The following is a 57,671-nucleotide window of genomic DNA, read 5'->3' as shown; positions in this document are numbered from 1 at the left end:
GTCCATTTACTGATAAAGAGCTTCGAGTAAAAATGAAGCTGATTTTGGAGAATGCTGATTTAATTTTTGCAAGGGATAGAATATCCTATAATTATTTGGAAGAATTGGCTGATTCAGGGTCTAATTTCTTTTTAGCGCCAGACTTTTCAAATCTTCTCGGAGGTAAGTCTTTCGATCACCAAATTGATCCAGAAAAGTCAGTGGCTATCATACCAAATCAAAAAATGATGGAGACTGAAAATGAAAATGATAATGTGGCTTATCCAAAATTTTTATCTGAAATTATAAGATTGATTCAAGATATGAATTTTCAGCCTTATTTTTTGATTCATGAAAGCAATATGGATAAAAATATTGCTAATATGATTAATCTAGATTTATCAAAACAAATTAAAATTATACAAGATGAGAACCCAATTAAGGTGAAAGGCATAATTGGAGATTCATATGCTGTAATAACCTCCAGATTCCATGGTTTAGTGAGTGCATTGGCTCAGGGAGTGCCTTGTTTAGCTACTGGTTGGAGTCACAAATATGAAATGTTATTTGAAGATTATCACTATAAGGAAGGTTTATGTTCGGTTTCAGAATCATCGGAATACTATAAGGAAAAACTAAAAATGATTCTAGAGAAACCTTCACGGTCAAATATTACCCAAAATCTTAAAGAACAGGCTGTAATTCAAAAAAGGTTATCAGTCGAAATGTGGGAAAAGGTTTTTAATCTTTTGACTTCGTGAAATTAATTTCAGTGATTATACCCACTTATCAAGATTGGGATAGGCTGGCATTTTGTTTGGCTTCTTTGGAAAAACAATCGCTAGAAAAGAAAAATTTTAATATTTATATCATAAACAATGATTCTTCTTCTGAGATTCATGATATTAATATGCCATCCAATGGGTATTTGGTAAAAGAGGATAAGAAAGGGTCCTATGCAGCTAGAAATACTGGAATTAAATTGGCAGAAACACCCCTGTTGGCATTTATTGATTCTGATTGTATCGCAGATCCCGATTGGCTAAAAAACGCCATTGGAGTTTTTGATACAAATCCTCAGATAGGACTACTAGGTGGTCATATAGACTTATTCAAGGAAGAAGATGGGCATGAACTCGCTTTCCTTTTTGAAAAGCATTATGCCTTTAGGCAACAGGAGAACATTAGAAAATTCAATAAATCGGTCACAGCAAATTTGATTGTCAGGAGGGATCTTTTTTTAAAGTTTGGATTTTTTGATCAAAGCAAGCTTTCTGGGGCAGATATGGAATGGACCTCTGCTGTGGTCGGTGCAGGAGAGCACATTGCGTTTGCACAAGATGTGGTTGTTCGTCATCCCGCTCGGAAAACAATAGCTGAATTGTGTGCAAAAAGGCGACGTACAATAGGGGGATATTATCACCTAACTTATAAAAAATTGCCTTTAACTAGAAGAATAAATTCACATCTTGTAGCTTTTCTGGCTCCAATTAAGACAGTAACCAAATTTGAGAATGTTCCACTTACTGAAAGGATTGCTGTGCTTATCGTAAAATGGAGGATTGAATTTGCTGCTTTTTCTGAATTAATTCGAATTATTTTTCTTAAAAAGGAACTAGAGAGAAGTTAATACAACAATGAATAAAAAGGCTACCAAGCAAAATGCTGAAGAAATAAATCTGAGGGAAATTATATTCCTTCTTAAAAGAAAAAGAAAACCATTAATCATGATTACGATGGCCTTTGTGTTTATTGGAATCATGTTCGGTTTCCTATCTGAAACGGAGTATACCTCTTCCACTACATTTATCCCTCAAACTCGGGATCAAGGCACTTTAGGAGGAAATATGAGTGGTCTTGCATCTTTGGCTGGGATTAATTTGGGAAATGCTAGTGCGGGGGGATCTAGTATTCCTCCATCGCTGTATCCGAAAATTTCGGAAAGTCTTCCTTTTAAATTAAAACTGCTAAATTCTCAAGTTTATATTTCGGAATTAAATGACAGTATTACAATTCGAAAGTATTTTAATGAATATTATACTCCCTCAGGATTATTCTATTTAAAAAAATATACTTTGGGTCTTCCAAGTATTCTAAAAAATAATTTTATGGGGCCTGTATCCTTGTCTGAAGTTGAAAAACCCATAGAGGAGCAAAACATCCTGCAAATTAATTCAAATGATCGTTTTCCTTTAAAAAAGATACAAGAAGTAACAGAAATCTCTCCCAATTTAAAAGAAGGAATTGTTACCTTATCAGTCACTATGTCGGACCCAATTCTTGCAGCTCAAATTGCCAAATTGGTAGAAAGAGAACTTCAAGATGAATTAATAGCCTTCAAAGTTGCCGACGCCAAAGTCCAATATGAGTTTATCCAAAAACAATATGATGAGAAAAAAGAGGAATTTGAAAAATCTCAGTCACGGTTAGCAAATTTTAAAGATAGAAATCAGGGACTTGTCACAGCCTTTGCTCAAACAGAACTACAAAGATTGGAGTCTGAGTTTAATCTTGTTTTTTCTGTATATTCTGACTTAGCCAAGCAATTAGAGCAAGCTAAGATCCAAGTTTCAAAAAATACCCCTATATTCTCAGTTATTGATCCTGTAAGTGTACCGCAAAGTAAGTCAGGGCCCAACATGCTTTTCATTTTTATTGGATCTGTAGTTTTAGGAGCTTTTTTAGCAGTTTCTTATATCCTGATTTCAAATTATCTTTTTGAGGAGGATTAAGTTGATTCTAATTTTATGATTTCTGTGATTATTCCGGTCCATAATAATCGTTCCCAAATCCTGCGTTCGGTAAATTCAGTACTGAATCAAGATTTTAAAAACTTCGAATTATTGGTCATTGATGACGCCTCTATTGATAAGGGTATAGATTTAATAAAAGATATTTCTGATCCTAGAATTAAGATTTTTAAGCGTTCAACAGCTGGATCAGGTGGCTATGCAGCCAGAAACGAAGGTATCCGGCAATCTAGTTTTGATTGGATTACATTTCTTGATGCCGATGATGAATGGTTGCCAAACCATTTGAATTTAATTATGGAATTGATGCACTTAGACAATAGGGGAGTGGTTAGTACCGGATGGTATGACTCTTTTCCTGATGGTAGACATGAATTAAATGGGTTTTCTGAAAAGTTTAAAGAAAAGGGAATAGTCGTTTTGGGTTTTATCCAATTTTTAAAATTCAGTGCTGATTTTAAAATACCTATTCATACGAATACCGTTGCAATCAAGAGAAAGTTAATTCAAGATATTGGTGGTTTTCCTGAAAATCGTTGCATTCGAGGAGGAGATGTCACCACTTGGATGAATTTACTTTTTTTGACTGATCGACTTGTCTGTAAACCTATCCCTACAGCCATTTACCATAGAGAAGACTCCCATGTTACTGTCAATACAATTCCTCAAATAGCAAATAACTGTATTTATCAAGAAGTAAGAAAATTGCTGGACAAGACTCAAAAACTTAGTAGGTCTAAAGTTAGAGCCTTGAAATTATTTTCAAATTTTCATATTCGGTTTGGTTTGATAAAAAAATTAAAAATTGGAAAATTAAAGTTACGCGATATGTCTTACTTTTACGCTGAGGTAGCCTATTTGCACTATTTTGGATTTGGAAGTTTGGCCTTAATGCCAGGGTTTATTCAGAAATTGGTTTTTTCCATTTCCAAAAAAGTTTTGTCATAACGTGCTATTTTACGTAGCTTCATTTATTTATATTTTTTTACTCTTTAATAGAGAGTTTGTACCTTTTGTTGATTTAAGGTATATTAATTTTATTCTATTTTTATTTTTGATTTTAAATAAACTTATATTTTTTATCAAAAATAAGTTTATCCACGTTGTTGGTCAGAGGAAAGATATCGTGTTGTTTTTTACATTGATGTTTTTGGTTTTTCTTTCAAATTTAGGTTGGTTGTTTAATCCATTTGATGTCAGGCAAGATATTTTTATAAGTTCTGTAATTCTTTATCTCTATAACTTCATCGCCGTAATCGTTTTTGCATTGTATTGGGAAAGGATTGACCAAAAATGGATCAAGTATTTCTTTCTTGTAGGTGGATTTATTTTGTGGAGCTCCTTAGTGCTCCAATTTTTAGGATTTGAGCAGCTCCCTTTTCAAGGAGAGGTCAAATCAGGAATGGAGGAGGAGGAAAGTGTTTTGGGGATCCGGTTTGGGGGATATGCTCAAGATCAAAATTATGCCACTTTTGGTATGGTAATATGGGGTGTGATGAGTTTGATTTTCTTTAAAAATATGATAAGATATGTTGTCCTTTTTTTAGCTACAACTGGTGTCATCATTTCATTTTCCAAAACAGTTATTTTAGTAGTAATATTTTTAATTTTTTACTATCTATTTAGTAGATTTAAACTTCAATTTGTTTATGTAGCAGCTATTATTCTTACGGTGTCTATCTTACTGGTATCTATATTTGATGTTTTGATGTCGTTTTCCACAGTTTACAATAGGTTTTTAATGTGGAGGGCCGCTTATGAAGGATTCATTGAAAATCCTATTTTGGGGTCTGGTATTACCAGTGTGAGGTCAAATTATCTCTTTAGAGGAGGCTGGTATGTTCAGCCTCACAATTCGTATATTGCTTTACTTTTCGATAACGGAATAATTTCATTTATTTTATATCTAGTGATTTTAGTGCGTTCGTTTAGAATTGAAAGTAGCCTTTTTCACTATTTAATTATGATTTTTATTGCCTTTTCTTTTAGTCAAGAATTGTTTGTTTTTCAATATCCCTATAGTATCTTAGGAGTTATCCCTATTATACTCAACTGTTGTTATTATGAAATAAATTTAAGTCGACTTGAAATCAGAGAAAAGCAAGAAGATTATATTCTTGATTAATTCTCTTGAAGGGGGAGGAGCCGAACGAATAGTTCTTACACTTTGTGAAGGATTCGTCGGTAGGGGAAATGAGGTTCATTTGATTCTCCTTTACAATCGGATTTCTTTTCCGATAGCGAGAGAGATCAATTTACTTATTCTAAATAAGAATAGAAACCATAACCTAATAACAAAGGCGTTTGATTTTTTAGCTTTATCTTTCAAATTAAAAAGCTATTTAAGAACAATTAATTTTGATCCACAACAGGATATTTTCACCTCACATTTGCCTTTTTCAAACTTTGTTAGCTGGACTGCAGGTATTAAGAATCATTGTGCCGTGATTCATGGTGCATTATCTTTTAAGTATAAATCGTCCCTGACCAGGTTTTTTCTCAAATTAATTTTTAAGAATAAAAGAATGATTGGTGTTTCTCAGGGAGTTAAGAATGATTTAATAAATTACTTTTCACTTGCTGTATTTAATGTAGGGTATATTTACAATCCTTTCCAAATTGAGAAGATTCAAAAATTATCTGAGGAATCAATCGATCCTCCTTTAGGCAATTATGTGATTCATGTTTCTAGATTTATCAAATTAAAAAGACATGATTTACTTTTAAAAGCATTCAAAAAATCAGAGCTTTACAAAAGTCATAAATTGCTTCTACTGGGGGAAGGACCAGAAAAGGAATATGTTCAAAGTTTTGCTGTCGAATTAGGAATAGATAATTATGTGATATTCAAGAATTGGCTGGAAAATCCGTATCCGTGGATCAAAAATGCAAAACTGCTGGTCCTTTGTTCTGATCATGAGGGTTTGCCTACGGTATTAGTCGAATCCTTGATTTGTCATACTCCCGTTGTTTCTACAGATTGCCGATATGGACCGGATGAAATTTTGGTTGGGGATTTGGAAAAATTTCTGGTTCCTGTTAATTCTCCTGATCAATTGGCAAATGCAATGATTAAGGCTGTCGCGGATTATCCGATTATTTCGTCAAAGTACTATGATAAATTTCATGTAAACCATGTTCTTGATCAATATTTAATGTTGAATAAATAGTCTAATTCATGAAGAATAATAGAATCCTCTACGTATTAAATTCAAATGGAGTAGGTGGAGCTGAAGTTTCAATAAAAAGGATGACCACACAGCATTTTAAAGTGGCTTCTGTGGTAACTCTTTGGGATCACCCGAATGCTCAGGTTAATTTTTGGAATGATCTGGGACCTAGGTATACCCACTTATTGAATAAAAAGCTGAATCTATTCACGCTACTATTAGCTGTTTTTCATCTGCGAAAATTTATAAAAAGGAATGATTTTTCAGTTATTCAAACCCAATTAAAAGGCGCTGACGTAATTCTAGGGTTTTTGAAGATGTTTCATTTGATCAACTCCAATATCATTTTAGTTGCTTCTCTCAGGAATAGTTATGGTTACTATTATAAGGGTAGTTTGGCAAACAAGATTTTTGGTTTAATTCATCAATTTTTATTGAAAAATTATTTTGATAAGGTGGTAGTGATTTCTCTTCAAGATTTGGATGAATTTAAAAGCGCGTTTGGATTGAAACTTCGAGTTATTGAAAATTCAATCCAAAAAAATTCCCTTGCAAAGGACACTAATTTCCCTTACAATCTTAAGAAATTAAGTATCATTATGGTTGGAAATATTAAATTTAGGAAGGGATATGATAAGCTTTTAAAGTTTTGTGATTTACTTGAGGTTAAGGGAATTAAATATGAAATTAATATAGCTGGTGGAGTTGAGGATGAAGATTTATTGGTAGAGGTTCTTAGTAAGAATAATGATTTGGTAAACGGTAAAATTAACTACCTTGGCAAGGTTGATGATGTCTTTCAAGAATTAAAAAGCGCAGATCTATTTTTATCTCTTTCAAGAGATGAAGGATTGCCAATATCTGTTTTAGAGGGCATGTCCGTTAGGCTTCCCATGGTCTTGTCTGGTATTCAGGCACATAGACTTATTATCCCTGATATTTCTCAACATAGAGTTCTCTTTTCAACTATAGAAAATGCTGTGGAACTGGTTTTTAGAAAATTTCAGGATCAAGAAGCACTGAATGTTGAACTGGATGCACAGCAAAATCTTTTAAATTCAAGGTTTGATTTTGAAACGATGTGCGATAAATATGATGATGTTTATCAATCTGAAATGACTTCATAAAAAGATGCTACAACCACAGAAAATTTCTGTAATTGGCGGGTCTGGATTCATTGGGACTCGACTTTGCAAAAGATTTACTCAATCCTCTACTGATTTTGAAATCATTGATAAAGTTGTTAGTAAAACTTTTACTGATAAGACGGCACTAGCTGATGTCAGAAATTACTCCGAGCTTTTTCAAGCAGTAACCGGTGATGTATTGATAAATCTTGCTGCCGAGCACAGAGATAACGTTACTCCTATCTCACTTTACGATGAAGTTAATGTGATGGGGGCCAAAAGGGTTTGTGAAATTGCTGAAGCAAAGAATATTCAGAGAATTATTTTTACAAGCTCGGTTGCAGTATATGGATTTGCTCCAATAAATACGGATGAGTCGGGTGAAATTAATTATTTCAATGATTATGGAAGGACTAAATATGAAGCTGAGCAGGTTTTTAGGTCTTGGCAATCTAAAGATCCTTCCAACAGGGCGCTTACCATTTTAAGACCTACTGTTGTTTTTGGTGAACAAAATAGGGGAAACGTTTACAATCTTTTGAATCAAATTGCTTCTGGAAGATTTATGATGGTAGGTAACGGGGAAAATGTAAAATCAATGGCCTATGTGGAAAATATAGCTGCTCTTTTACAGTACAGTATTAATTTTGAAGCTGGTGTTCATTTATATAACTACATTGATAAGCCAGATCTGGACATGAACACCTTGGTTAATTTAGTCTATAAGATTCTAGATAAATCGAGTAAATTAAATATTAAAATTCCGTATTCAATGGGATTGTTGCTAGGTAAATCTCTAGACTTTGTGTCCGTTCTTTCAGGAAAGAAATTTCCAATAAGTGCAATTCGAGTTAAAAAATTCTGTTCCAATACCGCCTTTTCAAGCAATATTGAAAAATCTGGATTTATTCCTCCTGTGGATTTAAAAACTGGAATTGTCAACACCGTAAAATATGAATTTGTTGATCAACATCAAGGAGAACTTTTTTACACCGAATAAATTTGGATTTAATGAGATTCCTTTCTGAAGGAAATGCCTTTAGTTTAAAGGTGTTTTTTCTTCTATTTCTTTATCTTTTAAGCAATAATTTTGTTATTGCTCAATACATCACTGCGGGAGATCTCGTTTATGAAGAAGCCTTCAGAAGGAATCAATTAATCAACTATCAACCTGAAAATGATTATTCTCTTTTGATTAGACCGGTTTATCTTTCCAAACCGTATTTTCAAAAAGATTCCATTGAAAAATTAATAAAGGAAAATTTAAATTTCACAATTCTTCCATTCCGGTTAGTTTCCCAATTTAATTCCAATCGACCCTACGGATGGGGGGATTTATCCATGATTCCAAATGTTGGTTTTCAGGAATTGTTTTCTGGAGGCATTGCGGGTAACTTTAAATTTATTCATTTCCAAATTCAGCCTGAAATTGTTTGGGCTCAGAATAAATCCTTTCAGGGATTTTCTGATCAATTTAGTAGAGGCACATTATTGGCAAGATTTCATTATTGGAATTTTGGGGATGCACCAGAAAGATTCGGAGATCGAAGCTATTTCAACGGTTGGTGGGGACAATCTGGATTGTCTCTTCGATTTCATTCGGTTGAAATTGGTGTTTCCACGCGTAATATCTGGTGGGGACCTGGTCAATTCAATTCTTTGACCCTATCCAATAATGCCCAAGGATTTCCTCACATTAGTTTAAACACCATAAGACCGCTTAAAACTTTTCTTGGAAAGTTTGAGGGTCAACTAATTTCTGGAAAATTAAAAGATTCTGGTTTTGATGGTTCCCAAAACTCCGAGCTGAATGAGTTGTATTTCGAGGAATTTAATGGAGACTATAAATACCTAAATGGACTTTCCATATCCTACCAGCCTAAGTGGATCGAAGGCCTTTACCTTGGGTTCTCGCGTACCTTTCAACGCTATTCCCAATTTATGGGCAATTCATTCAATGATTATTTCCCTGTTTTTGAAGCTTTTCAAAAAAATAAATTTTTTGAAAATGGGAATACCCTTCAATATGATAATAATGGATATGATCAACAGGTTTCTGTAAGTTTCAGATTATTAATTCCTAATAAAGGTTTTGAAATTTATGGGGAATTTGGCAGAAGAGATCATGCCTTCAATTGGCGAGAAGCTATTTTAAATCCGGAACACGCCAGGGCCTATTTATTGGGGTTTAATAAAATCATTGAAACTGGACAAAAGTATAGATTTTTTCAAATCCGCAGTGAGATTACTCATACTCAATCTTCAAATAATAGGTACGTCCGTTATCCAGGACTCCTAGGTGGCTATGCTTGGCATACCCATAATGAAGCCAGGGGATTTAGTCACAAAGGTCAGCCGTTGGGAGTGGGTTCTGGAATAGGCTCAAATGTCCAAACCATAGAAGTCAGTGTGGTAGAGGGGCTCAATAAAAAGGGTATACTTCTAGAGCGTCTAGCAAATCATCAGGATTTCTTTTATAGAGCGTTTGGCCAAAATCCCGAAAAAAAGCCTTGGGTGGATTTTAGCCTAGGTCTTCTTTGGGATCATCAATGGGAAAGGCTTTTACTTAGCTCCAAATTACAACTTATCAGAAGTTCAAATTACCAATGGCAATCCAATAAGCTGTCCACCAATGATTTTTCCTCAGGAGCCCACAAAACAGCCTTATTTGCTCAGTTAAACCTGATTTACCCGATCAGTAAAAACTAGCTTTTTTAAAGATTTTATTTCACCAAAAATCTATTAGCTTTGCCTATTAATCTTATTGATGAATATTAGTACTAATTTCATAGTGTTTTAATTATTTGAGTTTAATACACTGAAAATCAATATCAAAAAAAAAAGTAAAGCTAAGTCTCTGTGCCTGAAGGGGCGAAGCTGTTTATAAAATTTTATTTAAACTTAATAATGCTGAAAGAATTAGAAAATATTAAAATAGCCGTTGTCGGATTGGGATATGTTGGACTTCCATTGGCCGTGGAGTTTGCAAAGAAATTCCCCGTAGTTGGTTATGATATCGATCAAAGACGAATTGATGAATTACAAAAAGGGAAGGATCAAACACTTGAAGTAGAAGATCAGGAATTGAATGAGGTATTATCAGAAAGTTGCTTAGTGCCCAAAGGCTTTTTTCCTACTTCCGAATCATCTTTTTTGGATGATTGTGATGTTTATATTGTAACAGTCCCAACTCCCACTGATCGACATAATCGACCCGTTTTAACCCCCATGCTAAAAGCTTCTGAAAATGTGGCTAAATTTTTAAAGGCTGGGAATGTTGTCATTTATGAATCCACTGTTTATCCTGGAGTCACTGAAGAAGAATGTGTGCCAGTTTTGGAAAAAGAGTCAGGCCTTAAGTTTAATGAAGATTTTTTTGTAGGCTATTCACCAGAAAGAATTAATCCAGGTGATAGGGAGCATACTGTTGCAAAAATTCTAAAAGTCACCTCAGGTAGTAATGAAGAGGTAGCCGAATATGTAGATCAACTTTACAAGACAATCATTACCGCGGGTACACACAAAGCTCCTTCTATCAAAGTTGCTGAAGCAGCCAAGGTGATTGAAAATTCTCAAAGAGATATCAATATTGCTTTTGTTAATGAATTATCCAAAATATTTACTTTGCTTGGCATAGACACACAGGAGGTTCTTGAGGCCGCTGGAACCAAGTGGAATTTCCTTAATTTTAGGCCTGGATTGGTTGGAGGGCATTGTATCGGAGTAGATCCTTTCTATCTTGCACAAAAAGCACAAGAAGTGGGCTACCACCCTGAGATTATTTTGGCAGGTCGCCGGCTTAACGATAGTATGGGCAAACACGTAGCTACCGAGGTAATCAAATTGATGATGAGAAAAGACTTGAAAGTAATAGATTCTAAAGTTTTGATTTTGGGGTTTACATTTAAAGAAGATTGTCCAGATGTTAGAAATACCAAAGTGATTGATATATTCAACGAATTAAGATCTTTTGATATTGATGTCGATATATTTGATCCTTGGGCAAATCCTAGTGAAGTAAAGCATGAATATGATATAGAAATTCTGGCCGATGAGCAAGTTTTAGATTTGAAATGTTACTCTGCCATAATATTAGCTGTTTCCCACAAGATTTTTGCAAACTATGAAATTGAAAAATCCAATAAATTAGTTGTTTATGATGTCAAGGGTTTTTTGAACAAATCAAAAGTTGATGCAAGACTTTAATGTTAGGTTTTGTTAAAAACCTTTCTCACTAAAAATTCTTAATCAGATTCAGTCCATATAGACTAATAAAATTCAAGTAATATTCTATAATAAAAATATGCGGTCGAAAATAAATTTTCTAGTCTTGATAATAATAGTATCACTTGTAACAAACTCTTGTATTTCAAATAAGAGAATTATTTATATGCAGGATTTGGGAAATACAGATCCTTTGATTTCTTCAGACCAAAGGATTCCTTACAAGTTTGATGATTACCTTCTTCAGCCATTTGATATTGTGGAGATTAATATTAAAACGACTAGTCCAGAATTGAATGAATTATTTTCAGTTATTACGGGAGATATTTCTAGTAATATGGGAATGATGGGGGGACAAGGAGGAGGTGATGTCTTTTTCATGAATGGTTATACTTTAGAAGAAAATGGAGTTGTTGAATTGCCTTTAATTGGAGAAATAAAGCTAGTTGGCCTAACAACAAAAGAGGCCAAGGAGATGATTGAAAATGAAGTAAGTAGGTATGTCAATGAAAATGAGTACTTTGTACGGGTAAGATTAGGTGGAATTCGTTTTAGCACATTGGGGGAATTTAATTCACCGGGAAAACATACTGTTTTGCAGAATAGGGTTACAATTTTTGAAGCGATAGCAACTGCAGGTGATATGAATGTAATAGCTAAAAGAAATGAAGTAACTCTCGTGAGACAATATCCCAATGGATCTCAAATCCATAAAATAAATTTAAATGATAAAAATCTCCTTTCTTCGGAATTTTATTTTATTCGTCCAAATGATCTCATTTATGCGGAACCTTTAAAAGTCAGGGAAGTAGGCTCCGGAATGACCTTCATCCAGTCTTTAACATTGGTTACTTCAACCTTGACAGCTTTCGCTTTGATTTTCACATTTCTTAATTAAACTTACTAAAAATTAGTTTATGTCCTTTGATCTAGAAGAAGAGAATATTTCCTCAGAAGAAAGTTCTCTTGATATTAAATCCATCTTAAAAAAAGTTGTTAAAATATGGCCATGGATAATTTTGTCCATTTTGATTTTTTTTGCAATCGGCTTTTATTGGACTAAGACTACTACGCCCCTCTATAGGGTTGAAAGTAAATTTTTCATCAAAGAGAAGGAAAATACTCTAGCGCTTTTTGATAAACCTACCATCATGGATGTAGGTAATGTAGGCCTACAGAACGAAGTTATTATTTTGAAATCTAAGCCCATTGCAGAAGCTGCTCTTAAAAAACTTGATTTTGATGTCGAATATTATAAAAAGGGTAGGTTTGTAGATCAGAGACTTTATAAAACTGCTCCTTTCTTGGTGCAAGTGGATTGGCTATCTCCTCAGATTATAAATGGGTTAATTGCAATTCGCTTTGTTGATGAAGAAAATTATTCTCTTGAATTCGAGGAAGGTTCTTATTCCAAGTATTTGCCAGACGGATCGACAGTTGCTTTACTTAATATTCCAGAAAAAAGTTCTCATCTATTTGATGAATGGATTGAGACGGAGCACTTCCGGTTGAAAATCTCAAAATTGGCATCTCAACTGGATGGTGAATATGTTTTCAGAGTTAAAGATCTTAAATCTCTTGCAAATTTGTATTCTTCAATGTTAGAGGTACAAGAAGTGGAAAGGGGTGCTACAATTATGGAGTTAAGTCTTGTGACTTCCAATGTAGCATTGGGAAGGTCCTACTTGAATACGCTTATGGAAACTTATCTTGGTTTAGAATTGGATGAGAAAAATGAAGTCTATTCAAATACAATTAGATTTATTGACAGCCAAGTTTCTGGTGTGGCTGATTCTTTGAGATTTTTCGAAAGAGAACTCGAAGCATTCAGATCAACAAACAAATTTTTTGATTTAGGCACAGAAAGTGCCGCTATTTTTGAGCAAATGTCAGATATTGAATCTGAGTTGAGACAAGAACGCTTTAAAAGGACTTATTATAATAACCTGAAAGAATACCTGATAAGGGAGAATTACAGAGAATTGGTGGTTCCTTCAGGTCTAGGCATTGATGACCCTATTTTGAATGCATTAATTGAGAACCTGATGTCTTTGCAGGTGGATAAATCAAGAATTTTAGCAACCCAAAAGGAGAATACTCCCGCGGTTAAAGACATCGATAGAAGGATTGCTGATTTAAACTCTTCCATCAGAGAAGTTCTTAATAATGTAGACCAAAATTCTGTACTTCTGATTCAGGAGTTAGAGTCACGAATCGAAGAATTTGAGGATGGATTTAGAAATCTACCTCAGACAGAACAAAGTTTGATAAGAATTGAAAGACAGTTTAAGCTGAACGAAAACCTTTATACATACCTAATGGAAAAAAGGGCGGAAGCTGCAATTACTAAAGCATCAAATACCGCCAACAATAAAATTATTGAACCTGCAGAAGGAGGTTTGCTTTTGAGCCCTAAACCAACCAGAAACTACCTTTTAGCTATCCTTGGTGGCTTGCTGTTCCCAATCATTTTGGTAATAGGCCGGGAAGCATTCAGGACGAGGATTGAGGATGTGAAATTTTTAGAGAAAAAGCTTAGAATACCTATTCTGGCAAATATTCTTTACAATAAGCTTGACAATAATCTGGTTGTTTTAAATAAAAGCAGGTCTGGAATATCTGAAGGCTTCAGAAGTCTTAGAGCTAACCTGAAATTTATTATGCCCAGTGAAAAAATTACCATAATGGTGACTTCCACTATATCTGGTGAAGGTAAAACTTTTTGTGCTATGAATTTGGCTTCTGTGTATTGCCTAACAGGTAAAAAGACAATACTAGTTGGATGTGATATGAGAAAGCCTAAAATATTTGATGACTTTAAAATTGAAAATAAAAAGGGGCTTTCTACCTACTTGAGTGGGCTTGAGAACGATTATAGTAAGGTGGTTTCTGAGACAGAATATGAAAATCTGCACATTATGGTTTCTGGACCTACACCACCAAATCCTGCGGAATTATTATTTAATGAAAAATTTGGTCAACTCATATCTGAGTTAAAAAATGAATATGACGTAATTATTCTTGATACCCCTCCAATTGGTCTAGTAAGCGAAACATTAGATATTCTAAACCATGCAGATGCAACGCTTTTTGTTTTCCGTCAAAATTATAGCAAACGAAATTTTGTAGAGGCATTAAATGGCCTCATTTCTTCCAAAGAAATCAAGAACGTTTATGGCATTTTCAATAGTGTTGATTCCAAAAATGTAACATATGGTTATGGTTATACATATGGTTATGGATATGGCTATTATGACGATGATAAGAAATTTAATAAAAAATAAGTTTTTTGGTAAACTTTCATGTTCTTAAAAATTCATCACTTCATCACAATTCATGGTTAAAAATCTCCTAGTAAATTCTAAATACTTCCTGTTTTTTTATTCCTATTTAGGTTACAGGATCTTTTTGGTGATTTTTCTTAGTTTTCTTGTAGGTCTTTTGGATGGCTTTGGTATAGCATTATTCATTCCCTTGTTTGAAGTTGCCGCTAATGGGGATATTATGCAGGCTAAAAATTCATTGGGTGAATTGGATTTTTTAGTGGAGTTTATGGTTAAATTTGATTTGGATTTGACAATTAACTTTGTTCTTGTTTTTATGACCAGTGTCTTTATTTTTAAAGGTATTTTTAAATTTATTGAGAACTATTATAAAGTTTCACTTCAGGTGTTATTTGTGAAAAAGCTGCGGTATCAGATGATTGAAGGTATAAATGACCTTGAATTTGAAAAATTCCTTAAGCTTGATGCTGGTAAAATTCAAAATACTTTATCAGGAGAAGTTTATAAAATTACCTCTGCCTTCATTGCCTATTTCAATACAATCCAGTTTCTCGTTATGCTGATTGTATATATTGTTTTGGCATTTCTTACGAATTTTAATTTTGCCTTGCTTGTGAGTATAGGGGGCTTTCTTTCTAATTTTATTTATAAATTCCTATTCAAATTAACCGAAAAGGTAAGTGTTGATATAACTGGACTATCACATAAATTTCAAAGTTTTTTAATTCAGGCTGTTCTTTATTTCAAGTATCTAAAAGCCACTGGAACCATTTCAAGTTACAAAAAAAAACTTGCAAATGTGGTAGATAACATTGAAGCTAGTCAAAAGAAAATGGGCATGTACAATGCCATTTTGAACAGTACCAGAGAACCTATTATTATTATCATAGTAGTCTTGGTTATTATTATCCAGCTCTATCTTTTTGATGATCCTTTGGCGACCATTATTTTGAGTTTGATATTTTTTTACAGGGCAATGAATTACATCATGAATGTACAAAGCGCATGGCAGCAGTTTATTTCAAATTATGGTGGAATCCAGGCTGGAAATGAAATTCTGGAAGACTTTAGCAATGGAAAAGAGATCTATGCAAACAAGACTTTGGCTCTTGATAGTTTTGATCTTAAGTTTGAAAATGTTTCATTTTTTTACGATTCACCAAGTGAAAAGGTTCTAAAGGATATTTCCTTAACTATTAAAAATCATTCTACAAATGCATTTGTGGGCCCAAGTGGAGGAGGGAAAACTACAATAGTTAATCTTTTGGTTGGTTTGCTTAATCCTAAGGGTGGGAAAGTTTCTATTAATGGGATTGATAGATCACAGATAGATTTGCGGAAATTTCGGAGCCAAGTAGGTTACATAACCCAAGAACACGTTATTTTTAACGACAGTATTTTCAATAACATAACCTTTTGGGCAGAAGTCAATGAGGAGAACATGTCCCGTGTCATGGAAATTATTGAAATGGTAAATTTAAAAAGTTTTGTGGCGGATTTGCCAGATGGAATCCACACTTTCTTAGGAGATAGTGGTAAAAACTTGAGCGGTGGACAGAAGCAAAGAATTTCTATTGCCCGAGAATTATTTAAAAATGTGAAATTATTAGTGTTCGATGAAGCAACTTCTGCTTTGGACAGCTCTTCTGAGAAGATTATTCAGGAGAATATTGATAGTCTCCGAGGGAAATATACCATTATAATAATCGCGCATAGACTCAGCACTGTAAAAGACGTTGAAAACATATTTTATATTGAAAACGGAGAAATAAAAGGCAGTGGAACCTTTGATGAGATGGTTGCTTCCAATGATGATTTTAAAGCCATGATTAACCTGCAAAAGTTTTGATGAAGGAGATCTGTCTAGTAGCACCTTTAAATCAAAAATACATAGGAGGAAGAGTTGAGGAAGTCAACCTGTGGGCTCAGATTCTTTTGAAAAATGGCTATAAGGTCAGTATATTTTCTTCATTATATGCATCAAATTATTTTGCAGGATGCAAAGAAACCGAAGCAATAGATCTGATTTTTGGAAGCTGGATCAATTTATTCTCCAATTTTAGGTCTTTGTTAAGAAGAGTTTGGTTGTCCCGTTTTTTTGAGAAGAAGAGAAAAGCACTGTTTCAAAGCAATGAATGGGAGAAATTTGCCTTAAATCATGATGCTTTAGTCTTATTTATTCAGGACACTTCAAGGGAAAGAGAAATTTTTAATTCTGCAATTGATCTACCTATTTTTTTGAGGTTTACAGGCTTGGTTCAAAATAACTTGAACATTGAAAAGGACACCTTGCTTTCTCAAATGCAAAGAAATTACATTTTTCATTCAGAGTGTCTTACTGCAAAATTGAACTTGAGACTTCCGAGTTTCTTTCTAGATCAGGCGACGTTATTGGAGAAAAGACTTTTGGAAATTCCGATTACCCGTGGATTACAAAAATTTGGGCTTTTAGGGATGTTTCTGGAAGTCAAAAGGTTTGAAGAAATCATTGGCGTTTTTAAGTATTTTCCTGAAAAGGAATTACACCTATATGGCGAAGGGCATTTGCAGGGAAGTTATGAAGGTATCATTAAGGATTTAGATCTAAAAAATGTCAAAATTCACCCTTACGTTTCAAATGCAAAAATACCTGAGGTGTACAGGGATATTGATTGTTTGATTATAAACTCCAGTGAAGAATCCGGTCCCTTAAATGCAATTGAAGCAATGGCGGCGGGGAAACTATTGCTAACACAAAGGGTAGGTTCCATGCCGGACAGGATACCGGGCTCGCCCTTGTTTTTTAAGGATCACAAGCCCGAAAGTATTCTTGACAAAATGAGGTGGTTGGTTTCCTTGGAAGATGAAAGAATCGTCGAACTAAAAAAAGGGCTGCGAGAAGTATATTTAGATCGTTTTTCTTTACAGGTTTTGGAAAGAAAAATATTACAAATTTTAACCCATTAAATTTATGGTAGTATTAATTACAGGAGGAGCAGGTAACATAGGTAGCTCATTGGCAGATTCTTTGTCCAAGGATGAGAATAACTTTGTTGTCATTGTCGATAATTTGTCTACGGGTTCAATAGAGAAAGTTCCAAAAAGGGAAAACGTTATTTTTATCAAAGCTGATGCAAATGATTTCAGTGATATAAGTGTGATTTTTGGTAGGTTTCAATTTGATTATGTTTTTCATTATGCCGCAGTAGTAGGGGTTCAAAGAACTTTGGATAATCCACTCAAAGTACTCAATGATTGCAAAGGAATAGAAAATGTGCTTAAACTTTGTAAAAACTCCGGAGTAAAAAGAGTTTTCTACAGCAGTTCTTCAGAAGTGTATGGAGAGCCTTTTGAAATTCCTCAAAATGAAAAGACTACCCCCTTGAATTCTAAGTTACCCTATGCAATTGTAAAGAACATAGGGGAAGCCTACTGCAGGTCTTACTATCAGGAATTTGGTTTGGAGTTTACCATTTTTAGATTTTTCAACACCTATGGCCCTAACCAAAGCGAAGACTTTGTAGTGCCCAGATTTCTAAAGAAGGCCCTGAACAATGAACCTATTGAAATTTATGGAGATGGTAGTCAGACCAGGTCTTTCTGTTTTGTAAATGACAATATTCAGACCTGTATCAATTCAATTTCCTCCCATGAAGCCTTGAATGAGGTTATCAACGTGGGAAGTGATTTGGAAATGACAATTCTTGAATTGGCAGATATGATTATCCATGTTTCTGGTTCAAAATCGAAAATTGTTCATCTTCCGCCTTTACCAGCAGGAGATATGACCAGGCGTTGTCCGGACAATTCCAAGATGAAACGGATTTTAAACCGAAACCTGATTCCTTTGGAAGAGGGTTTGAAAATAATGATCAAAGAGTATGAGAATAGGAAACAATCCTGAGAAAGAGAAATCTAAAATTTCTAAAACTTGTCTCCATAGAATTATAGTTCCTGTATATATACCAAACCTAGATATAGGTTATTTTAAAGATGGATTAGAAATACTTAAGATTTGTCTAAAATCTCTCTTTTCTACAACTAATAACTCTGTAAGAATTTCTGTCTTTAATAATGGCTCATGTGAACAAGTAGAAGAGTTCCTTCTTAACCTATACAATCAGGAAGATCGATTTGACCAGATTCTAAATTCTAAAGTAAATATTGGTAAGGTTAATGCAATAAATGCTGTTGTAAAAAGTACTGAAAGTTTGTTGTATACTATAAGTGACGCAGATGTTATGTTTTTGCAGGGTTGGCAACAAAATGTTGAAGAAGTATTCAATAATTTCCCAGAAGCTGGTATGGTTTCTCCAGTTCCTAGCAGTAAAGCCTTTTCTTATTATACAGCATCAACACTTTTCTATGGTTTGTTCAAGGGTAAACTGAGTTTTGAAAAGGTTAGAAACCCAAATGCACTTTGTATGTTTGAGCAAAGTATCGGTTCTTCATTATACAAACCCTGTCATCTTCGTAATTATTTGGTTGTAAATAATAATAGTGGGAAAAAAGCTGTCATGGGATGTGGGCATTTTGTTGCGACTTTAAGGAAAGAGGTCTTTTACTCTAGCCCAAACAAACCTTCCGATACTAAAATATCAGGAGGAAGCGAAGCAACCTATATTGATATTCCAAATGATGTTGGAGGGTTTTTAAGACTAGCCACACTTGAAAACTATGCTTATCATCTTGGTAATGTTTTGGAACCTTGGATGAATGATTTCAATGATGAAGAAGTTAAAAAATCAAATGAATTTTTATCTAATATTTATGTTAAATCAAGGAGGCTAAATAACTTTGAAAGAAGATTAAGTAAATTTTTTTCTAGATTCTTCTTTGGAAAATTTTCATTTCTATTTAAAAAAATTTATAATATACCTAAAGAATACTAATCATGGCTCTAAAAAGAATTTTAATCTCAAATATCGGTTTACCCTGTAAACAAATTGGAAGTTGGACCAACCATTACAATAAGTTTTTAAATGAGCATAATGATTTTTTTGATTTTGTTTTGTCTCCAACTGAATCTGAAAATTCTCAATTTTTATTCTGTAAAAAGAGAAATTGGCCTAAGGGAAGCCGATTTTTTGAAAATATGGCACGCCAGAAGTGGGTTTTTAAAGATTATTTAGAAACATTAAAGAAAATAATCAATAAAACTGATATGTTCAAGTTAGTGGTAATAGATGATATTGTTTTATTAAAAGCAATAGTTGAATCAGGATTATCTAAAAAGGAAAATGTTGAATTAATTTTTGATTTTTGGGGTTTTCGTTTTAAAGCTGAAAAAAGTGTTTTCGATCAAGTTTCTAAAGTTTTTTTTATGGGATACGCCAACTATTTAGCTACTATTGAAGAAAACCATGCTTTTTCTCCAGAAGTAATAATTTTACCTGTTGGAGTTGATAATGATCATTTTTTTACTGTACCTAAAACCATCAAATCGGAACTTAGGAGTAAATATATGATTAGCGAAGGTGACTTGGTTATATCATGGCTTGCTAATGATAGACCCGAAAAAGGCATCGATATCTTTGTTAAAGCAGCTGAAAAAATTCTAGAAGTACAAAATGATATTTCAGTACTTATAATTGGAAGTAAGAAAAAAATTAATACTACGAACCCGAAAATTATTAATGTTGGTCGAGTAGCTCATAGCGATGTTCCAAAATACTTGCAATTGTCTGATGTTCTTTTTCTTACTACCTTAATGAAGGAAGGTGGTCCGCTTGCTTTAGCAGAAGCCTATAAATGTGGAAACTATGTACTAGTTCCTAAAAGAGGAAACATGAAACAATTATATAAGGATCTCGAAGGTGTAGCTTTTGTTGAGTACCCTAATATTGTTTCTGATTGGGTAAATACTTTTTTTAAATTCCAAAATGAAATAAAAAAATATAAACCAGAAGGATCTAAGCTTAAGGATACATTTCCTTATGAGGGATGGAGAGATGGTCTTTTAAATGCTTTGTAAAAAGTCATGAAAGTCTGTTTTTTGATTCCCGATGGTGTTGGGGTAAGGAATTATCTCTATTCCAATGTTCTTTCAAAGCTGGCAGAAGGAGGTCATGAAATCCTTATCTGGCATAACCTAGACCCTGAAATCCTGGGAATCTCCCAGAAAATCCACCAGAAAGAATTCAAGGAAATCTTTTTTCCAACTTTCGAAGAAAACCTTTTTATCAGAGTGATCAGGGAAATGTCCACTTTAATCAAACTAAAATTAGATGCGAAGTCTTTTTCCAATCCTACGATTTTAGACAACTGGGATTCCGGAAAAGATAAAATTGCTAAATCAGTCAGTATACTTGAAAAATTCATTCCTGATTTATTTTTGAATGATCGCTTGAGACAAGCTTTGGATAGGTTTGTCCTTAAGAACACGCATCACACATCGGCTTTTAAGCAATATAGAGAAATACTGGAAAGGGAAAAACCTGATGTTGTTTTTTGCACCCATCAAAGGATTTTGTATGCAGGGATTGCCCTTGAAGCTGCCAAATCCTTGGGAATAAAAACCGTTACATCCATATTTTCCTGGGACAACGTTCCAAAAGCCAGGTTGCCTATGCGTACCGACTATTACTTTGTCTGGTCACATTACATGAAGAAGGAACTCATGGAGTTTTATCCGGAGATTAAAGCCTCCAGCGTGCATGTTACAGGTACACCCCAATTTGGTTTTTACTTCAGAAGGGAATTTCTGAAGTCAAGAGAGAATTTTGCTTCCAAATATGGCCTAGACCCGGATAAACAGTGGATTTGTTTTTCGGGAGATGATAAAAGAACCTCTCCTTATGATGAAGAATACTTGGGAGATGTGGCATCTGCCTTGAAAGATGATACGGGTGTTCAGATTCTTTTTAGACAGGTTCCAGTTGAAGGAACTGAGAGATATGACGCTATTCTAAGTAAGCATTCAAATATCCATCATATTGCACCTCTTTGGAAAAGAGGGAAATCCTGGAATCAATATTATCCAACTTATGAAGATGTACAGCTCCTTGTAAATCTGGTTTTCCATTGTAAAACTGTAGTGAATTTGGGCTCCACTATGGCACTTGATTTTGCCGTAATGGATAAACCTGCACTTTATTTGAATTATGCGGTCGGCCCAAACAAAGAATGGAGTCCAAAGAGAACCTATGAGTTTCATCATTTTCGGTCCATGGAAGGCTTCAATGCTGTGGTTTGGATTCACAACAAAGATGAAATTGAAGAAAAAATCAATTTATGCCTTCGGAATGGGAAGGAAGTTGCAGGGCAGCGACAGGATTGGCTTGACAGGGTAGTTTCACATTATAAAGATGGAGATGCTTCAGAACAGATTTTTGAGAGAATCCAAAGTTTGGGATAAATGCACGTTTGTTTTATTTGTCACGAATTTCCCGGTAGCCCATCTGTTCAGGTAGGAGGAATAGGTTTCTTTTTGAAGACCTTCACGCAATTGCTGGTTCAAAAGGGAATCAAAGTTTCAATCGTTGGAGTTTATCCTGCTGGATCCACCCAGACTGAATTTGTTGATGGCCTGAGAATTGTAAGGGTCGGAAGATCCTCATTCAGGTTTGTGGGATGGTGGGAAAATATGAAGAAATTAAATGAAGCGATTGATGCCATTCACAGGGAGGACCCGATAGATATTCTGGAAGCCCCCGAACTGGATTTGGCTTTTGTCCGAAAGAACAAAGACATCAGCTATGTTATTAGGCTTCATGGAGGACACCACTTTTTTGCAGAAGCAGAGAAAAGAAAAATTAATTTTTGGAAGGGCTATCAGGAAAAAGTTTCCTTTGGCAAAGCAGATGCCTTTATCGCTGTTTCTGACTATGTAAGGCAACACACTTTTAAGTTTTTCGAACTTGGTGACAGGCCTATCAGAAAAATATTTGGCATGATAGACCTCGATAAATTTTCTTTAAAAGAAAAGCAAATAAAGAAAAATAAACTCGAGGTTATTTTTGCAGGGACTGTGTGTGAAAAAAAAGGAGTCAAGCCTTTGATTCACGCAGTCAATGAACTCAAAAATGAATTCCCTGGACTGAAGTTGAAAATTTATGGCAGGGAGTGGTTTTTCTCTGATGGGAAATCATATCAGCAGCACCTTATGGAATATTTTCCAGAATCCTATTTTGAAAATGTATTCTTTATGGGCCCAGTGGCTCATCAGGAGCTTCCACTCATTTTTTCTAAGTCCCATGTATGTGTTTTTCCCTCTTTCATGGAAACTCAGGGTTTGGTTGTTTCTGAAGCCATGGCGACAAAATCTATGGTAGTGTATACCTCTTTGGGGCCTGGTAAAGAGCTTGTAAGCCATGGAGAAAATGGTTTTGTGGCTGATCCAAACAAGGTGGATGAGCTAAAAACAGTATTAGCTCAGGTATTGAATATGGGATTTGATGACAAATTTTGGAAAATCTGTGAAAATGCCCAAACATTTGTGAACCAAGCATTTGATCCCCATACACTACTTAATAGCAATTTGGATTTTTATAGACAAGTAAAAGGGGTAAGGAATGGGTAGATTTTTGGTGCTCACTGACGTGGAGCATGTTTTTCATGATGGGGCCTTTTACGCTTATGGTCCCTATATTAAGGAGATGAATCTATGGTCAAAGTATTATGATTCTGTTTTTGTACTAGCCCCATTAAGTGCAGCAGGTGTTTCCCCAAAACCTATTGATATTAAATTAGAGGGGAATCACATCAAATTTGTTACTATTCCAGCATTGAATTTTAGCAACCCTATAGCTACAGTAAGATCTTTTTTTTCAGCCTTCTATATTTTTTTTATTATAGTGCTTAATTTTTTTAAAGCCGAAGTCATCCATTTTAGGTGCCCTTCCCATACGGCATTTCTAGGGTTATTAGCTTTGATTTTTTTCAGAAATAAAAAAGCAATTGCAAAATATGCCGGAAACTGGGATCCAGCCTCCAATCAGCCATTATCCTATGAAATCCACAGAAAGCTTTTAAATTCTGTATTTTTGTATCCAAGTTTAAAAGTACTCGTATATGGTGAGTTTTCCCATTCTTCAAAAAACATCATTCCTTTTTTTACTGCCAGTTATACCGAATCACAGACTAAATCTGTTGAAAAATCTTCTTTATCAAACTGTATAAAGTTGATATATGTAGGAGCACTTTTTAAGGAAAAAAGGCCGGAAACGATCATAAAGGTAACAAAAAAGCTTCTAAACGAGGGATATCAAGTTCAAGCTGTCTTATGTGGTGATGGGCCAATGAAATCAAAACTGGAAGAGTTGATTGTTAATTTTGAATTGCAAGCAAATATTCAGCTTTTAGGGAATGTTACTTCAGAAGAGGTAATCAGGCAATTTATAAACTCGCATTTTCTGATTTTTATTTCCCAGTCTGAAGGATGGCCAAAAGTTGTTGCTGAAAGCATGTTTTGGGGCTGTGTCCCATTTACTTCGAAGGTAAGCTGTGTGGAGCAGATGGTGGGGGATGCAGGGCAAAGAGGTTTTTTGATTGAAGGTGATGACAGTCAAATTACTGAGCAGATCAAGTTTTTCACTGAACACCAGGAAGAATTTGATAAAATAAGTAAACAAGGGATTATTTGGTCAAGGTATTATACATTGGAACGCTTTGATGCAGCATTAAAAAAACTCAATGAAAGTATTGCAAATAATTGATAGCCTCGATTTCGGAGGAATGGAAAAGCTTGCTGTCAATTTCGCCAATGCATTGTCTAGCAAAGACATCAGCAATATTTTGGTGTCAACCAGAAAATCAGGACCACTTTTAGCCCTTCTCAACAACAAAACAGATTATTATGAATTGGATAAAAAATCCACTTTAGATATTTTAAGTTTTTGGAAATTGTTGAAAATTGTAAAGAACAGTAAACCTGCTGTTATCCATGCACATGCAACTTCCGTATTTTGGGCTATTATGATAAAAAAAATCATCCCTGATATCAAGCTTGTTTACCATGAACATTATGGTGGAATTATTGCGGATTCATCTGCTAGCTCACGCCTGAAGATTTTGCAGCGCTTCAAGTCTAGCTTGTTTGGATGTGTTGTTGTAAATGAGGAGTTGAAACAATATTTTGAGGGTGTTTTTGAAAAGAGAGTAAAAGTTGTTTACCTAGAAAACTTTGTAGCCGAAACTAATTATGAGAAAAATATATGCCCGGTTAACAGGTTTCTTTGTGTGGCCAATTTCAAGAAGCCCAAAAACCATTTTGACCTGATCAAGGGCCTTGCCATTGTCAGGCAGAAAGGAGTGGATGCCAACTTGACAATGATAGGAAGAGTTGATGATCAGGCCTATTTTGAGCAGCTCAAAGCATTGATTTTAGAGTTGGATTTAATGGATTTTATTGTAATAGAAGCTCCCCGGATTGACCTTTTGCCTTATTATATAAATACGGATGTAGGCATTTTGATTTCTGATGCCGAAGGTCTGCCCATGTCTGTTTTGGAATTTGGAATTCATAAAATCCCTGTCATCGTTAGCAGTGTAGGTCAATGTGTCCAATTACTGGAGGGTGGAGAAAATGGCTCTTTGGTCAAAGTGAATGATCCTAAGGATATATCCGAAAAAATGTTGGATGTCTGTATGAATCCGGACGCGAGAGAAAAGCGTGTGAAAAATTTCTATAAGAAAGTTATTAGCAAGCATAGCGAGAAATCATTTTTAAGCGCTTATTTTAAATTTTTGAATTAAAAAATCCCGTGAATTTATTAAACCCTAATTCTATGCTCTTGCCAAGATACTCAAGCCACTGGCTTGTGATTCATGTGGTATTGGGCCTCTTGTGCGTGTTGTCTTCCATCCCAGTTATTCTCTGGCTGTACATCTATTTTATGTTACAGTTTTTTCAGTTTTTCAAGATAAACCAACGATTCAGAGGTTTCTTGATTGCTGAGGTAATGATATATACTACTTCCTTGGAACTGATTTCCAGAATGGCACATGCCGACCCATTTATTCCTTATGAGTTGGGAAAGTATATCATGTTTTTACTGTGTGTAGTTGGAATAGTCTTGAATTTCAATCAAATATCTAGAGGTAAGATTGGCTTATTGCTGTTGATACTTTTACTTCCCTCCTTTTTTATAGACCAAAGTGGAATGGTGAGCTTCGGCGACTTGAGATTTAATATATTGGGAATGATTAACCTTGCACTTGGTATTATATTCCTTTCCACAATAAGGGTTTCTCTAATTAGGTTTGTTAGATGGTTTAAATTACTAGTTTATCCTTGTATTTCTGTATTAGCATTTACAATAATTAAAAACCCAGATCTCAGAGAAACAGAATTTGATTTGGGAGCAAATTTCTTGACAGCGGGAGGCTTTGGATCAAATCAAGTTGCAACAGTGTTAGGTATTGGAGCCTTTATCTTTTCAGTTTCCTTGATTTTGGATTTTAGAATAACCAAAAATCGGGCTCTTGATATTCTTTTTTTAGCATTATTTGTAATTCAGGGCTTGTTGACTTTCAGTAGGGGAGGAATGATAGGTGCTTTTTTGGCAGTTTTTGTGTTTCTGTTTTATATACAAAAGCTAAAAGCAAAAGACAGAGTGAACTTAAAGATTCCGAATATTAAAAGATTTGTGCTGCCTGTCATATTATTCTTGACAGTTTTCTTTTTTGTGGCAAATTATATTACAAGTGGCATGTTACTTTTAAGGTACAAAGGAGAAACTAAAGGCACTTTAAGCGGCCAAGAAAAAACATTAAATAAGCTTACAACCAATAGGTCTGACATGTTTTTAGAGGATCTGGATGTTTGGATGGAATATCCAATTTTAGGAGCAGGAGCCTCAGCCTCTGTTTACCTGAGGGATCAGTTTAAAGGGATTGCGCCGCACGTTGAACTCTCAAGGCTACTAGCTGACCATGGAATGATAGGACTGCTGATTTTTCTGATCATTCTTATTTTTGCCATTGTCCGGGTAAACAGGGCAAGGGAAAAAATCAGCAAATCCATCATTGCCTCCTTTTTGGTGTTGTCCTTATTTACCTCTTTCCATTCCGCCACTAGGACATTTACAACACCGCTTTTTTTTGCTTTAGGTTCTGTATCAATAGTTTCTAGTCAGAAAAAACCGAAATCCCGGGTTGTAAACCGGCCTCTGAGAAAAAATGAACTTCAAAAAGTTAGTCTATAAGCTTGGGCAGGCTTGGAGAAATCCTAGCTTGGCAGGTCACCTCCGAAGTTTGAAAGCCTCGCAAGAATGGAGCAGGAAAGACCTGCTTAAGTTGCAGGAAGAAAAGCTCCGGTCCCTTTTAAGCTTTGCATTTAAGCATTCTCCTTATTATAGGGAGTTGCTTCAAAATGCAGGTTATGATAATTTGCATGAATTTAAAGTTAAGGATCTTCAATATATTCCGATTACTTTTAAACATCATCTGATCGATCAGAATAGCAAGGTCCAGGTTGAACGAAGTTTATTTAAAAAAACATTTTTATGCGAGACTTCCGGCTCATCAGGTCAGATTCTCACCTTCTATCGAGATGAAAATTGGGACTCCTTTAACCGGGCAGTTCAGTTGAGAAGCTATTCATGGCATGATGTGCAGCCCTGGGAGCCGAATTTATATTTTTGGGGGTATAACAAAAGCGCCTTAAAAAAGCGAAAGATCAGGTTCTTAGATACCCTTGTTAATAGGAAAAGGATTTTTGATTATGATGAGTTAGTCCGTGAAAAAATTTATGGAAAGCTTGATAAATTTAGTTTTATTGAAGGATACAGCTCCATGCTTTATGAATTTGCTCTCTTGCTTGAAAAGCAAGGGGAGACTTACACCCATCTTAAAATGGTCAAAGGTACATCTGAAATGATCTACCCCCACTATCAAGAGGTTGCCAACAAAGTATTTGGCAAAAAAATTATCAGCGAATACGGCGCAGCTGAAAGTGGACTGATCGCATTTGAATGCCCGCATGGTAACATGCATATAAACATGGAAGGTGTCATTTTGGAGAGTGATCCAAATGAAGGCATATTGGTCACCAATCTTAGCTCTTATTCATTTCCAGTGATCCGTTATAGTTTAGGAGATTTTGTAAAGTTGAAAAGTGAGGATTTTGAGTGTCCTTGTGGAATGAAGCATCCTATTGTCGAAGAAATATCAGGGAGGATAGGACATAATTTATTAAGTGAGAAAAAGCGGTATCCCAGTTTTATTCTGTACTATGTGTTTAAGAATTTATTTTTCAATGAAGGTTTGAAAATTGACTACCAAGCTCACCAATATAAAATCGGAGAAATGGAGATCTGGTTCAAAAAGCCTTTGGAACCCAAAGTTGAAGAGCTGATAACAAATGAGTTTGCCAAATACTGTCCAGATATTAAATTGAGGTTAGTTATAAATGATAATTTTAGATCGGTGAGAGGGAAACTTAAGGATTTTATAAACCATCTCAATGAGGAGCAGCATGAACAAGAAGTCAGTTAAGGTGCTGTTTCTTGGAGAGACCTTCAGGGCAGATGCCCAAACCTGGCTGAAGGGTATCAGCGCATACCTAGACTGCCAGATTGAAACCCTTGAGATTCCTGCAGCCAAAAGTAAATTTGGACGCCTTTTCAATTCAATAAGATTTTCTTATGAATTACTAGAGAAAAGGAGGACAGTTTTTGATTTGGTGTTGGCAGAAAGATCAACAAGCTATGGATTTTTCTCTTTGTTTACCAAAAGAAAAGTATTGGTGGTGGCCCAGCAGGGAATAACAGATGTGTACCCTGAAACATTTTTATCCAAGCTTATAAAAGGTGCTTTAAAAAGAAAGGTGTATCAAAAGGCGGATTTAATCCATGCTTGGGGCCATGTCATGGTGCCTGCTATGTTGAAGCATAAAGCAATCCCTTCGAAGATCATGATCTTACCCAAAGGAATAGATTTGGAAAATTTCACGTTTTCAACATCTGGAAAAACCCAAAATGAAGAACATATTGCCATAGTAACCAGGTCGTTTAAGAGCTACTATAATCATAAGGTCATTATTAAGTCCATCGCTCTTCTAAAAGAACGAGGGATAAAGATCAAGTTTATTTTTGTTGGTGGAGGTGAGTTGCTTGAGTCAAGCAAGGAGTTGGCTCATAAATTGGGCGTATCCTCGTATATTGATTTTTTAGGTGTTGTCAAAAACGAGGAATTGCCGCTTTGGCTTTCAAAAGCTAATATTTACGTTTCTATCCCACAGACAGAAGGGGTGTCTGCTTCGCTGTTTGAAGCGATGGCTTCAGGTTGTTTTCCCATTGTTTCGGATTTGCCTGGAACACGGGCTTTTATAAGTAATGGGAGAAATGGTCTGTTGGTCCCCCCGGATTCAGCTGAAAGCCTGGCTAATGCCTTGATTTATTACATGGAAAATACTGTTGATTTTGATAAGGCTTTGGTAGATAACAGGACTTTTATAGAAAAAAATGTCAGTCAGCACAAAAATTTTAAAATAATTTCTCAGAAGTACATCTCATTGGTAAATAGTAAGTAGCATGTGTGGAATAGTAGGTTACATCAATAAAGACAAGAAAGCTGCAGAAAGTCAAAATATCAGGAGAATGACTGATGTGATGATTCACAGAGGTCCCGACAGTGGGGATATTTATCTCAATGAGAATTTAGCCTTGGGACACCGGAGGCTTTCCATCCTGGACCTTTCTGCTGGAGGCAACCAGCCTTTTATTTCGGAATGCAACCAATATGTACTGGTATTCAACGGTGAAATCTTTAATTTCAAAGAGTTTTACCCCCAGCTGGAGGGAGGAGGGATCCGTTTTAAAACCAGTTCTGATACTGAGGTGCTGATGCACTTGCTGATCAGAGAAGGTGAAAGTGTACTCTCAAAGTTGAATGGTTTTTTTGCCTTTGCATTTTTTAATAAAAAGAAAGGTGAGATTTTGATTGGCCGTGACAGGTTTGGGGTAAAGCCTCTCTTTATTTACAATGATGAAGAAAAGTTTGTCTTTGCCAGTGAGCCAAAAGCGATCTTTGAATATCCTGTCAAAAAAGGCATCAATGATGAGGTCCTCAGTGAGCTTTTTTTCTATCGATATGTTGTAGGCGAAAACACGGTCTTTTCAGGAATAAAAAGACTTTTGCCAGGCCATACCCTTGTTTTAGACCTTGACGGGGAAGTAAAATCCAGAAGAAGGTGGTTTCATTTGGGAGAAGAGGCTCAAAAGCACCCTACAATAAATCATCCTAATGAGTGGTACGAGAGTACTTTTCACCAAAGTATTCAATATAGAATGATTTCTGATGTTGCAGTCGGGACTTTGCTTTCAGGGGGGCTTGATTCTTCCAGTGTGCTTTTCAGCCAATACCATCAGGGATTTAAAGGAATCTCATCCTGGAATATCGGTTTCAGCAACTATGAATTCGATGAAAAGAACCAAGCCAGAGCACTTTCAAAAGAATATGGATTTGATTTCAATACTTTTGAATTCGTCTCTTCGGAATTAATGGACCTGACAAAGTCAGCAATTTATTTCAGTGACGAGCCATTAACTCATTTACAGGATGGCCATTTGTTGGGGTTGGCCCAAAAAGCCAAGGAAAAGGTTACTGTACTTTTAAGCGGAGAAGGAGCTGATGAGGTTTTTGGAGGTTATGTCCGGTATAAAGTTCATGACAACCGACTACGGTACAACTTGTTGAAGTACATCAAATACATGCCAAGTGGATTGAGCAAAAATCCCAGGATTGAAAAGCTTAAAAAGTATTTGGGCGTTGAAAATGAAGATTTCCAATTAATGACCAATGCAAATGAAATATTTCTCAAAGACCTGGAATCACTGGGTATTGTATTTTCCAATATTCTCCCTGAATACAGGGTGAAGACATTGGAGGAGGCAAAAAAATATTTTCCAAACAATAGATTGAGGCAGTTGCTTTACCTAGAGCAGCATACCCATTTGCAGACCCTAAATGACAGAAATGACAGAACTTCCATGGGTGCTTCTATAGAATGCAGGGATCCTTTCCTGGACCCAAACCTTGTGGTCGGGGCCTGTTCTCTTCCCGATTCTGCTTTTTCAACCAAGGGAAAGGGTAAAAAGCTGATCTTTGATACCATTGGCCAAAAGCTTCCAGAGTATATCACCAATCATCCAAAAATTGGGCTTTCAGTACCCTGGTACAAGTATTTTATTGAGAATGAAGAATTCAGAACTTCACTTGAAGAGCTTCCCGATTCTCCTTTATTCAAAATTGGTTTGTTCGAAGCATTGGATATCCATAAACTCGTTTCAGATTTTAAAAAGAATCCACAAGAAAACTATGGCCTTGTGAGACAGCTTTTCTTCTACTCTTTGTGGTATGATGTGCAGTTTAAAAATTCATTGGTAACAGCCTAAAATGAAAATACTTTTTTTCTACCAGTATTTTACCACACCCGAAGGAAGTTGGAGCACTAGGGTATATGAACTGACCAGAAGATGGGTTGACCAAGGAGTCGAAGTGACTGTGGTCACCTCTCCTTATGAAAAGTCTGATATCCGGGCATCAGGTTTTATCAGCAAGCAAAAAATTGATGGGATCAATCTCATTGTTATTGATTTGGCAGATTCCAATAGGGATTCTTTTTTCAAAAGGGTATTGAATGCTGTCACCTTCTCCCTTGTTGCTGTTTATTACAGCCTAAGACTCAATTATGACATCGTTGTCTGTAGTTCGGGGCCAATAACCATAGGTATTCCAGGACTCGTGGCAAAATGGTTTAGAAGAAAGCCTTTTTTAATGGAAATCAGAGATTTGTGGCCAGCAGGAGCCATTGAGATGGGACTTCTCAAATCAGAGGTTCTCAAGCGCATAGCTCTTAAATTTGAGAGTGCTCTTTACAGAAATGCTGATTTCATTGTTTCTGCCTCCCCAGGTCAAAGGGATTTTTTGATTGCAAAAGATGATTCCCTCAAAAGTAAAACAGGTGTGATACCGAATGCTTCTGATAACTATCTATTTTCTGGAGATGTAGAATTGAAAAAGGAAGAACGGTTAAAAATCGAACAGAAATACCTGTTTACGCATATAGGTTCTCTTGGTTTTATTCATTATCCACATTTTTTATTAGATGTGGCATCCGAGCTACTTAAAACTGAAGAAGGAAGTCAGATTGCGATTGTATTTATAGGAGAGGGAGCTTTGCGTAGCGAGCTTGAAAACAGAAAGGAGAAAGAAGAATTGTCAAACGTATATTTTTTAGGGATTAAGCCAAAGCTTGATTTACCTGCTTGGGTACAGGCCTCAATAAGTACCTTGTTTACAACTTTAGATAATCCCGTGCAGGATACCTGCAGTCCGAATAAAATTTTTGATTCATTTGCCGCTGGAGTACCGATTATCCAAACAACAAGAGGTTGGATAAAAGACTTGATAGACACAAATGGCTGTGGAATCAATGTGGAACCAGGTAATGCCCAAGAATTTGCAAAGAAAATGATTTATTTGGCCAATCAGCCAGTAGATAGGGAGATGATCTCAAGAAATGCCTTTAAGGTTTCCCAGGAGTATTTTGATAGGGATAAACTGGCAGTGCAATATTTAGGGTATCTTTCAAATATTCTGGGAAAATGAAAGTCTTACTTTCAGGAGGTACAGGATTCTTCGGAGGATTTATTCATAGGGCATTTCAGGATGCAGGCCACCAGATCCAAACCATTGGAAGGTCGAAGATCAATGATATTTCTTGTGATCTCAGCCTAGAAAGCCCAGAACTTCCTGCATATGATTTAATCATCCATGCAGCAGGAAAAGCTCATATGATTCCCAAGATGGCAGATGAAGAACAGGAGTTTTCAGATGTTAATTTCCAGGGTACTGTGAATTTGGTCAAGGGATTGGTGCATAGACCAAAAACTTTTATTTTCATCAGCACAGTAGCTGTTTATGGGCTTGATACCGGATTGGAAATAGATGAATCAAGCCCATTGAATGGGGATAGTCCCTATGCTAAAAGTAAAATAGCGGCTGAGAAATTTCTTCAGTGTTGGGCAAAGGAAAATAATATTGATCTTTACATTTTTCGGCTGCCTTTGATTTTCGGTGAAGATGCTCCAGGGAATCTGGGTAAAATGGAAAATGCGATAAAGAAAGGATATTATATACGGATAGGTAATTCAGATGCTGAAAAGTCTGTTGTTTCGGCGCAAGATGCAGCAGTTTTTTTCACCAATTTAAAAGGTATACCGGGAGTATATAATTTAGTTTCTAAGCCCAACCCCAAATTATCAGAAATAGAAGAATACTATGCGAAAAAATACTCAAAGAAAATTTTTTCTATTCCACTTGGCTTTTTTTCTATTTTAGCAAAATTAGGTGATCTGTTTCCAATGTTTCCCCTCAATACATATAGCCTGGATAAGCTTACAAAAAGCCTTACTTTCAGCAGTAAAAAGGCGAACTCTGACCTGAATTGGAATACGGATGGATCAAATTTTCTTAATAACGTAAATTGAATATCGAATAATAACCTACATTATGAATTTTAAAACATTTCAAAATTTATCTTCTGATTTTCATAAAAAGTACTATCGTTGGCATACCAGTGGGCAATACGAAGGGGCAGAGGAGAGTAATCTGAAGTTTGAAGAGTTGATTTCCAACCCTCCATTCAGAGAGTCAAATGAATACTATTCCGAAGAGCTGGATATGATTGATCAGTTTTTTGTAAACCTTAAAGATGCCTCTGTTCTGGAACTTGGCTGTGGGGATGGCAACCTGACCTGGAAATTGGCAAATAAATGTAAGTACTTGGAGTCTTGGGACATTGATAATGGTGGTGTTGAATTGACCAAGCAAAGGCTTGATGAGTTGGGTATTAAAAACGTCAATATTCTAAATAAGAATGTTTTTGAAATTGATCCTGAGAAGGTTTCAAAGCAATTTGATGTAGTATTGTTTATTCAAGTGCTGGAACATATTCCTTCATGGGATCAGGAAGAATGTTTTAAAAAGGTCTTTTCACTTGTAAATAGTGACGGTGGTTGCCTTTTCATTAGTACTCCAAACAGGTGGACCTTAAAGGATTCCCATGATACCGGCAAATACCTGATTCACTGGTTGCCGAGATTTATTAAAGTACCGATTGCTAAAGTCTTTGGTTTTGGACTGAAAATTCATGACCCTTCATGGCCTTATCCTCCTGTTCTCCATGACTATGTTTCTTTCAGTTGGCTTAAAAGAAAAGCCAAAAAATTTCATAAAGGTAAAATTAGAACATCAAGGATGGAATATTTTCCGGATATGGATGTATGGTATAATATTAAAACCAATAAAAAGGGGAACAGGAGTAAGCTTACCTACAACCTTTTAAAGAAAGTTGGAAAGCTTGTGAACCTAAATTATTACTTTGGATCTAAAGTCATTATCCAAAAGCAACAAAAAGCCGGATAAGGACAGCAATACACGTATCAGGGTGATAAATAAATAAAAGTTATCTTAGATTTTACTTTAGGGTAAAAAGTGCACCTGTTTTCGCGCAGATTAGGGCTTTGTTTTGCGAACATCAGTAGAGAAGAATAGAGAGAATCAGTTCAATGATGAAGTTTATATGAATCAGATAAAGTTATTAGGGGTTTCCCAAGATTCTGTTGCCTTGATTTTTGATGCCTTAGAGCATTTGTATCAGATAGAATATTTTAATCTTTATACGAATATTGCTGTAGATTTTAAACCGTTTTTACCTGTCAAGAAGGTAGATTATGCTATTCTAGATCATGCTGAATTAAATAATGTTCAAACGGATAAATATTTTTTTGGAACAGCAGGAGGGAGGACGAAGAGATTGGTTTTCGAGTTCTTCCAAGAGAATTATGGGGTGAGTAGGGAACAATTTGTTCAGTTGGTCATGCCTAATTCATACGTTTCCGCTGCTTCGTTACTTGAAAATGCAACTTTTGTGGAGCCCGGCGTAACTGTTGGACCCCAATCAAAAATCCGTTTTGGAACATATCTGAAAAGGGGGGTGACTGTAGGTCATCACAATGATATTGGAGAATTTTGCGATATCAATCCAGGAGTGGTGTTGTCGGGTAAGATAAAAATTGGAGATGATTGTATCATAGGTTCTGGCACTGTGGTTCGGGACAATATTGAAATTGGAGAAAACTCCATTATAGGAGTTGGAAGCGTTGTGACAAAGGATATACCAACAAATTCTGTTGCATTTGGTAATCCATGCAAGGTTGTGAAAGAAAACAAACTTTAAATTTGAGTATTTTTAAAGACATTTTTGCTTTTATAATCGAAGCCCACCTGATAATTGATATTATTGAATAAATAACCTAAAATACAAATGAAGAATACTACTTATCCGGATAAAACAGTGATCAATTTTTGTCCTACAGGAATGGTTCCAACGAAAGATATGACACCTTTTGTAGCCATTACACCAAGTGAGATCATTGAACAAACGCATGAAGCCTATGAAGTAGGAATTACAATTGCGCATCTGCATGTAAGAGAAGAAGATGGAACACCTACCTATCACAAATCCATGTATAGAGAGATTTTTGAGGGAATCAGAAAACATTGTCCTGATTTAGTGATCTGTGGAAGCAGTTCAGGAAGAAATTTTCCGGAATTTGAGAAAAGGTCCGAAGTGATCGAATTGATGCCTGACATGTGTTCCTTGACTTTGTCCTCTTTGAATTTTGTCAGACAGGCCTCTATGAATGCTCCAGATATGATCATGTCTTTAGCTCAAAAAATGAATGATTTTGGTGTAGTCCCCGAGCTTGAATGTTTCGATTTGGGTATGGTCAATTACGGTAAATATTTAATTTCGAAAAAAATTATTGAGGGACCATTTTATTGGAACCTTTTATTTGGAAACATTGCCGGATTCCAGCCGGATTTCAGTCATATCGGTTTGGCTTTAAAGGAAATTCCAGATGACCATTTTGTTTCCCTTGCTGGTCTTGGAGACTACCAATTGCCTATATCTATGGCTGCTGTTGCGATGGGCTTAGGAGTCCGCATTGGTATTGAAGACAGTATCTGGTGGGATCACAAAAGGGAAAGGCTTTCCAAAAATGTAGATCTGGTAAAGCGAACCCATGATCTGATTCTCATGGCGGGAAAAGAACTGTTTTCTGCCAAAGAGTTTGGTGAATTGGGCTTTTATAACAGGAGAAAAGTCACTGATTAAAATTTTGAAATGAAGCCCTGAAATGTAATCCTAAGTTTAAGTGTCAAGTAAGGACGCACTAGAGTATTGAAGCTTAATGTCTGGCAAGAGTGATGATGCCAAGATGTTAAGCTTCAAATTTTTTTAGCATATCCAGGTTTTCATTGGTGATTAAAAATTCCTTTTGGTTGGAAAAGTCAAAGTCAAGGTATTCATGGATGGATTGAATTAGTTTAATCTTTTTTCCAAAAACTTCGGAAGGCTGCATTTGATCTATTTGATCAAAAACTTCCTCTAAAGATTCAAAAGAATCGTATTTCAAAGAATTAGTATCGTCCAATTTATTTGAGAAATAGCTGTTATAATTGACAACAGGGATGTTTCCTAAAAGGGATGCTTCAATAATTGAATGTGTAAGGGGCATGATGACGCCGGGAAGACTTAAAAAGAAGTCAGAGTCCGTTAATTCATTCAGGTACCTTTGAGGATCTATCTTAAAAACATTGTAGTTGATTTTTAGGACAAGGTTATCTCTAAGTTGAATCTTTCTTATACCTTGATGGTAAAAGACTTCCTGGTCATCGTACTTTTCAAAAAGATATTTAACTGTAGACTGTCTACCTACTACATTAAATTTATCCATTAAAAAACTATCAAACTTTCCATATTCAGGGCTTCGGTGATTTCCGAAGAAGGTAATTACATAGGGCTTATTGGGAGCCCTTTTTCTTTTTAAATCGTATTGACCGAATGCTATCAATGAATCAGGGTAGGGAAAATAAGGAATTGCGTTTGGTAAACTGTATTGTTTTGCCGAAGTGATCGGCTTTATAAGTTTAATGTTTTTAAAGAGCTCACTAAGCTTAGATGAATCTGTGAATATTTGAATTTTTCCAACAGGAAAAAATGGGAAGAACTTGATGTATCTTTGACTCTCACCCAATTCAAGGTAATTGATATAATGTTTTGGGGAAATGCTAAATAAATATGTAACTAATCCTTTTTCGTAAAGATGGTAACTGAGATTTAAAATCGTTCTAAAATTGATTTTTGGATTAAAGATCATTATTAAGACCTTTTCCTTTTCTTTTTCAAAGCTCTTGTTTTTGAAAAAAAATCTTCCTTTCAGCTTTCGTATTTTATTAAATATTTTAATCAGCATTCAGGCTATTTTTTTAGATTTTTAAGGATAATATAGCCCATTCTCAGGTAGTTCTTAGCTAGATGTACTCTATATTGGGTATATCCAATGAGTTTTTCTTCATAGAGATACCTAAACACATGTGAAAAATTACTTTTTGCAATAATATTTTTATTGCCGCTGTTGTGCCCTCCTGAATGGATTCTGTATGCCACTAAATTTTCTTTGGTTATCCAAAATTCTCCTTTGTTTAATAGGTAATGTAATAGAGGCATATCAAACACTCTTGTTTTTAAAATTGCCTTGGAATTTAACAGTGTTGTGATGTCATTCCTGAACAGACGAGACGAACTAGGGCCATAGTGTAATACGCCGCTGTATTTATTTATTTTTTTTATAATCGAAGTATCGTATGTTGAGGTGAATGGCAAAGGTGGGTCTCCATCATAGGTATATATTGTATCACTTCCAGTGATAATACACTCCGGGTTGGCTTCCATAATATCATACTGGATCTGCAGTTTTTTTAAATTGAGAAAATAATCATCTCCGTCGACCACTGCGATATACTTTCCTCTTGCATCCTTGAAATTTTGAAGGTAATTGGCTCTTCCCGACTTTTTATCCTCAATTGTTATTTTTGAACTGGGTTCTCTAAGAAAAAGTCTGATCAGATCCGGATATTTTTCAGCATACTCCACGCAAATTTCTCTTGTACCGTCAGTACTGCAATCCTCGCCAATTAGAATTTCAAAGGGGAAGCTTGTTTCTTGCTTGACTATGGATTCCAGGCAAATACCGATAAATTTAGCATGCTGAAAAGTCTGTATGCATACAGAGACTTCTGGTTTGATTTTATTGACAGGCTTTTGATTTCCTAAATACTCCATTACACATAATATTTGGAAGCATTGTAATTGGCAGAATTCTCCATGATAAAATCTCTGAGTTGCTCCAATCCTGATTCAAGGCTGGTAGTTGGAGTCCAACCTAGCAGTGTCTCTGCTTTGGAATAGTCACAGATTAGCTTCAAGACTTCACTGTTTTCCGGGCGTATTCGGGTGTTTTGCTCTATAACTGGTTTTTGAATTCCTGTAACTTTCTTAGCCAATTCAACTATATCTCCTATGGTGTAGCCTATTCCTGTTCCCACACTGATGACCTCTCCGTTGCTTTTTTCAGACAGACCTGCTAACATGAAACCACGTGCAGTATCTTTCACAAATAGCATGTCCCTGACAGGGGAGAGGGAACCAAGCTTGATTTCATCACAGTTGGCATCCAAAAGTTGGGATAGAATGGTTGGAATTACCGCCCTCATGGACTGTCGGGGTCCGTAGGTATTGAAGGGCCTGAAAATGCAAACGGGCAAACCAAATGACAGGAAGTAACTTTCAGCAATTTTATCAGCACCTATTTTTGTAGCGCTATAAGGAGATTGGCCTTGAAGAGGGTGTTTTTCATCGATCGGGGCATAAAGTGCCGTGCCATAAGTTTCTGAAGTTGAAGTGACCAACAATTTTTCACATTGGTTTTTCCGACAGGCCTCCAGCATATTCAATGTCCCATTGATATTGGTGGAGACATAGGTGGCAGGAGCTATGTAAGAATACGGAATCCCGATCAATGCTGCCAAATGGAAAACTACATGGCAATCTTTGGTGAATTTTTCCATCAAAAATGCATCTGTAACATCTCCGAATACGATTTCAATTTGTCCCAGGATGTCCTTGGATAAATATTGAAGGTTTCCGATGGAGGAAAATGAATTATAATGAGCCAAAGCCCTTACCTGGGCACCGCTTTTCACCAATTCTTCTACCAAATGGCTGCCTATAAATCCAGCAGCTCCTGTCACAAATACTTTTTTGTCTTTATAGTCAATCATTGTTAACATTTTTAAATAATCTTTCAAAATCAAAATTTGCTTTCTCAAAATCCTTAGGCTGTCCAATATCTAACCAATAATCCTCGATGGGATAAGCCGCAACGTTTCCTGATTGGTTAATGATTTTCTCTATTAAATCAGTGATGTCATAATAAGACTTATCTGGTATCAGCCTTAGGGTGTCTGGATTCAAAGCATAGATCCCTCCATTGATGAGAAATCTATAGTGCGGTTTTTCTTCAAGTCCTACTATCTTTCTACCCTCAGTCCTCAATACTCCATAGGGAACCTGATATTTAAAGTTAGCGCAACCTACAGTGAGTTCGGCTAGGTGTTCTAAATGAAACTCAAGTAAATCCCTATAATTAAGCAGGGTGAGTAAGTCTCCATTCATGACTAGAAATGGTTTTTTCAAACTATCTTCCAAAAACTTAACAGCTCCTATAGTCCCCTGTTTCATGAGCTCTTTGTAATAACTTATATTTAATCCAAACCTTGTTCCATCACCACAAAAATCTTCAATATGATCAGATAAGTAATTGGTGCAAAGGATGATATTTTGGAATCCAAACAATTTTAATCGCTCTAAAATAGTCTGTAAAATGGGTTTGTTACCTACCTTGAGCAAAGGTTTGGGTGTGTTTTGAGTCAAAGGGGAAAGACGTTGCCCCCTGCCACCAACCATTAAGACCACATAGTTGTCAATTGGCGGATAGGCTACGCCTTTCTCGATACTTAAAATACTAACAATTTCTTTTTTTGGATTACAGACTGGAATAAGCTTAAAGTTATTCTCCTCAAAAACCGAAATGTTGAAATTCTCGATTTGTAAATCTTCAATATAATAAGGCTTCTGGTTCGAAAATGTAATGGCATTATCTTCCAATTTGGCCCCCTTCAAAAAAGCTCTTCTGATATCTCCATCAGAAAGTGATGCCAATAGCTTATTGTTTTCTCCCATCAAGAAGATAGAGCCTTTTTTATTTTTGTCAATGGCTTGCAAACAATCACTTATCTTGGAGTGACTTGAAAGAGTATAGGGAACAAAGTCCTTGTTATTGATGAGCATCAGCTTTTAATTTTTTAATGTAATCTTCCAAAAGAAACTTTTCTTTGAAACCAGTTAGTGTTCTGAATTTTTGATCCGAAATATCCAAACTGTTCTCCCAGGCTTTCTGATTAGAAAAACGCACTTGAAAATTCAGGTTGAAAATATTTTCAAATTTCCCTATCAGCTCCCTGATACTTAATTCATCCCTGCCTACAAAATTATAGATTTCCTTGTTTTCAAAATTGGTTTTCTGAGCAAGGTTTATAATTCCCATGGCAGCATCTTCCACATGAAGGTAATTTCTGACCATATACCCATCATTATTGAAGTGTAATGACAATTCTCTATTTAAAGCGGATCTAAAAAGGTATGCAAATATCCCTTTTGGCTGCTTTCCCCCATATAAGTTTGAAAGTCGAATAATTGAAAAGCCGGTTTTATCTCCTTTCTCCATCAAAAATTTTTCAGATACTAACTTTAAGGTAGAATAAGGTGTTTCTGGCTGAGGTACAGTAGTTTCATCAAAGCCTTCGCCTGTACCGTATAAATTGACAGTGGAAAGGTGAATCAACTTGGACTTACCAGTGCAAATTTGGATTAAGTTTTCCATCCCTAAGGAATTCAGTTTTAAACAACTGTCTATAGGATTACTGACCTGTCCCGTTAGATTGATAATGAAGTCAAAATCCATATCCCTTATAGCAGAGACATGGCTTTTATTTAAAAGATCCAGCTGAATTATTCCCTTTCCTTTCTCTTTGCTTGAAGAAATAAAAACCTGCTTGAATCCTTCCTGAGATAAACTCAGCTTCAGTTGACTTCCAAGGTATCCGGTGCCCCCAACTAGTAGGATTTTATTCTCCTTCGTAAAAGATTTTTTGGATACTGACATCTTCTAAATTTATACTCTTGAGGGTCTCAATAATTTTTGCAGCAGAGTCCCCTTCACCATAAGGATTTTTGATTACACTGACATTATTCCTGAAATTCTCGTCATAGAGGGCCTTTTTAATAGCTTTTTCTATCTCTTTGTGGTCATTCCTTGTGTCAATTACATTGAAAGCTCTTTCTCTTCCCATCTGTCTGTTACCTATGTTGACAGCTGGAATTTTCATTGTTGGTGTTTCATGGATTCCAGATGAAGAATTTCCGACCAATACCCATGCATTTCTATAAAGGTTGATAAATTTCAGAGTCGGTAGAGAAGGGATCCATTTGAAACCGGATTGTTTGATTTCTTCTATAATTTTAGAATGACCTGCATCATTGTTTGGCAGCAAAAAGACGGTTTGCTCATTCACTTCCTTAAGTGCTTTCAGGGTTTCTCTGATCTGATCAATGGAGGACATGGCCTCAGTGGTTACCGGATGCTGAATTACCAGAATAAAAGGCTTGGAAAAGTCCAGGTCAAATTCCCTTTCAAGTTCTTCTTTTGGTAAATACGGCGTGTTTACCAATACATCAATAGATGGACACCCCACCACAAAGATATCCTTTGGGTTTTCCCCCAATCTTACCAACCTTTCTTTTGCATCTTCAGTAGCGGGAAAATGAATATGAGAGAATTTTGACATAGCGTGACGGATAGCTTCGTCTATACTTCCTGTTACTTCTCCACCCTGTATATGGGCTACAGGAATGTTCATATGTGCTGCGGCAACAGTTACTGCAAAATTCCCACCGATATCAAAGCCGGAAAGAACCAAGTCCGGCTTTGCTTTTTCCAGCTCAAAGGTGACAGCTGTCAGCACCCTTGACATAGCTCTCACCATTTCTGCGCCTGAGTCGTCACCATTCTGCTCAAACATTGGGATCTTGGCATTGATGGTGAAGCCATCTTCTTCAATGTAATTCACATCGCTTCCGTGTAAATCCAGCAGGGTAATCCCTGTGACTACCAAATGAATTTCAAAGAAAGGATCTTCCTTCATTCTTTGAAGTATAGGTCTGTATCTGCTGTAGTCCGCTCTTCGTTCAATAAGTACAAAAACTTTCATATATATGCTCAATTAAAATCTTTCCAATCTAAATGTATATCTGTTTGCAGATCTCTTGTGGCGATTTTACCCAAAAGACTTTCATATTTTTCTGCTAAAATTGCGCCTTTCCCTGGTCTTTTTACCCAAATATTTTCTTTGGTCAATGCTTCTCCTTTTGAAATCGGTTTAATTGTGCATACTGTTGCGAATGCAAAATCAATGGTCGCTTGTTCCTCTTTAGCTGGTTCTTTTTTCCCTCCCAACATTTGATGGATCATCTTAGATCCCTCTATGAGCTCGCGGGTCGCATTTTCATCCATAGAACAGACAATGTCCGGACCCACTCGGTTCATGTGGTCGGTAAAGTGCCTCTCGAGTAAATTGGCTCCTAGGGCCACTGCAGCAAAACATGCATGATTACTGATGGTGTGATCGCTCAAACCCACCGGAATTTCAGGGAAGTGCTGCATCAATTCCTGCATTGCCCCTAATCTGACCAAGTTAGCAGGGGTAGGGTAGAGGTTGGTGGTATGCATCAAAGCTAGCGGAACCTGATGTTTCTGCAACAATGCAACGGATTTTCTCACACTTTCAAGTGTGTTCATTCCTGTGCTCATTATTATAGGTTTCCCAAAGGATGCTATATGATCCAACAAGGGAAGGTTGTTACATTCTCCACTGCCAATTTTAAAGGCTTGTACTCCCATTCTTTGTAAGCGGTCTGCTGCTGCCCGGGAAAAAGGGGTTGAAATAAAAATCATTCCTTTGGCTTCTACATATTCTTTCAGCTTGATTTCATCCTCTTCACTTAAGGCACATCTTTCCATGATTTCATAGATAGACTCTTTGGTATGACCGGGAATGACTTTTTTAGCTTCAGCACTCATCTCATCCGCTACAATGTGAGTTTGGTGCTTTAACACTTCTACCCCTGCACGTTGTGCAGCATCTACCATTTCAAATGCTGTTTTAAGACTTCCTTCATGATTTATTCCGAGTTCTGCAATTACCAAAGGTGGATGTAGGGGACCAATTTTTCTTCCAGAAATTTCTATCTCGAATTTATTCTCCATATTTCTTAATTAAGTTTTCTGCAAAATACAAATCTAAAACATCATCAATGTCTACCTGTGCGAATGGGTGATCAATTACCATAGGAAAGACATCTTCGGTAAGCACTTTTCCTTGAAGGATTTCATTCGCTTTGGTAACATATATGAGTCCGTTTTCATAAAACAAAGGAGTCATGTCTTGGGATCTTTGACCAAAGGTATAATTTTGCGGCTCAAATCTGTTGTTTATTATCTTCCCAAGTTTTTTGTTGGAAGGGCTGAAGCCTGCAAGGCTGTTGCAATTATGATTTTCAAAAAGAGTTGTAGCTTTTTCGATTAGACCATTAGGTCTTAGTGGAGTGGTAGCCTGTAGTAGAATAACAGCATCTACTTTCATTGCACGTTTTAGCATGAAATTAACCTGATTCTTCAGAACATCACCTGTCGAAATGTGGTCTTCACCTAATTCAGGACTTCGATCAAATACCTGTACACCATATTTTTCAGCTTCTTTAGAAATTTTAGCGTCATCTGTATTCACCCAAATTTGCTCTTTGGAAAGTGAGATGTTATTTGATAGCGCATATTCAATAGAAATACCTAATAATGACTTATTATTCAATATTGCGAGGTTTTTTCCAGGAAATCTTTTAGACCCCCCCCTGGCTGGTATAATGATATGGTAATTCATGGGATTTGGAAATCTTACAAAAAAACTATTTTATCAATATAAAAACTCCTGTCTTAATAATTTTTTCGCCACCTCTAGTTTCGAATTCAGCTTTAAAGACATAGTTTCCATTTGGTGTTGGTGCGCCATTTAGTGTTCCATCCCAGCCCTTGTCTTCTAAACTTTCTGTTTTATAGATTAGGTTTCCCCAAGTATTGAAAATGTATAATTCCATTTTTGAAATACCTCGGAATACTGGTTTGAAATAATTATTTTTCCCGTCTTCTTTCAAAGGAGTAAATGCATTTGGAATTATGATTTTATAGTCATCAAAAACTTCAACAATCCTGATAAATTCTGATTGACAGCCATTCGAGTCAATAGTAGTGAGGCGAATCTCATATCTTCCCTTACTTTCAAATTGATGGACAGGGTTCTCTAAATTACTTGTTGTACCATCACCAAAGTCCCAATTCCATATAATGATGTCGCCTTGAGAATCATCAATGAATGAAATCTCTTCTCCAATATTTATGTCCTGATTGACCAATTCATTTCCAGGTGAAATCTCAATAGAATAATCAAAATACGCAGATACTTCTGTTTCAGAAATTAGTACCAAAATCCTTTCTTCTACCGTTAAGCAATTACTGTCCCTGAATTTCATTTGAACGAGATAAGTCCCCGAGGTAGAAACCTGTTTTAATTCTTCAGTTCTCAAATTATTTCCACTCGGACTTTTTACTATGTATTCATAAATTTGAGGGTTAAATCCTTCAATAAATTGGGTTAAGTCCACCGTTTGTGTTGGATCGCATACTATAGAAGGATTAGACGTTCTTAATTGTGGTAAAGGATCAACTTTAACCAAGACCTCTTTCAACTCTCCACTACAGATTCCATCTCCTGACACATCTACAAAATATGAAAAAGGTGTATTGTTGGATGCTAATCCTACAATTTCCAATAGCCCATTATTGGCCAAATTATAACTAACTCCATCTATTTCGGTATTGCCAACCGTTATTTCTTGCTGACCTTCTGCATCAAAGTACCAATTGAAAGTAGGTGATAGGCTAGTATTTGGAATTGAAGGTGACAAAATGGCATTTTCACCTTCACATATCTGTACATCTTCTACATTAATTGGCGTGGGGCTGTCTATAATCTCCTGTTGGTCAGTTAGAATAAATATACAGCCTGAATCATCCTGTATTTCAATAGTATAACTGCCTACTGTCAATCCGCTTACTGTATACCTATTGCCTTCCCACTGGGGATTTGCATTGATATTGTTCCCATTTTCATCTTTTAGGGTCAAGGTGTAGGGTGCATATCCACCTTCCACTGTACCTCTGAGCTGTCCATTTGCTTCACCGCAAGATGAGTCAACAGTAGAGGTGTTGGATACATCAAGGGCCTGTTGCGGACCTACAATAACCAAATCTTCACCTAATGTGAATGTACAGCCAGAACCATGTTGCGCAGTAAGGGTATAGGTTCCAGGCGCCAAACCTTCAATCCTGTTGTCTGGATAAGCTTCAAATGCTCCTCCATTGATACTGTATGTGATATTTCCTGCAGCAATCAAAGGATTTATGACAATTGAACCACCCTCACCAAAACATGATTCATTTTCAACCACTGCCGTAAATTGAGGGTCTGGATAAACTTGAACGATGACTTCTTGGACATCTCCTTCACAGATATCCGGACCTTCTACCGTAGCAAAGAAGGTATGGTCACCTAAAGGCAATCCACTAACCTGCAGTTCACCGGATTCGGATATTTGATAAGCAATATCACCATCCACCTGTCCATTGCTAATTTCATTTGCCGGATCATAGGTGTTGGCAAACCATCTGAAGCTCTTAGGATCAGCCGGTGGATTAATGTCAACAGGAATGTTGACCGTTTCTCCATCACAAATTTCAAAAACCGGGTCTACAATAATTTCTGTAGGACCATCCTCAATTTCAACAGTGTCTGTCAATACTTTAAAACAACCCTCAGCATCGTTGACTTCTATCTGATAAGTTCCTGAAACCAGGTTTGAGAAAGTATATTGATTTTCGGAAATTGACACTGAAGTTGATTCATTGTTATTCAAGTTCAAAATGGTTAAGGTATAATCCTTCCATCCTCCAGCAATGTCAACTTGTATAAAGCCGTCAGGGACTCCACAAGCAGCATCTTTTTGACCTGAGAGTGATATCATCAATTCCTCAGCTCCTTCCACTGTTAATGAACTTTCTTCTGATTGGCAATCGTACTCTGATCTTGTTGCTAAAGTATAAGTTCCTGGTGTAAAGGTTCTTGCCTCCAATTCCTCACGGCTTTCCCAGTCTCCACCATTTATTGAAAATTCCAACCCTGGAACCCATCCATCTGTAACTAATATTCTTCCATCATTTTCACCGAAACATGTTTCTCTGTTTACTTCAAAAGAAGGAGCAGGTGTTGGATGCACTATAACTTCTACCGGTATTTCTACCCCAGTACATACCACATAAAAATAGTAAGTGTAAGTTCCCGGGACTAAACCCGTAATTGTCAATTGAGGGTTAATCCAATTCGAGTCATCAATACTGTAAGTAATATCTGGATTTTGGGGATCATCCCCGTTTTCAATCAACCCGGATTGACCTGGTGATGTATACCATGCCACATCTGTTCTTGCAGCAGGTGGCAAGCTGGGGTCGGGAGCAAGGTGGACTGGAGCTATTTCTACAGGTAATCCTTCGCAAACATTCATTGCGGGCACAATAGAATATTCTGGATCAGATGCCTTTCCAACCTCAAACTCAAACACTTCACCACACCCTTCTATGTCATTTACTATCAAGAAATAAGTGCCAGGAGAAAGATCATTTATCCCTGTCAATTGTCCATTAAACAATTCACCAGTAACAGGATCGTCTTTTCTCCATTCGAAGGTATAGTTTCCATATCCCCCCGAAACTTCTAAATTTTGTACACTGCCGTTAGAAAGTCCACAAGAAGTTCTGATAATATCTGGAGTATTGATCTGAATTTCTTCATCCGGACCTTCTATCAAAATATCACTTTGGCTTTCTTCACAGCTATCACTTTGGCTATTGTCTCTCACATAGACAGTATAGTTTCCTACTGGAAGCCCATCAAAAACAAGATCGTCTTGCCAATCTATACCATTTAAACTTAGCTCATAAATTCCTGTTCCTCCTTGGATATTACTTACTGTAATACTTCCATCTTCATCACCAAAGCAGGTAATGGCTTGTGGTTCGATATCAAAGGTGATTTCCTGTAGTACATTTACAGAAGCCAAAGTGACCTGTCCACAAATCTGTGGGCCTGAAATGCGTAGATAATATTCATAATCTCCAACATCTAAACCCGTGATAGTCAAGATGCCTTCATCGGTAATTTCGTATGAAACTTCACCATCGGAAGTTCCGGTAAGTATTTGTTGGCTTAACGAAGAATCTTTGTACCAACGTAATTCTGGTGAAGCACCAGGCGGTATGGTTAAATCCGGCGATAGCACCGCGCTTTCTCCTTCGCATAGCTGAACGCTTAAGGGTTCGGAATCTATAGGGAATCCATCATCGTTATTCAAATTAAAAATTACTGTATTTGGTATGGCGCAACCATTTCCATCTTCAATAGCCACACTGTAAGCACCTGGCGCAAGGTTTTGAATTGAATAGGTATTCCCATTTATTTGAAAATCATAATCTTCAATAGGAGAATTATTAACCAAGACAGCAAAGTCAAGGGTCCCACCATTGATCTGGAAAATGATTTCCCCATTATTTTCTCCACAAGTAGGATTCTCAGAGTCAACTGGATCTAAAGTCAAAGGATTCGGTTGATCAATAGTTACTACCACTTCAACAGGACAAGGTGCGCCATCCTCTTGTATTTGTATAGTATATGTCCCTGCTACTAGATTGCTAAAGTTGCCATCATTCTTTACCTCTCCCGTTTCTATTATGGTAAAGGTAAAATTTCCATCCAATTCATTTTCAAGAATAATTGTACCATCACTCCCAGCATTACATGAAACATCAGTTATTGCAAATTCAGCTTCAGGAATATCAAATACTTTTACTGTGGCAAACATTTCAGGGCCTGGGCATACGCCTTGTCCAATCACTTCAGCGCTGTAGGTATAAGGGGCAACAGAATGGTTCAGCCCTGTAATTTCAAGCCTATTTCCATTGATGGCATGATTAGCTCCGTTTATGGTGGTGTTATTTTCAATTAAAATAAAATTTCCTGGTGCAGATTGGTCTTCTACTTTCCATACATATTCCGGGATAGCTCCTGCCAAGACCACAGTCTCCACTTCAAGAACAGCCATTTCTCCTTCGCAAATTGCAATATCTACTAAAGAGAACTCGGGTACTTCTTGAGCTGTTAGGGTGAAATTTACTGTTTTAAAACAGTCGTTTTCGTCAAAAACTTCTAACTCATAGTTGCCAGGGGCCAAATGTATCAACCTGTAATCATTGGTGCCAAGGGTTTCGAAATTATCATCCTGTTCTGTAATTTCAGTTCCATTTAAAACAAATCGGTAGCCATTATTTACCAGTGTTCCCCCATCTACAAGAAAACTAAATGACCCATTGTCTTCGTTACAAGATGGCTCTACCAACATGTCTTCCTGAACGATCAATTCCTCTACTACTTCAGGGACTGTAACTTCAATTTCACTGCTACATAACGTAGTTATATTTCTGACCTCGATGGTATAGGTGCCTGAACTTATTCCCTCATCAAAAATAAATTTACCAACTTCCCAGTCAGTGAGCCCTTGTATTCTGAATTCAAAGTCATTGTTGTCTCCATTGGTAACATTGATCTCTACCAGGCCTCCCACTTCACCAAAGCATTTGGCACCTTCCTCCCTGATGACCTCTAATTCAGGCTGTGGATTCACGCTGAATTGCACATCGAAATCCTGGTCACAGGAATCTTCACCTCTTAATTCAAGGATGAAGTTAAAATCTCCTTCATTCAAACCCGATACTGTAAGGTGCGGTGGGGTAAGGTTATTGTTGTCGTGGTCAATTAGCGTATAGTCAACACCTGCAATGGTAGCACTTGAAGTCAGCCTTTCTCCTGAAGGAATGATCCAAGCGTATTCAGGACTGGTCATCAGTCCGGTATTGGTAAGCTCAGGGATAATAGAAATTAGGGGTACATTTTCGCAAAACTCCGGATCAACGGAAATTGAAATCTCAGGCTTGGGAATAGTTGAAATTACCGCAGGTTCACTTTGGAAAGTTTCACAGGCCCTACTGTCAGTGACCAATAGAACGTATTCCCCTTCTTCTAGGCCAGTAAAGGAAAATACGTCTCCATTTTGGGTAAAACCTATGGTATTGATGTCTACAGATGTCCCGTCTTTACTTAGGGAAATAATATTATATGGAGCAGTCCCACCTGTTACCAACCAATCTACGCTCGCATCATCCGGGCTACAGGTAACATTTTTCTGAGCTGAAATATTAAGGATAATGGGCTCAGGTCCAGAAATGGTCTCTTGCCCAAACTCCTCACATCGAGGGCCACTGGCTACCCTGATTTCATAGGTGCCTACCGGAACTTGGGTGAATTCGTAATTGGTATCTTGGATATTTGTAGGACTGGTAAACATAACCGATCCATCTTGAATCAATTCATAGGTGTAATTTCCGCTACCATCCTGCACCTGGATTTGTATACTTCCTCCCTCTTCGAAACATAATTCATCTACACTACTTGTACTCAAGATCTGAAGTGGAAATTCTATAGGTAGAATTGTGAAAGGAATGTCATGTCTGAATAGCGGAGTTCCATCACTTCCAGGCTGCCCTTCTCTGAATTCATCACCAATCTGAAATCTGTAGTCTCCAGCGAGTAAATTACCTTGAATTATTTCGGGAGCACCAGCTGGAATCGGAGTCCAATCAGTAGCAGGATATACCTGATCCCCGTTGCTGTCAACAATTCTCCACTTCTCGTCACCCAAAACATTACTTGGATCTAAAATTACTCTAACGATACCTTCTTCAATACAATCTTCCCGGATGGAAATCAGATCGGGTTCTATATTCCTGACCAATCTGATTTCAATTGCCTCCTGAGATGTATTGATACATCCTTTATCGGTTTCGATTTCTACAGTGTAGCTACCTGGTGCAGTAGCACCCTCGGCCACATAAAAATCCTGAGTAGCGCCGGGGATTTCATTTCCATCTTTGAACCATTGATACTGAAACCCCGTCTCTTTTGGCTCAACATCAAATCGTACCAGAATATCATTTTCTTCAAAGTCTTCCCAGATTAGGGGGTCTATTGTTTCTATGGTCGGGATTGGAAGCGGGTTAATTGTGATAGTGATTGGCTTAGGAAGTGAAACCTGGCCGAAATTGTCAACAATGGTATAGTAAACAGTAACTTCCCCTGAAAAGCCAGGATTTCCTGTGAATTTTACTTTAGGAGTTTCAATCCCATTTTCCGAAACAAGAAAAACTTCAAAAGTACCTTCTTCTACATTCTTTGATAAGTTTTCGGGTCTACACAAAAAGTCCTGACAAGTTCCAAAAGGACAGTAATTATTTGGATCGCCACTGTCATCACTAGGGAATATACTCGTTGCCGACGCATTCGTTGCAGCATCCAATGCTTCTTGTTCGGTTTCATAAAGCTGAACACAACGGATAAAGGCATTATCTGCGTCATTGAGTAGTTCAACATCAAGAATGAATTCATTTTCCTCCCCTTCACAAACTTCTGCTTCAAGTGGCTCCGTCTCAGGCTTTCTTAATGCTTCTTCATCAGAAACTTCAACCCTAACATTTCTTATATCATGGAAATTAACATTGTTTCCCGTGGCCCCGGCAAATCCCACCTTTAAGAGATTAGGTGCTTTGAAATTATATTCTACAGGAGTGTCGAAAATTTGAATGATCCTTGGCCCAAACCCATCCCCTAAGTTAACCAACATAAAAATCTGAATATCAAATTTTGTTGGCCTTCCTGTTGCATCCAGGCTACTTTCATCCGGATTCAAGTCAATAAAAACTTTTCGATAGCCTTCATCGAGACAGGACTCCGGGCTTGTTGAACTGAATGCATCGATCGTAAATCTCGGATATTTATCATTTAAAAAGAATCTTTCATCAAGATTTTGATACACATCCAGATCTTGTGCAAAAAACCATGGAGGACCAGCGTATAAAAATCCCAACCCGTTATCGGTAGGGTAATTGTTTAAGATTTTTCCATCAACAAATCCATAACTTTTATAACGATTTACCCCAACTAAAGCATTGTTTCGATCTCTAGTATAAAAAGGTTCATCAGTCCCATCCACCGGCCCCCTAATTACTACGCTATGGGGATAAAATTTTCCATTGGCTCCTGAAGTTGTATATTCATCCGGATCCAAAAAACTACCATATTTCCCAAATGCTGAGTTGCCAAAGTTTCCTAATTCATCAAATCCAATCCCTAAATATCCACCTTTAATTCCTGGAAAATTAACACCTCCTCCTTTGAGAGGAGTGTATCCGAGGGCTCCTCCATATCCTCCAATTTCAAAATTTGGTGCAACCTGCCCCAAGGCTCCATCAAACATAAAAAAACTCAATCCATCTGCCCTGACTGGGTTTGAAGAGCCATAACTGAAATACTCGAAGGAAACCTTTAAGCCAAATCTAGAAGGAAATGGAATATCTACATAAACGTAGCCATTTTGATTATTTGTGTTTCTAGTTAACCTTAGTACACCGTCGCCGTTTGGATCTTCATTGTTATCCACTGTTAAATAGGCATCCCCTTCAATTACAGTGTTAGCTCTTGTAGAAGATTCCGTAAATGACTCACAATAAGGAAAGCCATCTCTTATGTCTATAACTATCGGGTCATTGTCAGATTGTACAAAGGGAATTGGAACAGTTTCACTTTGATTTATCTGTAAAGTTCTAATTCTGTTCTCTGGTACATCCTCGGCCTTTGAAAAATATGGGAACCACTGCTGTCCTTCTCCTTTTAAGCTTAAAACAGCATAGCTGCTTAGGCTGATAAAAAGAAATGCGCAGAGATAAAGTATTTTTTGTTTCACTTAGTTCCGTCTTTAAAGTAGGCTTAGGGCATTAAATCACAATCATCCTGCCAAACAAATGTAAGAGAAAGCTGAATACAGAAAAATATTTTCATTTGATTTGTTATCAAAAGTGAACCCGAAAAGCCTTTTTTCAAAAGTTTAAAGAATGAATCAACATTTTGAAAATGTTTGGAGTCTTTTAGGCTGAATCTTTTAATTTCAAATGCTTTGAAAGAATTGCCTTAAGGTGCATCTTTGAAGCTTAATTGAAAACGTAAAAGGCTTTAATTGCATTATTGCTCGCGTAATTACCGGGCTAGCATTCTTCGAAGTTACGATAGTATTTTATTTAGGATGAGACATTAAATGGATTCAAAGGAAGATTCAAAAGCTAGAAAAATTTTAGGTATTTCTGCTTTTTACCATGATTCTGCAGCGGCCGTGATAGAAGGGGGTAACATCATTGCAGCTGCACAGGAAGAACGGTTTACAAGGACAAAACATACCCCTGATTTCCCAATAGAGGCAATTAAGTATTGCTTGGAGGAGTCTGGCTTTTCAATTTCAGAGTTGGACGCAATTGTTTTTTACGATAAGCCTTTGTTGAAATTCGAAAGGTTATTGGAAACTTATTATGGTTTCGCTCCAAAAGGATTTCTATCTTTTTCGAAGTCCATGCCTGTTTGGTTAGACGAAAAGCTCTTTTTAAAGAAAAAAATTTATGAGGGATTGGCCGAAATTGAAGATTTCAATAAAAAAGACTTGAACCTTTTATTTTGTCCTCATCACCTTTCCCACGCAGCAAGTGCTTATTTTACTTCAAATTTTTCTGAATCAGCTATTTTGACTATTGACGGGGTAGGAGAGTGGTCAACCGCGTCGATCAGTCATGGAAAAAACAATGAAATCATAGAGAAAAAATCATTGAACTTTCCTCATTCTGTAGGTTTATTGTATAGCGCTTTTACATATTTTCTTGGATTTAGGGTTAACTCAGGAGAATATAAGTTGATGGGGCTTGCACCTTATGGAATTTCAGATTCGAAACAGACAAAAGAATTTGAACTGATCATTCGAGAGAGTATAATTAAAATTTTCGATGATGGTTCGATATGGCTAGATCAAGATTATTTTGATTATGCAACTGGACTAAAAATGATCGTTGAATCCAAATGGGAAAAACTTTTTGGATTAAAAACAAGAAAACCAACTGATGAAATTCAGCAAATGCATTGTGATTTAGCGCTTGCAATTCAAAGGGTTACAGAGGATATTGTTTTAAAGATGGCATTAGAAGCTAAACGCCTGACGGGTTCCAAGAATCTTTGTATGGCCGGGGGAGTGGCATTGAATTGTGTAGCCAATGGCAAAATCGTAAAAGAGAAAATATTTGAAAATGTCTACATACAGCCTGCGGCAGGAGATGCAGGTGGAGCACTTGGGGCTGCATTGGCTATTCACCACATTTTTTATGGGAATAGTAAGCTTTTAAGCGAAAAATATGATCAGATGAAAGGTTCCTATTTGGGGCCTGAATACTCTTCCAAAGAAATTATTCAAGTTTGTAAGAAAAATAAGGCGGTATATTCCAAGTTTGATGATTTTCAGAAATTGTGTGAGAAAATCGCAGGTCAGATTGCAGACGGAAAGGTAGTTGGGTGGTTTCAAGGTAGGATGGAGTTTGGCCCAAGAGCATTGGGAAACAGAAGTATTCTAGGAGATGCCAGAAATCCAGAAATGCAGAAAAAGCTTAATTTGAAAATCAAATATAGAGAAGGCTTTCGACCATTTGCACCTTCTGTACTCGAAGAGGACAGAACTATTTTTTTTGATTTAGAGGATGTCTCTCCTTACATGCTTCTCGTGGCACCTGTCAAGGAAAGTAGAAGAAAAGATCTGCCTCCAAATTACCACAATATGGATTTATGGGAGAGATTATACCATCCTAGGAGTGATGTTCAATCCATTACACATTTGGATTACTCCGCTAGGATTCAGACAGTAACACCAGACACTAATTCAAACTATTATAATTTAATAAGTGAATTTAAAAAATTGACTGGTTATGGTTTATTAGTCAATACAAGTTTCAATGTACGGGGGGAACCTATAGTTTGTACGCCGGAGGATGCTTACAGGTGCTTTATGAGTACAGATATGGATTACCTAGTGATTAATGACTTTGTATTTAGAAAAGAAGATCAACCAGACTGGGAAAATAAATCCAAGTGGATGTTGGAATTTAAGGAAGATTAGACCTGAAAATGAAAGAAACAATTAAAAATTTCTGGAATATTACTGTCCCAGTAGTCTTCGTATTGTTTGTACTGGTGGAGATTATTCTTTCTGCCTTTTTTTGGGTAGAAGATCCTTATAAATCGATAAAAAACCCTGTAGAAACGTCTCCATACATTAGATCACAATTTAAACCCAACCTTAAATTAGAATTTGAGGTAGACAGGTTTTTGTCAGATATGGATGAAAAAGTCCACTTTTCCACCAATAACTACGGTTTTAGAGGTGACTCAATTTCACCAATTAAAAGTGAAGATGAGTTTAGGATCTTCCTTTTTGGAGGAAGTACTATGGAAAACATGTTTATTGATGACTCAAGGTCTATAGAGAAGGTTTTGCAACTAAGGCTAAACGATAAATACGGAAAAACAGTAAAAGTCTTTAACGCAGCCAAATCTGGGGATGCAAGCCCTGACCATCTTGCCATGCTGGTTCACAGAGTAATACATTTAGAACCAGACTTGATTGTTTTTTATGCAGGTTTTAATGATTTAACCCGTGTAATTTCTGGGTATGATTTTCTTCACCTTCAAAAAAATGAAAAAAGTTCATCGGCATCATGGACTCTTGGGTTGAAGCTTTTTCTCAGCAACTTTCAGGTATACAGAAGGATTCATAATGTTGTGCAGAATATTCAAAATCCAAATATCTTAGAGGATATCCATTTGATTAACAACTACAAGGAAAAAATTGAGTTCGTCCAAAAGCATAGAATTGAAGTGAAGCTTGATAAAGGTTTTTCCTATGAGAGTTATCAAAACAATTTAAAATCATTTATTGGAACTTGTCAATCTAATGGAGTGGAGGTAGTAATCCTAACTCAGGCTTCTTCTTGGGGAGCACCAGAAAAATTTAAGGAAATTAGAGAATTTCATTGGATGAATTTTATCGATGGGAAAAGGATAAAGGATGAAGAATTGGCCATTGAATTAGATAAAATCAATGAAATTAATAAAAAAGTAGCACTTGAAAACGATATAGGATTGTTGGATATCGAAAAGAAAATACCCAAAAGTTTAGATTATTTCTATGATGATTGCCACTTCAATAAGAAGGGTGTTGAAGTGTTTTCAAATTATTTGTATAATTTCGTTCTTGAAAAAAATTTGATACCATAATGGATTTGATTAAAGATTTATTTCAATTTCTAAAGCAAAGGAAAAAATTTTGGTTGTTTCCTGTGATTTTCATCCTTTTATTACTAGGGTTTCTCATTGTTTTTGGAGGGAGCAGTGCCCTAGCTCCATTCATTTATACCTTGTTTTAAGTTGATATGAAAAAGGATAAAGAACTGGAAGCCATATTGGTCATAACTCTTGGGTTTATGATCGTTTACAAGGTTTTTGAAACTGAATGGCTTTTTTTCACTGCTTTGGCTATTGGTATTTTAGGTACTTTCATTAGTTTTTTTAGAAAATACTTGGTTTTATCATGGATGAGGTTGGCTTCAATTTTAAATATGATTGTCCCAAAACTTCTTTTGGGATTAATCTTTTATTTGGTTTTATTTCCAATGAGCATATTTTCAAAACTGTTTAGAAGCGATAATCCTATTGTCTTGAAAAAGCCTGAATTAACTAATTTTACCGATTCCAATAAAAAATTTAATAATAATGATTTTTTAAATACTTGGTGATATTTTAAGAAAAGTGTCACCTTTTAATCTAAAGACCCTTTTAATTTGCTATTAAGCTTTTGTAGTTTTCGGTAAATTGCAAAATAAGATTATTAAGGAATCAAATGGAGGTAAGATATTTAGTTGTTTTTTGTATTTTAACAATAGTTTCTATCATTTACTATGGTTTTGCGAAAAGCTTAGGCATAGTTGACAAACCCAATCACCGATCCTCCCATACCCGAGTAACGGTAAGGGGAGGAGGAATCATCTTTCCTATTGCTGCTCTCCTTTGGTTTCTGATTTTTGACTTTCAGCATGCTTTGATGATACTGGGACTGGTACTTATAGCAAGTATTAGCTTCCTAGATGATATCTATTCTCTAAATCGGAAAATCAGGTTTTTCACCCAATTTTTGGCGCTTTCTCTGGCTTTCTATGACTTGAGACTATTCCAACATCTCGATTGGTACCTTCTTCCCATCTTTTACTTTGTAGCCTTGGGTATTATCAATGCCATCAATTTTATGGATGGAATCAATGGGATTACAGGGCTGTATTCCTTAGTGTTTTTTGGTACCCTTCTGGTTTTGCATCAAAACATGCCGATCTTTGAAGAAGAATTGATCAATTATCAGATTTTGGCTATTCTGGCTTTTTTGATTTTTAATCTGCGAAAAAAAGCACTCATGTTTGCCGGGGATATTGGGAGCATTTCCGTTGCCTATCTGATGATCTATTTTATGACCCAATGGTTCCTCAATGGGGGAGGTTGGACCGTCATTCTTATTTTACTAATTTTCGGAGCAGACGTATTCGTAACTATGGCTACCCGCTTGCTCAACAGGGAGCGGTTGACTGAGCCCCATCGTAAACACCTTTACCAACTCCTGGCCAACGAAGGCAAAATTCCCCATATTCCCGTGGCTATTCTTTTTGCGGTATTGCAGGGAATTTTCAATTATTTTGTTTTTATCCGAACGGAAACAACTCCCAGTACGCTCCAAGGCTTGGGAATAATCCTCACCACCGGCCTTTTTTATATCCTGATCAAACAAACTCTTAAGAAGAGATTTTCCAAGGCTGAGCAAGGAAGCTGATCTCAGCAATTTTTTATTCCTGGACTAGACTAAAAATCCCCATTTCAACATCCACAAAAAAAGCTTCCGGAAACCGGAAGCTCTTTGGTTGGCGTATTGCCGAATTTAAAACTTAACGTCTTTAAATTTCGGGCTTTATTATGTCCCAAAAAATACCCAGTTCTGGGTATTTTTTGCCCCTTTTATTTTCTTAGGTCTAGATTATTATTAGTTTGAGCGGCAGATTTTGAATCTTGAATCCAAAACCAATCCCGTATCTATTTCTTTTTAAAACTTATTCCAATCATAATTTTTATAATTTCCTTTATTAAGCGGACCACTGCCCATCAATTCCCCAAATCCCCAATTCCCATTGACAGAACTTAACCCTTAACAATCCGAAAACGAGACTTTAATCTTCAACCTATTCAGTTAAACAGTTCCTCAGTTCCCCAATTCGACAATTCCCCGATTGATTGTAAATCGTAAAAAGTAAATAGTAATCAGTGTGGAACCACAGCTTAACCGATTAACTCTTAACCCTTAACCAAAATAGTATGCAGTCGCAGTTTTCATTTCAGCACGAATTAATCATTAACCCTTAACAGTCTGAAAACGAGTATTTAATCTTCAACCTATTCAGTTAAACAATACATCAGTTCCCCAATTTGACAATTCCCCGATTGATTGTAAATCGTAAGAAGTAAATAGTAAACAGTGGAGAAACCCTGCTTGCCCGCCGTGGCGGGAACCCATAACCCTTAACCAAAATAGTAGGCAGTCGCAGTTTTCATTTCAGCACGAATTAATCATTAACCCTTAACACTCTGAAAACGAGACTTTAATCTTCAACCTATTCAGTTAAACAGTTCCTCAGTGGATTTACTACAAAAAACTGGACAATATTTTTAAGCCTGTTTTTGAATTGATTTAATGCCGCCTGCCGCGGGGCTACTCAACTAATCAGTGGGATTTAGAAAAAAAATCCCCCTGATTAGTTCGAGTTCAGTTTTCTTCATGCGGCCTTTGTTTTTGTTGTTTCTCCGAACTGCTCAGGAGTGAGGTAATTCAGGTAGGAATGTTTTCTTTCTTTGTTGTACCAGATTTCGATGAACTCAAAGAGTTCAACCTGTATCTGTCTAACGTTCAATACCGGAAGCTGGTAGATCAGCTCAGATTTGATGATTTTAAAGAAGTTTTCT

The 57,671-nt window shown here is 36.4% G+C and carries 45 protein-coding genes (1 of these 45 running past the window's edge); 35 read left to right on the top strand and 10 right to left on the bottom strand.

The annotated features are described in order from the left end of the window. From BM043_RS17430 to BM043_RS17285, 30 genes are all read left to right on the top strand, one after another. On the top strand, window positions 1-740 hold the 3' portion of the coding sequence (locus tag BM043_RS17430) for a polysaccharide pyruvyl transferase family protein (RefSeq protein WP_092794007.1). 403 nt of this gene lie to the left of the window's left edge; 740 of the gene's 1,143 nt are visible here — the last part of the coding sequence; its start codon lies off the left edge, out of view; its stop codon occupies window positions 738-740. After that, window positions 737-1,609 carry a glycosyltransferase family 2 protein gene (locus BM043_RS17425; protein WP_092794005.1) on the top strand — a complete coding sequence of 291 codons (873 nt, stop codon included), beginning with the start codon at window positions 737-739 and terminating at the stop codon, window positions 1,607-1,609. Before BM043_RS17430 ends, BM043_RS17425 begins: the two co-directional genes overlap by 4 nt. 7 nt (window positions 1,610-1,616) lie before the next feature. Continuing rightward, the gene (locus BM043_RS17420; RefSeq protein ID WP_092794003.1) at window positions 1,617-2,711 is read left to right on the top strand and encodes a Wzz/FepE/Etk N-terminal domain-containing protein; all 1,095 of its coding nucleotides are present in this window, start codon (window positions 1,617-1,619) and stop codon (window positions 2,709-2,711) included. 15 nt (window positions 2,712-2,726) lie between these two features. Continuing rightward, window positions 2,727-3,677, top strand: coding sequence for a glycosyltransferase family 2 protein (locus BM043_RS17415; protein WP_092794001.1), 951 nt, complete (start codon window positions 2,727-2,729; stop codon window positions 3,675-3,677). Window position 3,678: 1 nt separating this feature from the next. Continuing rightward, on the top strand, window positions 3,679-4,854 hold the full coding sequence (locus tag BM043_RS17410) for an O-antigen ligase family protein (RefSeq protein WP_092794000.1): 1,176 nt from the start codon (window positions 3,679-3,681) through the stop codon (window positions 4,852-4,854). Further along, window positions 4,814-5,899: a glycosyltransferase gene (locus tag BM043_RS17405; protein WP_092793999.1), complete on the top strand. Its 1,086-nt coding sequence runs from the start codon at window positions 4,814-4,816 to the stop codon at window positions 5,897-5,899. Before BM043_RS17410 ends, BM043_RS17405 begins: the two co-directional genes overlap by 41 nt. Window positions 5,900-5,907: 8 nt before the next feature. Next, on the top strand, window positions 5,908-7,026 hold the full coding sequence (locus BM043_RS17400) for a glycosyltransferase family 4 protein (protein WP_092793997.1): 1,119 nt from the start codon (window positions 5,908-5,910) through the stop codon (window positions 7,024-7,026). A gap of 4 nt (window positions 7,027-7,030) precedes the next feature. Then, complete coding sequence (locus BM043_RS17395; protein ID WP_092793996.1) at window positions 7,031-8,026, top strand: NAD-dependent epimerase/dehydratase family protein; 996 nt, start codon at window positions 7,031-7,033, stop codon at window positions 8,024-8,026. A gap of 11 nt (window positions 8,027-8,037) precedes the next feature. Continuing rightward, on the top strand, window positions 8,038-9,735 hold the full coding sequence (locus tag BM043_RS17390) for a capsule assembly Wzi family protein (protein WP_092793995.1): 1,698 nt from the start codon (window positions 8,038-8,040) through the stop codon (window positions 9,733-9,735). Between the two features lie 198 nt (window positions 9,736-9,933). Next, the gene (locus BM043_RS17385) at window positions 9,934-11,232 is read left to right on the top strand and encodes a nucleotide sugar dehydrogenase (protein ID WP_092793993.1); all 1,299 of its coding nucleotides are present in this window, start codon (window positions 9,934-9,936) and stop codon (window positions 11,230-11,232) included. Window positions 11,233-11,416: 184 nt separating this feature from the next. Then, window positions 11,417-12,148, top strand: coding sequence for a polysaccharide biosynthesis/export family protein (locus tag BM043_RS17380; RefSeq protein WP_092793992.1), 732 nt, complete (start codon window positions 11,417-11,419; stop codon window positions 12,146-12,148). A 19-nt stretch (window positions 12,149-12,167) separates the two neighbouring features. Continuing rightward, on the top strand, window positions 12,168-14,534 hold the full coding sequence (locus tag BM043_RS17375; protein ID WP_092793990.1) for a GumC family protein: 2,367 nt from the start codon (window positions 12,168-12,170) through the stop codon (window positions 14,532-14,534). A 52-nt stretch (window positions 14,535-14,586) separates the two neighbouring features. Then, the gene (locus tag BM043_RS17370; RefSeq protein ID WP_092793989.1) at window positions 14,587-16,383 is read left to right on the top strand and encodes an ABC transporter ATP-binding protein; all 1,797 of its coding nucleotides are present in this window, start codon (window positions 14,587-14,589) and stop codon (window positions 16,381-16,383) included. Then, window positions 16,383-17,480 (top strand): glycosyltransferase family 4 protein, encoded by a 1,098-nt coding sequence (locus BM043_RS17365; RefSeq protein WP_092793987.1) that lies wholly within the window; start codon window positions 16,383-16,385, stop codon window positions 17,478-17,480. Before BM043_RS17370 ends, BM043_RS17365 begins: the two co-directional genes overlap by 1 nt. Before the next feature lie 4 nt (window positions 17,481-17,484). Continuing rightward, window positions 17,485-18,417, top strand: a complete 933-nt coding sequence (locus tag BM043_RS17360; protein WP_092793986.1) for an NAD-dependent epimerase/dehydratase family protein — start codon at window positions 17,485-17,487, stop codon at window positions 18,415-18,417. After that, entirely contained in the window at window positions 18,395-19,405 is a 1,011-nt protein-coding gene (locus BM043_RS17355) for a glycosyltransferase family A protein (RefSeq protein ID WP_092793984.1), read from the top strand. The genes BM043_RS17360 and BM043_RS17355 overlap by 23 nt, the downstream gene beginning before the upstream one ends. A gap of 2 nt (window positions 19,406-19,407) precedes the next feature. Continuing rightward, window positions 19,408-20,487, top strand: coding sequence for a glycosyltransferase family 4 protein (locus BM043_RS17350; protein WP_092793982.1), 1,080 nt, complete (start codon window positions 19,408-19,410; stop codon window positions 20,485-20,487). 6 nt (window positions 20,488-20,493) lie between these two features. Continuing rightward, complete coding sequence (locus BM043_RS17345) at window positions 20,494-21,870, top strand: CDP-glycerol glycerophosphotransferase family protein (protein ID WP_092793980.1); 1,377 nt, start codon at window positions 20,494-20,496, stop codon at window positions 21,868-21,870. Continuing rightward, entirely contained in the window at window positions 21,871-23,034 is a 1,164-nt protein-coding gene (locus tag BM043_RS17340) for a glycosyltransferase family 4 protein (protein ID WP_092793978.1), read from the top strand. Beyond that, window positions 23,027-24,169, top strand: a complete 1,143-nt coding sequence (locus BM043_RS17335; RefSeq protein WP_092793976.1) for a glycosyltransferase — start codon at window positions 23,027-23,029, stop codon at window positions 24,167-24,169. Before BM043_RS17340 ends, BM043_RS17335 begins: the two co-directional genes overlap by 8 nt. Beyond that, window positions 24,147-25,208, top strand: a complete 1,062-nt coding sequence (locus tag BM043_RS17330; RefSeq protein ID WP_092793974.1) for a glycosyltransferase — start codon at window positions 24,147-24,149, stop codon at window positions 25,206-25,208. The genes BM043_RS17335 and BM043_RS17330 overlap by 23 nt, the downstream gene beginning before the upstream one ends. A gap of 242 nt (window positions 25,209-25,450) precedes the next feature. Continuing rightward, the gene (locus tag BM043_RS17325; RefSeq protein ID WP_218144163.1) at window positions 25,451-26,659 is read left to right on the top strand and encodes an O-antigen ligase family protein; all 1,209 of its coding nucleotides are present in this window, start codon (window positions 25,451-25,453) and stop codon (window positions 26,657-26,659) included. Between the two features lie 157 nt (window positions 26,660-26,816). Beyond that, window positions 26,817-27,950 carry a phenylacetate--CoA ligase family protein gene (locus BM043_RS17320; protein ID WP_143189570.1) on the top strand — a complete coding sequence of 378 codons (1,134 nt, stop codon included), beginning with the start codon at window positions 26,817-26,819 and terminating at the stop codon, window positions 27,948-27,950. Window positions 27,951-28,203: 253 nt separating this feature from the next. Beyond that, on the top strand, window positions 28,204-28,986 hold the full coding sequence (locus BM043_RS17315) for a glycosyltransferase (RefSeq protein ID WP_177188511.1): 783 nt from the start codon (window positions 28,204-28,206) through the stop codon (window positions 28,984-28,986). Window position 28,987: 1 nt separating this feature from the next. Beyond that, window positions 28,988-30,850, top strand: coding sequence for an asparagine synthase (glutamine-hydrolyzing) (gene asnB / locus BM043_RS17310; protein ID WP_092793967.1), 1,863 nt, complete (start codon window positions 28,988-28,990; stop codon window positions 30,848-30,850). Between the two features lies 1 nt (window position 30,851). After that, the gene (locus BM043_RS17305; RefSeq protein ID WP_092793966.1) at window positions 30,852-32,066 is read left to right on the top strand and encodes a glycosyltransferase family 4 protein; all 1,215 of its coding nucleotides are present in this window, start codon (window positions 30,852-30,854) and stop codon (window positions 32,064-32,066) included. Further along, window positions 32,063-32,947 carry an NAD-dependent epimerase/dehydratase family protein gene (locus tag BM043_RS17300; RefSeq protein ID WP_092793964.1) on the top strand — a complete coding sequence of 295 codons (885 nt, stop codon included), beginning with the start codon at window positions 32,063-32,065 and terminating at the stop codon, window positions 32,945-32,947. Before BM043_RS17305 ends, BM043_RS17300 begins: the two co-directional genes overlap by 4 nt. A 22-nt stretch (window positions 32,948-32,969) precedes the next feature. Beyond that, window positions 32,970-33,884, top strand: a complete 915-nt coding sequence (locus BM043_RS17295; protein ID WP_092793962.1) for a class I SAM-dependent methyltransferase — start codon at window positions 32,970-32,972, stop codon at window positions 33,882-33,884. Between the two features lie 103 nt (window positions 33,885-33,987). Beyond that, on the top strand, window positions 33,988-34,698 hold the full coding sequence (locus BM043_RS17290; RefSeq protein ID WP_092793960.1) for a DapH/DapD/GlmU-related protein: 711 nt from the start codon (window positions 33,988-33,990) through the stop codon (window positions 34,696-34,698). A gap of 87 nt (window positions 34,699-34,785) precedes the next feature. Beyond that, the gene (locus BM043_RS17285) at window positions 34,786-35,640 is read left to right on the top strand and encodes a beta-keto acid cleavage family enzyme (protein ID WP_092793958.1); all 855 of its coding nucleotides are present in this window, start codon (window positions 34,786-34,788) and stop codon (window positions 35,638-35,640) included. Window positions 35,641-35,746: 106 nt separating this feature from the next. On the opposite strand, the gene BM043_RS17280 is transcribed toward BM043_RS17285, so the two are convergent. Genes BM043_RS17280 through BM043_RS17240 form a run of 9 tightly spaced genes read right to left on the bottom strand, consistent with a single transcriptional unit; the run spans window position 35,747 to window position 51,498 of the window. After that, window positions 35,747-36,781, bottom strand: a complete 1,035-nt coding sequence (locus BM043_RS17280; protein WP_092793956.1) for a hypothetical protein — start codon at window positions 36,779-36,781, stop codon at window positions 35,747-35,749. 5 nt (window positions 36,782-36,786) lie between these two features. Beyond that, window positions 36,787-37,650, bottom strand: a complete 864-nt coding sequence (locus BM043_RS17275; RefSeq protein WP_092793954.1) for a glycosyltransferase family 2 protein — start codon at window positions 37,648-37,650, stop codon at window positions 36,787-36,789. Beyond that, window positions 37,650-38,648 (bottom strand): GDP-mannose 4,6-dehydratase, encoded by a 999-nt coding sequence (locus tag BM043_RS17270; RefSeq protein ID WP_092793952.1) that lies wholly within the window; start codon window positions 38,646-38,648, stop codon window positions 37,650-37,652. Before BM043_RS17270 ends, BM043_RS17275 begins: the two co-directional genes overlap by 1 nt. Further along, window positions 38,641-39,717, bottom strand: a complete 1,077-nt coding sequence (locus tag BM043_RS17265; protein ID WP_092793950.1) for a nucleotidyltransferase family protein — start codon at window positions 39,715-39,717, stop codon at window positions 38,641-38,643. The genes BM043_RS17270 and BM043_RS17265 overlap by 8 nt, the downstream gene beginning before the upstream one ends. After that, window positions 39,704-40,591 carry an NAD-dependent epimerase/dehydratase family protein gene (locus BM043_RS17260; protein WP_092793948.1) on the bottom strand — a complete coding sequence of 296 codons (888 nt, stop codon included), beginning with the start codon at window positions 40,589-40,591 and terminating at the stop codon, window positions 39,704-39,706. The genes BM043_RS17265 and BM043_RS17260 overlap by 14 nt, the downstream gene beginning before the upstream one ends. Then, window positions 40,554-41,696 carry a UDP-N-acetylglucosamine 2-epimerase gene (neuC, locus tag BM043_RS17255; protein ID WP_092793947.1) on the bottom strand — a complete coding sequence of 381 codons (1,143 nt, stop codon included), beginning with the start codon at window positions 41,694-41,696 and terminating at the stop codon, window positions 40,554-40,556. Before neuC ends, BM043_RS17260 begins: the two co-directional genes overlap by 38 nt. Before the next feature lie 8 nt (window positions 41,697-41,704). Continuing rightward, on the bottom strand, window positions 41,705-42,751 hold the full coding sequence (locus tag BM043_RS17250; protein ID WP_092793945.1) for an N-acetylneuraminate synthase family protein: 1,047 nt from the start codon (window positions 42,749-42,751) through the stop codon (window positions 41,705-41,707). After that, window positions 42,741-43,421 (bottom strand): acylneuraminate cytidylyltransferase family protein, encoded by a 681-nt coding sequence (locus BM043_RS17245; protein WP_092793943.1) that lies wholly within the window; start codon window positions 43,419-43,421, stop codon window positions 42,741-42,743. Before BM043_RS17245 ends, BM043_RS17250 begins: the two co-directional genes overlap by 11 nt. 25 nt (window positions 43,422-43,446) lie before the next feature. After that, on the bottom strand, window positions 43,447-51,498 hold the full coding sequence (locus BM043_RS17240; RefSeq protein ID WP_092793941.1) for a PKD domain-containing protein: 8,052 nt from the start codon (window positions 51,496-51,498) through the stop codon (window positions 43,447-43,449). A 348-nt stretch (window positions 51,499-51,846) separates the two neighbouring features. On the opposite strand from BM043_RS17240, the gene BM043_RS17235 reads away from it, so the two are divergent. The 5 genes from BM043_RS17235 (at window position 51,847) to BM043_RS17220 (ending at window position 56,490) form a co-directional block, all read left to right on the top strand. Beyond that, complete coding sequence (locus tag BM043_RS17235) at window positions 51,847-53,736, top strand: carbamoyltransferase family protein (protein WP_092793939.1); 1,890 nt, start codon at window positions 51,847-51,849, stop codon at window positions 53,734-53,736. 8 nt (window positions 53,737-53,744) lie between these two features. Then, window positions 53,745-54,893 (top strand): SGNH/GDSL hydrolase family protein, encoded by a 1,149-nt coding sequence (locus BM043_RS17230; protein ID WP_092793937.1) that lies wholly within the window; start codon window positions 53,745-53,747, stop codon window positions 54,891-54,893. Further along, a complete protein-coding gene (locus BM043_RS19740) occupies window positions 54,893-55,042 on the top strand; it encodes a DUF5989 family protein (protein ID WP_245753071.1) in 150 nt (49 codons plus the stop codon). Before BM043_RS17230 ends, BM043_RS19740 begins: the two co-directional genes overlap by 1 nt. Before the next feature lie 6 nt (window positions 55,043-55,048). After that, entirely contained in the window at window positions 55,049-55,411 is a 363-nt protein-coding gene (locus tag BM043_RS17225; RefSeq protein ID WP_092793935.1) for a hypothetical protein, read from the top strand. Between the two features lie 104 nt (window positions 55,412-55,515). Then, window positions 55,516-56,490, top strand: coding sequence for an MraY family glycosyltransferase (locus BM043_RS17220; RefSeq protein ID WP_092793930.1), 975 nt, complete (start codon window positions 55,516-55,518; stop codon window positions 56,488-56,490). Window positions 56,491-57,484: 994 nt separating this feature from the next. Here BM043_RS17220 and BM043_RS17215 read toward each other — a convergent pair. After that, the coding region (locus BM043_RS17215; RefSeq protein ID WP_143189540.1) for an IS3 family transposase at window positions 57,485-57,671 on the bottom strand (187 nt) is incomplete at its 5' end.

Origin of the sequence: Algoriphagus hitonicola, from assembly GCF_900113375.1 — a bacterium.
In the GTDB taxonomy this organism is placed as follows: Bacteria; Bacteroidota; Bacteroidia; order Cytophagales; family Cyclobacteriaceae; genus Algoriphagus; species Algoriphagus hitonicola.
Note: the sequence above shows the minus strand (reverse complement) of the source record. Positions and strands in the feature narration are given on the sequence as shown.

Coding starts and splice junctions, on each gene's coding strand:
- BM043_RS17420 (WP_092794003.1), top strand. CDS start 1,617: ATGAATAAAAAGGCTACCAAGCAAAATGCTGAAGAAATAAATCTGAGG.
- BM043_RS17415 (WP_092794001.1), top strand. CDS start 2,727: ATGATTTCTGTGATTATTCCGGTCCATAATAATCGTTCCCAAATCCTG.
- BM043_RS17400 (WP_092793997.1), top strand. CDS start 5,908: ATGAAGAATAATAGAATCCTCTACGTATTAAATTCAAATGGAGTAGGT.
- BM043_RS17395 (WP_092793996.1), top strand. CDS start 7,031: ATGCTACAACCACAGAAAATTTCTGTAATTGGCGGGTCTGGATTCATT.
- BM043_RS17390 (WP_092793995.1), top strand. CDS start 8,038: ATGAGATTCCTTTCTGAAGGAAATGCCTTTAGTTTAAAGGTGTTTTTT.
- BM043_RS17385 (WP_092793993.1), top strand. CDS start 9,934: ATGCTGAAAGAATTAGAAAATATTAAAATAGCCGTTGTCGGATTGGGA.
- BM043_RS17380 (WP_092793992.1), top strand. CDS start 11,417: ATGCAGGATTTGGGAAATACAGATCCTTTGATTTCTTCAGACCAAAGG.
- BM043_RS17375 (WP_092793990.1), top strand. CDS start 12,168: ATGTCCTTTGATCTAGAAGAAGAGAATATTTCCTCAGAAGAAAGTTCT.
- BM043_RS17370 (WP_092793989.1), top strand. CDS start 14,587: ATGGTTAAAAATCTCCTAGTAAATTCTAAATACTTCCTGTTTTTTTAT.
- BM043_RS17365 (WP_092793987.1), top strand. CDS start 16,383: ATGAAGGAGATCTGTCTAGTAGCACCTTTAAATCAAAAATACATAGGA.
- BM043_RS17360 (WP_092793986.1), top strand. CDS start 17,485: ATGGTAGTATTAATTACAGGAGGAGCAGGTAACATAGGTAGCTCATTG.
- BM043_RS17355 (WP_092793984.1), top strand. CDS start 18,395: ATGAGAATAGGAAACAATCCTGAGAAAGAGAAATCTAAAATTTCTAAA.
- BM043_RS17350 (WP_092793982.1), top strand. CDS start 19,408: ATGGCTCTAAAAAGAATTTTAATCTCAAATATCGGTTTACCCTGTAAA.
- BM043_RS17345 (WP_092793980.1), top strand. CDS start 20,494: ATGAAAGTCTGTTTTTTGATTCCCGATGGTGTTGGGGTAAGGAATTAT.
- BM043_RS17340 (WP_092793978.1), top strand. CDS start 21,871: ATGCACGTTTGTTTTATTTGTCACGAATTTCCCGGTAGCCCATCTGTT.
- BM043_RS17335 (WP_092793976.1), top strand. CDS start 23,027: ATGGGTAGATTTTTGGTGCTCACTGACGTGGAGCATGTTTTTCATGAT.
- BM043_RS17330 (WP_092793974.1), top strand. CDS start 24,147: ATGAAAGTATTGCAAATAATTGATAGCCTCGATTTCGGAGGAATGGAA.
- BM043_RS17325 (WP_218144163.1), top strand. CDS start 25,451: ATGGCACATGCCGACCCATTTATTCCTTATGAGTTGGGAAAGTATATC.
- asnB (WP_092793967.1), top strand. CDS start 28,988: ATGTGTGGAATAGTAGGTTACATCAATAAAGACAAGAAAGCTGCAGAA.
- BM043_RS17305 (WP_092793966.1), top strand. CDS start 30,852: ATGAAAATACTTTTTTTCTACCAGTATTTTACCACACCCGAAGGAAGT.
- BM043_RS17300 (WP_092793964.1), top strand. CDS start 32,063: ATGAAAGTCTTACTTTCAGGAGGTACAGGATTCTTCGGAGGATTTATT.
- BM043_RS17295 (WP_092793962.1), top strand. CDS start 32,970: ATGAATTTTAAAACATTTCAAAATTTATCTTCTGATTTTCATAAAAAG.
- BM043_RS17285 (WP_092793958.1), top strand. CDS start 34,786: ATGAAGAATACTACTTATCCGGATAAAACAGTGATCAATTTTTGTCCT.
- BM043_RS17280 (WP_092793956.1), bottom strand. CDS start 36,781: ATGCTGATTAAAATATTTAATAAAATACGAAAGCTGAAAGGAAGATTT.
- BM043_RS17275 (WP_092793954.1), bottom strand. CDS start 37,650: ATGGAGTATTTAGGAAATCAAAAGCCTGTCAATAAAATCAAACCAGAA.
- BM043_RS17270 (WP_092793952.1), bottom strand. CDS start 38,648: ATGATTGACTATAAAGACAAAAAAGTATTTGTGACAGGAGCTGCTGGA.
- BM043_RS17265 (WP_092793950.1), bottom strand. CDS start 39,717: ATGCTCATCAATAACAAGGACTTTGTTCCCTATACTCTTTCAAGTCAC.
- BM043_RS17260 (WP_092793948.1), bottom strand. CDS start 40,591: ATGTCAGTATCCAAAAAATCTTTTACGAAGGAGAATAAAATCCTACTA.
- neuC (WP_092793947.1), bottom strand. CDS start 41,696: ATGAAAGTTTTTGTACTTATTGAACGAAGAGCGGACTACAGCAGATAC.
- BM043_RS17250 (WP_092793945.1), bottom strand. CDS start 42,751: ATGGAGAATAAATTCGAGATAGAAATTTCTGGAAGAAAAATTGGTCCC.
- BM043_RS17245 (WP_092793943.1), bottom strand. CDS start 43,421: ATGAATTACCATATCATTATACCAGCCAGGGGGGGGTCTAAAAGATTT.
- BM043_RS17235 (WP_092793939.1), top strand. CDS start 51,847: ATGGATTCAAAGGAAGATTCAAAAGCTAGAAAAATTTTAGGTATTTCT.
- BM043_RS17230 (WP_092793937.1), top strand. CDS start 53,745: ATGAAAGAAACAATTAAAAATTTCTGGAATATTACTGTCCCAGTAGTC.
- BM043_RS19740 (WP_245753071.1), top strand. CDS start 54,893: ATGGATTTGATTAAAGATTTATTTCAATTTCTAAAGCAAAGGAAAAAA.
- BM043_RS17225 (WP_092793935.1), top strand. CDS start 55,049: ATGAAAAAGGATAAAGAACTGGAAGCCATATTGGTCATAACTCTTGGG.
- BM043_RS17220 (WP_092793930.1), top strand. CDS start 55,516: ATGGAGGTAAGATATTTAGTTGTTTTTTGTATTTTAACAATAGTTTCT.